This is a genomic window from Bacillus sp. FJAT-53060 (assembly GCF_037104745.1).
In the GTDB taxonomy this organism is placed as follows: domain Bacteria; phylum Bacillota; class Bacilli; order Bacillales; family Bacillaceae; genus Bacillus; species Bacillus stratosphericus_B.
The window spans coordinates 1-57,671 of sequence record NZ_JBAWSW010000004.1 but is presented as its reverse complement, the minus strand read 5'-3'; the positions used below and the strand labels follow the sequence as shown (position 1 = coordinate 57,671).

The following is a 57,671-nucleotide window of genomic DNA, read 5'->3' as shown; positions in this document are numbered from 1 at the left end:
GAGGAATCTGAGCCAATGGTCTCAATTGAGGAACGGCTCACTGCATACTATTTCAGCAAACAAAAGGGTGAACGTGACGTACTACAATCTGTCTTTGATGCACGCGCAGCAAAAACAGCCTTTGAACAGCAATTCATTGAGCTGCTTCTATATGAAGGTCAAATGGAAGAACGGTCATTTTCAGAAGATGCAGTATTCGCAAAACAGGCGGCTTCCGCTTTGGAAGAAGCCGTGCAGCCCGATAGCCACATGCCATATTTTTGGTTATTCCATATCATTCAGCAGGCACGCGCTTCAGGCATAGACAAGAGAAATGCTCCTGCATGGGCAGCAGCTTCTTATTATCTATGGATGAATGAACAAGAAGAATCAAATGTCACAAAAAAAGAAGTGGCAGCCTCTTTTCAGATCAGCGTTCAGACGCTGTCTAAATATGAGAATGTCATTTGTACGTTCATCGATTAAATAGGTAAATAGATTCAGATGTAGCATGGCCGAAAAGGTCATGCTTTTTTCTTGGACAAAAAGATGGGATTTGCAAGGATTTGCCGAAGTATGACAAAGACGACATGTATTTGAAACATAAATGTAATAAAAATATTAGCTCATTTTGTCGATGTGTCATGTATAATGAAACTCGTGGATTAAAACAAAGACATATATTTAGATATTTTACTAAACATAATGAAACACTAGGTGATAGAAACCATCTGATCAACATCTGACTATTAAATCAGGAAGAAAGATCATAGAGATCACAGATAGTAGCAGAGAATTTGCTGCTTTCTAATGTCGCTTGGGAAATTGTCAAAGGAGGAACCATTCGTGAAAAAGTTTATTACTTTCGGTTTAGCTTCGGTGATCGGAGCGAGCGGTTTATTTATTCCACTTACTCATGAAGCAAATGCACAAGACTTTGAACAAAAGAAACAAGAACTAGATAGCAAGCGATTTGAGGTCAACACCAACCTTCAAAAGAAAAAAGAAGAGCTTTCAAAGCTTGAAGCAAAACAAGAGGCGCTTGCACTAAAACTAAAGGAAATTGATGAGAAAGCCTTAAAAACAAGTGATCAAATCGAAGAAAAACAAAAAGAAAATGAAAAAACAAAAAAAGAAATCAAAGCACTAAAAAAGGAAATTGCTGATACAGAAAAACGTATTGAAGAAAGAAACGAATTCTTGAAAAATCGTGTACGTGCGCTTCAGGAAAACGGCGGTTCTACAAAATACATAGATGTATTACTAGGAGCAAAAAGCTTTAGTGATTTCATTAGCCGTGCAGGTGCAGTATCTACACTAATCAATGCAGACAGCGAAATCATTAAAGAGCAAGAAAGAGACAAAGCTGAGCTTCAAAAGTCTGAAAACGAATTAAACACAAAACTTGAAAATGTTCAAAAGACGCTTTCCAAGCTTGAAACACTTCAAACGGACTTGAATAAACAGCTTGATGAAAAAGACAAGCTATTCAAGCAAGTGAAAAAGCAAAAAGGAACTGCTACTTCTGAAATCAGCGAGTTAAACAGTCAGTCTGATAGCATTGCATCTGAAAAGGACGCAACAATTGCTTCACAAAAACAAGCTGAAAAAGAAGCAAAAGAACCGGCTCGAAAAGCAAAAGAACCGGCTTCAAAAGCAAAAGAAGTACAAAAACAGCAGCGTCAAGCAAGTGTTCAAACGGAAGACAACATCTCAAATAACGATAGCGGTTCGTCTTCAAATAACAGTGGATCATCTAATCACAACAACAGCAGTTCACCAAGCCAGAAGCCATCTTCTGGCGGTGGATCACCTGTCAGCAGTAACGTAGGCGGAATCGAAGGTGCGATCAGCACAGGTTCTAGCATTGTTGGAAAATCTCCATATAAATGGGGCGGCGGCAGATCACAAGCCGATATTGACGCACGTCTTTTTGACTGTTCTTCATTCGTTCGCTGGGCATTCGCATCAGCAGGTATCAACCTTGGACCAGTTGGCGGTACATCAACAGATACGCTTGTAGGTAAAGGAAGAGCTGTAAGTGCATCTGACATGAAGCGCGGAGACCTTGTGTTCTTTGATACGTATAAAGTAAATGGACATGTAGGGATTTACTTAGGAAATGGTACATTCTTGAACGATAACAGCTCTCGCGGTGTTTCAGTTGACTCTATGAGTAATGTATACTGGAAAAAAGCATTCAAAGGCGTTGTTAGAAGAGTCGTCGAATAGTCACTACTTTTTATATACGTAAACAGGCTTCCTTAAACAGCAGTTTAAGGGAGCTTTTTCTTTTTTTGAAGATATGAGCAAATGATTCGCTTATTATCCGCAGATTTAATAGGATATGGGTAAGGAATAAAAGCTATGAATGGAATTGATGCTCTCTGTTATGAATGGAAGCATCACCCAAGGGCATTCTAATAAGAAATGCTAGCAGCAATTGAAGAGGGAGTGACAGTTGTGTCAGAAGAAAAAATCTACGATACGATCATCATCGGAGCGGGTCCTGCCGGAATGACAGCCGCTGTTTATACATCACGGGGAAATCTTTCAACACTGATGATTGAAAGAGGAATTCCAGGCGGACAAATGGCGAATACGGAAGATGTCGAGAACTATCCTGGCTTTGAAAGCATCCTAGGGCCGGAACTTTCAAATAAAATGTTTGAGCATGCGAAGAAGTTCGGTGCGGAGTATGCGTATGGTGATATTAAAGAAATTGTTGACGGTGAAGAATACAAAATCGTCAAAGCCGGTGCAAAAGAATACAAAGGCCGCTCTGTCATTATTGCGGCAGGGGCTGAATACAAAAAAATCGGTGCACCAGGTGAAAAAGAACTTGGCGGACGCGGCGTTTCTTACTGTGCAGTGTGTGATGGTGCCTTCTTTAAAAACAAAGAGCTTGTGGTCGTTGGCGGCGGAGACTCTGCGGTAGAAGAAGGTGTCTACCTCACACGCTTTGCTTCAAAGGTAACGATTGTCCATAGACGTGATAAACTCCGTGCCCAGAGCATCTTACAAGCACGTGCCTTTGAAAATGAAAAAATCAACTTCATGTGGAACAAAACCGTTAAACAGATCAATGAAGAAAACGGGAAAGTCGGTAGTGTGACATTAATTGATACTGTGACAGGTGAAGAAGAAGATTTCAAAACAGACGGCGTCTTTATCTACATTGGTATGCTGCCACTGTCTAAACCATTTGAAAATCTAGGGATTACAAATGAAGAAGGCTATATCGAGACAAACGAAAGAATGGAAACAAGAGTTGAAGGCATTTTCGCAGCTGGCGACATTCGGGAAAAAACACTTCGCCAAATTGTCACAGCAACAGGTGACGGAAGCATTGCAGCACAGAGCGCACAACATTATGTAGAAGAGCTTGCTGAAAAGCTAAAAGCAATGAAATAAACAGATGTCTTAAATCCTTAATATAGCGTCACGGGCTTTTAACTGGAATGTAACACGGGTGAAACAATTATCCGTTATGATATAACTAGTAATTGACCCCCTTTTATAAGGAATACATGTGTGGCACGGATGTGAATCCGTGCCTTTTTTTGCTTAAAATCAGAAATTCACGAGATGTTCACAAATGATGCATGGTAAACCGTTAGATGTTGTAAAATTAAAGAATAGAGAAACGGGACGTCACATGATTCAGATGAAACCCTGTCCGTTTTCAGTGAACAACGGGCATGTTCATTGTGGGAGTTAGTATGAACCTGTATAATAAGAAAAAGACATAAAAGAGTAGGTGACAGCTGATGCAACGAGTAACCAATTGTGTGCTGCATCACGAAGATCAAGTTCTCTTGCTACAAAAGCCAAGACGCGGCTGGTGGGTAGCACCTGGTGGAAAAATGGAAAGCGGGGAATCGGTTAAGGATTCAGTCATTCGAGAGTATAGAGAAGAAACAGGCATTTATCTTTTAAATCCGCAGCTAAAAGGTGTTTTTACTTTTATCATAAAAGAAGGGGATCAAATCATCCAAGAGTGGATGATGTTCACCTTTATGGCAGATTCCTTTACGGGGAAAAACGTGTCAGAGTCGGAGGAAGGCATTTTAAAATGGCATGACGTAAAGGATGTGCCTAGTTTGCCAATTGCTCCTGGAGATTCCCATATTCTTGATTTCATGCTAAAAGGGAAAGGACTTCTCCACGGCACTTTTACGTATACACCAGATTTTGAGCTGATTTCTTATCGGTTAGATCCTCAAGGAGACTAATAAATCAACCGTTTTCATAAAGAAGGAGAGGGAGCAGGCATGAATACGTACAAACAAGATGATATTCAGCTTGTGATTATTACAGGGATGTCAGGTGCGGGGAAAACCGTTGCCATTCAAAGCTTTGAAGACTTAGGCTATTTCTGTGTGGATAACTTACCACCATCACTTTTACCGAAGTTTCTGGAGCTCATGAAGGAATCAAATTCAAAGATGAGCAAGGTTGCCCTTGTGATGGATTTGCGCGGACGCGAATTCTTTGATAGCTTAATTGCTGCCTTAGATGAAATGAGTGATATCGGCTGGATCACACCAAGGATTCTATTTTTAGATTCAAACGATAAGGTGCTTGTCTCAAGATACAAAGAAACGAGACGTTCGCATCCCCTTGCGACAACAGGTCTCCCGCTCGAAGGGATTGCAATGGAGCGTGAGCTGTTAGAGGAGTTGAAAGGCCGATCTCAAATGATTTTTGATACATCGGACCTGAAGCCAAAACAGCTTCGAGAAAAGATTGTCACACACTTTGCGACCAATCAAGGGCAAGTGTTTACAGTGAACGTGATGTCATTTGGCTTTAAATACGGTTTGCCAATTGATGCTGATCTTGTTTTTGACGTGAGATTCTTACCGAATCCTTACTATATTGAGAGCATGCGTCCACAGACTGGAAATGATGAAGAAGTGCGCTCCTATGTAATGAAGTGGAGTGAAACGCAAAAATTCACGGAGAAATTAATTGATCTTCTCAGCTTTATGCTTCCATCCTATAAACGAGAAGGAAAAAGTCAGCTTGTCATTGCCATTGGCTGTACGGGCGGCCAGCATCGATCAGTGACGCTAGCCAATTATTTAGCGGAGTATTTTAAAAACGATTACTACACACATGTCACTCACCGGGACATTGAAAAGAGAAGCCGAAAATAGATGACGACACTACCAAAGGTTGTCATTCTTGGTGGAGGCACTGGCTTATCTGTTTTACTGAGAGGGCTAAAAACAAAACCAGTGGACATTACCGCCATTGTGACGGTTGCTGATGATGGAGGCAGCTCAGGCAGACTGCGCCATGATTTGAATATCCCGCCTCCCGGTGATATTCGAAATGTGCTCGCGGCCCTTTCTGATGTTGAGCCGCTTGTGGAAGATTTATTTCAGCACCGTTTTAACAAAGGGAATGACTTAACAGGCCACTCTCTCGGCAATCTCATTCTTGCGGCTATGACAAATGTAACCGGTGATTTTTTTCATGCCGTCACAGAAATGAGCAAGGTCTTAAATGTGAGAGGAAAAGTATTGCCAGCAGCGAATTCAAGTGTTGTACTTCATGCAGAATTAGAAAACGGGCAAGTGGTCACAGGAGAATCGAAAATCCCAACCTATGGTGAAAGGATTAAACGAGTCTTCCTCACACCAAATACCATTAAACCGCTCCCAGAATCCATTCAAGTCATTCGTGAGGCTGATTTGATCGTCATTGGTCCTGGCAGCTTGTACACGAGTATTTTGCCCAATTTGCTTGTACCGCATATTGGAGAAGAAGTCATTTGCTCAAAGGCGAAAAAAGTATATATTTGCAATGTCATGACGCAGCCAGGGGAAACGCTTTTCTATAGCGCAGCTGATCATGTGCAGGCATTAAACCATCATATGAACCAGTCATTTATTGACACCATTTTTGTCAACAATAAAGAAATTCCAGAAGAAATCAAAGCAAGATATGCAGAAGAACAGGCACAGCCTGTACAATTCGACACAGATGTACTCAAAGCAATGGGACTGGAAGTCATTCCTGGAGAAATCATTACATATGACCAGAATGTGATACGTCACGACACACTGAAAGTAGCCTCACTGCTCGTCGATCTGCTGCATCAGAAAAAATAGGAATGGGGGTGGCAAGGATGTCATTTGCATCAGAAACAAAAAAAGAGTTGACTAATCTGGACGTGAAGGACTGCTGCACAAAAGCAGAGCTTTCTGCCCTCATCCGTATGAACGGTTCTTTATCTTTCTCTAATCGGAAATTGATTTTAGATATACAGACAGAGAACGCAGCTATTGCAAGACGTATTTATACCCTTTTGAAAAAGAAGTATGATGTGACAGTCGAGCTGCTCGTCCGTAAAAAAATGAGGTTAAAAAAGAATAATGTGTATATTGTCAGACTGGTAGAACGAGCGAAAACCATTTTAGAGGATTTGAAAATATTAGGCGGACAATTTGTATTTGAGCGTAATATTTCAGAAGAGCTTGTGAAGAAAAGATGCTGCAAGCGCTCCTATATGAGAGGGGCCTTTTTAGCAGGAGGTTCTGTCAATAATCCAGAAACATCCTCCTATCACCTTGAGATTTTTTCACTATATAAAGAACATAATGATGCCCTTTGTGAGCTAATGAATCAATTCCATCTTAACAGTAAAACACTTGAGCGCAAAAAAGGGTATATTACGTACATGAAAGAAGCTGAAAAAATTACGGAATTTCTCAGTGTCGTGGGTGCTCATAACTCATTGCTTCGCTTTGAAGACGTGAGAATCGTCCGTGATATGAGGAATTCGGTTAACCGTCTTGTCAATTGTGAAACAGCAAACTTGAATAAAACAATCGGTGCCTCACTGCGTCAGGTCGAGAACATTCAATTCATTGATGAAAAAATTGGACTGGATGCCCTGCCGGATAAGCTGCGTGAAATTGCTAAACTGCGAATTGACTATCAAGAAGTCACGCTAAAGGAACTTGGCGAAATGGTGGAAAGCGGGAAGATCAGCAAATCAGGCATTAACCACCGCTTAAGAAAACTAGACCAAATTGCAGAACAATTACGAAATGGACAAGCTGTTACACTCAAATAGGGAAATCAAAAAAGGAGGCAGATGATATGGTGGAAAAAACGGTCACAATTCAGTTGAAAACAGGTTTGCAGGCACGACCGGCTGCTTTGTTCGTTCAAGAAGCCAATCGCTTTGGTGCGGATATTTTTTTAGAGAAAGATGGGAAAAAGGTCAATGCGAAGAGTATTATGGGGCTTATGAGTCTTGCGATCAGCTCTGGGGTCACCGTCACACTGCTAGCAGATGGCGCGGATGAACAGGAAGCCATGGATGCGTTAACAGATTTTATCAATCAAGAAAACTGAGTCTCTTCAAGGGCTCAGTTTTTTAGGAGAGAATGTTGATTCTTCAATCAGCCTTTTTACAGAAGATCGGCTTTGATCAATTGCCCGCTTTATTAAGAAAAATGGCGCAGGGGGAATATTAGCTCTTATTGTTCCTAATAGCTATTTGAATGATGACTTTTTCACTGCAATGATAAAAGAAGCGAATGAGTCATTTAATTTTCTTTGTCAGTTTACGCTCCAGATGGGTATTCATTTAGAATTACCGATAAAGAGACTGGTAGTAACTTTTTATCTCCAATCGTTTAAAGCATCATAATGGAAAACTCATGATTGTTGGGCTTCAATCACATCGAAAGCTTTTGCATCGTACGGGTCTTTTTCATCACATCGGAAAGCAGCATTTCTTTGAACGAACCGATGATATTTCGCCACAGCACCTATAAGCTTTTTGCCTGCTCTTTCTCACCAGAAAAACGCTGTGTAAGTTTCTGTTGATGAGAGGAAAAGACCTCTTCTAATGACACATCATAGAGATCAGCTAAAACGAGTAAATTCCCTAACACATCTCCCATCTCTTCAATGAGTTCCTTTTTTCACTGAGATGCCTCTTGTATTTGCTCATCAGGCCGATCGCGCCCAATTTCTACTGCTCTGACGGCACGAGCGAGTTCTCCCGTTTCTTCCATGAGGAAGCCTAATCGGATAAACGGCCCGTATTCTGTCCATTTTCTCATTTCGTAAAAATCCTTGATCCACTTTTCCATCTCAGTTATTTGCATATTTCGTACAGCTCCTTATATGGTGTTCATCTATTAATTCTACACTATATATAGACAAAGTGGCTGTTTTTTTACAATCATCTATAGTAGAATGAGTGGGTGAAAAAATCATAGAGAGAGATGGAGCTGTTTTGATGAAAACGATTTGTGTGTTTGCTGGTTCAAATCCAGGTGTGAATGACATATACAAACAAAAGGCTGTCGAGCTGGGCGCTTATATGGCAGAGCAGGGAATCCGTCTTGTATACGGCGGCTCACGAATTGGATTAATGGGAGTCATTGCGGATGAGGTATTGAAAAATGGCGGGCATGTGATCGGCGTCATGCCAAAAGGGCTTTTTAGAGGAGAGGTTGTTCATCAAGAGCTATCAGAATTAATAGAAGTAAAAGGGATGCATGAACGAAAAGCGAAAATGAGCAAGCTGGCCGATGGATTTATTGCCATGCCAGGTGGTTTTGGTACATATGAAGAATTATTTGAGGTGCTTTGCTGGTCACAAATCGGAATTCACCAAAAGCCAATCGGATTGTATCAAGTGAATGACTATTTCAAGCCGCTCCTTGATATGGTGACATTCAGTGTACAGGAAGGCTTTTCAAATGAATCACACCTTCAATTATTGAATGCTTCCGGAGAGCCGGAAGCATTAATTTCACAGATGGCTTCTTATCAAACACCTTCTCTTCAGAAGAAATGGACGGAGCTGTCTTAAAGCATTTGAACAACAAAAAACCGTCTGTTCAAAGAAACAGACGGTTGGTTCTGTGACTATTTTTGGTCTTCTGTATTACGGGTCAAGACTTTGTCAATGAGTCCATATTCAAGTGCTTCTTCCGCTGTTTTGAAGTTGTCACGATCTGTATCGCGCTCAATGACTTCAATTGGTTGACCAGTACGTTCAGCAAGTACTTGGTTCAGTTTATCGCGTAAAGAAAGGATTCGTTTTGCCGCAATTTCAATTTCTGTTGCTTGACCTTGGGCACCGCCTAGTGGTTGGTGAATCATGACTTCACTGTTTGGAAGGGCATAACGCTTACCTTTTTCACCAGCAGCAAGCAGGAACGCACCCATTGATGCAGCCATACCAATACAAATAGTTGATACCTTTGGTTTAATAAATTGCATCGTATCGTAAATGGCCATACCAGCTGTGATAGAACCGCCAGGGCTGTTAATGTAGATAGAAATATCTTTTTCTGGATCTTCGGCTTCTAAGAAAAGAAGCTGTGACACGATGGAGTTGGCAACATTGTCATCAATCGCAGAACCAAGCATGATGATACGGTCTTTTAAAAGACGAGAATAAATGTCGTAAGCTCTTTCCCCACGATTTGTTTGTTCAATGACTGTAGGTATTAAATTCATAATGTTCCTCCTTCACCTTTTAGGTAGTATGTAATTCAATGATACATTTTTGGTCAATAAAGGTCAAACAAAATGCTGACCTAAAATCAAATACCCTTATCCATTTTTCCCAAAATCATTCCACTTAAAACCATCATATGAGTATATGTATCTGAAAGAAGAAAATACATCATCACGACTGATGATTAATCATTGCTTTTTTGCAACATTTCCCTTATAATTTGTTATGCTGACGTTCAAAAAACATATCGTGCGCTCGTAGCTCAGTTGGATAGAGCGGTGGTTTCCGGTACCACGTCTGCCGGGGGTTCGAATCCCTCCGAGCGCGTCCTAACGTTTAACGCCCGTTATATCAACGTTTTCCAACGGTCCGTTAATGCCACGATCAGGGAAGAAAAGGACATTCGTTTTTATCCGATTTCGTGTCTTTGCGGACAACCTAGACCGATTCTCTACGAAGCTTTGCGGAATAATTTCCGGGAGGCTTTTTATTATGGCGATCACAAGAAGACGGAAAGGGAATAGGCGCAACGGAAGTAGCGATCGGATTCGTTCATCATTCACGACAATACAAGACGCATTAGATGCGGTTATAACCGTAATGACTGCGCAGAACTTTAGAGAAAGAACCATCAGAGACTACACTTGAACTACGATGCCAATTACGTTGGTACCGAAGATCTTTTTTATACCTATATTACAATAATGATTAAACTCATGTCTTTTCAGGCTTGACAAAAAATAACCAATCTTTTATCGTATACGTAACAAACGATGGAAGGGTGACCCAATGCAATGAAGTACTAATCCTATGACCTGTAAGCAAAATGAAAGAACGAAGGCAGTAAGAAACGACATGTGTTGCCATGTTTGCTGCGTTTTCATTTTTTAGCTTCGGAATAGGATGGTACAGCTTGGGAATCAAGGAATGAGGTGATTGATACGGGGAATTTGTGTTCATTTGATGAAAGGCATGTCATTCTGTATCAATACGCTTATTTTTGTACACCAATTTGCCTCCTATTCTGAGAATGGGAGGCTTTTTCATGTCTCCTGATATGAAAGGGGAGGATGGGATGTTAATGAAAGCCAATCAGTTAAAGGTGTTTCGAAAGGATCGGGTGTTATTTGATATAGAGGAGATTGCCATCCATCAAGGCGATCGCATTGGACTTGTGGGGACAAATGGCAGTGGAAAAACCACTTTATTGCATGTGCTGGCTCGTCAAGAAAAACCTGACAGTGGAACTTTTGCTGCCACAACGACCTGTACGCTGCTTCCTCAGCTGAAAAAAGCAGATGGCAGAAAGAGTGGTGGAGAGATAACCCAGACATATATTGAAAGAGCTCTAAGTCGTCCGTCTGCCCTTTTATTAGCAGATGAACCGACGACACATTTAGATACAGAGCACATTGAATGGCTAGAACGAAAGTTACGCGATTACCAAGGTGCCCTCATTGTCGTTTCACATGATCGCACTTTTTTAGATGCGGTATGTACAGACATTTGGGAGCTAGATGATGGGATGCTCAAACAATACAAAGGCAACTACACGCATTTTGCACAGCAAAAAGAACTGGCGCATCGTCAGCAAGTGGAAGCGTACGAGGCTTATACACAAAAGAAAAAACAGTTAGAGAATGCGCTGAAAAAGAAAATGAAAAAAGCCGACAAAGCCACAAAGCCATCCCAAAAACTGAAATCCTCAGGACCTAGAATTGCGAAACCTTACTACGCAAACAAGCAAAAAAAGCTTCAAAAAACAGCCAAATCCATTGAAACAAGAATGGAGAAATTAGAAAAGGTCGAGAAAGTAAAGGACATACAGCCCATTCAAATGACTCAGAATACGATGAAGGAAGTGGCAAGCCGGACCATCTTACGGGTCCATAATGTAGATGGAATAGTTGGTGATCAAATTCTTTGGAAGCAGGCGAATGTTGAAGTGAGTGGCGGAGACAAAGTTGCCATCATCGGGAAGAATGGGAGCGGCAAAACGACATTTCTCCAAATGCTTGTGAACGGACATCCCGATATCTCTCGTTCAGAAGCTGTCAAGATAGGCTATTTCAGTCAGGATCTTTTAGGACTGAAGCTAGATGAATCGATCTTACACAATGCGCTTGAACAGGCTATTCAAGATGAGACGGTGATTCGAACGGTTTTAGCGAGACTTGGATTTAGAGGAGATGATGTGTATAAACCAGTTGGTGTGTTAAGCGGGGGAGAACGGGTAAAGACTTTGCTTGCGAAACTACTCGTCAGTGATGCTAATGTCCTGATGCTTGATGAACCGACGAACTTTTTAGATCTTGCGGCAGTAGAAGCGCTTGAAGGACTTTTAAAAGATTACCCAGGTACCGTTGTGTTTGTCTCCCATGATCGGAGGCTCATTAAGCAAGTCGCCACTCGTATTCTGCATGTTCACGAAGGAACCATTGAACGGTTTGATGGCACATATGAAGAGTATAACCAAAAGGAAAAAAAGCAAGCTGTGACAAAGAGGGAAGAGGAGATTTTGTTAATTGATATGCAGTTGTCTGAAGTGATCAGCCGCTTAAGTATAGAGCCATCTCAGGAGCTGGAAGAGACATTTCAAGCATTATTGAAAAAAAAGAAGTCGTTAGAGGCATAAAAGAAGCCCCTGTGTTTAATGCACAGGGGTTGGTTCGTTTCGTTCTTTTTTCAATTGTTCAAGTTCACTGACTGTGACAAGCTGGTAGCCTTGTTTGGTGAGCTCATGTATGATCTTCACTGCTGCTCGAGCTGAGCTGTCATAGATATCGTGCATTAATACCGTTCTGCCATCTGCTGCATGTGAGAGAACAAGGCTTGTGATCTGCTCGCTGTTACGAATTTTCCAATCCTCAGGATCAATATCCCATAAAGAAACGTTCATCCCAACCGCTTGATTGATTTCTTGATTTGTTCCTCCATATGGCGGTCTAAATTGCGAAGGTGTATAACCGCTGGCTTTCTCAATCAGCTGCTGCGTATCCTTTACCTGTTTCACCGCTTGCTTAAGAGGAAGTCTTGTTAATAAAGGATGGTTGTATGTATGATTTCCGATCTCATTCCCGCCTTTTAAAATATCGGCAAGCATCCAGGGATAATATTGCACCCTGCTGCCTAATACGAAAAAGGTGGCATGGCCTTTATTTTGCTTAAGCGCATCTAAAATTTTTGAGGTTGTCTCTGGATTCGGGCCGTCATCAAATGTGAGTGCAATGGATTTTTTGTTCGGATCTAGCTCTGATTTTTGCGGCAGATCGACGGCTTTTCTTTTTGGTTTTGGTTCTTTGATTTCATTCTGATTTTTTGTCTTATTCATATATTCTGGCTTCAGTATGTCTTTCAGCAACGTCTTTTTGATCGCCAGCGTTTGCGGGCCAAGATCCTCTGCGGCCACCTGAGATGCTGGGAAATAAAACTCTACATAATTCTCTTTCAAGGCAAATTGACTGAAGTTTTGAGTAGTAGGGGCTGTTCCTTTCTGAAGGAGAGATTGATCCTTAGATAAGGTTTTATCCTTTTGAAGCTCTGTGTATGTAATATAGGATAATTGCTTTAAATAATTCGTTTTTGGCTGAAATAAATCTTCTGTGTCCAGAAAGGCTTTTTTCTGAAAATCATAATTGATCGTTACACTATGGGTGGTCCCTTTTTGCTGACCTGTATAGGTATAGGTCGTAAAGTGAATGGCAGCGGATTGTTTAGCATAATGCACCATGTCATAATCAATATTCAGTTCAAAGCGCTTGTTTTGATCAATATCCTTTGCTTCACTGAATGTCTTTTTGAAATGCTCTAATGCTGAATTTACATAGCTTTGGATCTTGTCATCTAGCTTTTTTTGATGAAAAAGAGGATAGTTGACTGCATATCTCATAAATTTCCCGTCATTTACGAGGGTGACAATTTCGACGTTTTTATAATTTGTATCCTGCTTCACATTTTTCTTCTTTGTACCGCTTGCTTGCTGATTTTGAAAGAAAGCAACTGCTCCAATGACGATAGCAAGCGCAAATAGCATCATACTCCATTTTCCCTTTACTGACACAACTTTCATTTCTCCTCTCATATGACGGGTCATTATTTATCCGTTTGACATCTCTTTGTAATATCTTTATAACATTTGACTTGCTTTTGTAATTTTAGGTGATTTTCATAGGGGATGTCAACTATTTTCCAAACTATCATCAATAATGATAGGTCGTTTTTTCCAAAAAAGCAGGAGAAAAGAAACATCGCCTCTAGTATCCTCAGCCTTACATTATTTTTCAGGGGCTGACAGCTATCATTTTGATATTATATTCTCATTTTCAAATTGACTTTTAATGAAGTAAAGAATGAAACCAATTTTGCAGGATAAGCGAACACCTCAACCAAAACGTGTAATTTGTATGAAGCGCCCGATGAGTCCTATTTTATACGAGGATATAGGACTGACACCTGCAGATGGTGTAAAAAAGCTGGATAGCAAAAGGCCTTTTGAAGTAATTTCTCAGAGGTGCTTCCTGAATTTGATGCAGATGCTATTTTTGTCGTCGTCAACCTGATGATAAAGCGCAGCGGTATTCAAACAGTTAGAACAGACACCAATCTGGAAAGGACTAAAGCCGTGAAGAAAAACCAAGTAATCCGATTGTAGATCAGCCATAGCTCGATTACTCACAGCACTAGGCAATAAAATGGCAATGGATGTAGCAAAAAAATGTTTTCAAAAATAAAAACACACGATCAAGGCATCATTTCTGACATAGGAATGATGTCTCTTTTTTTAATTCTTTCTTCTATTCATTCGCTTATTGCATACATATGAGAGGGAACGAGCAGTACAGTTCTGCGTGAAGGGAAAGGGAGGGTCTACAGTTGAAAGTTCAAAAAATTAGTGCAGGTACGATCACAAGGCTTGTGTTGCTTTTATTGGCGCTTGTTAACAGTGCTCTAACCGCTGCCGGGAAAAGCCCAATTCCCATTGATAAAGAAGGCGTTCAGCAATTCATTACATTAGCCTTTCTTGGGATTACATCGCTATGGGCCTATTGGAAAAACAATGATATTACGAAAAAAGCACGAACAAAAAAAGAAGAATAAGAGAAAACAGAGCCTTTTGATGATAAAAGGCTCTATTTCATCGAGGCGTCATCTGACGCCTCTCCCCGCAAATTGGTCCTTCCTGAAAGGCTTACGCCCGCTGTTCTCCCATATTGGTAAGAAACGCTTTTACTTCCTCAATGGTTAAGCCAATAGCCTTCGCTTCACTCATGAGATGCTTCCACTCTGACAGATTTGAATCAGTCAGCTTTCTATGGGTGACATGTAGTGTCTTTTCTTCCTGCTCCTTTTTAAAGGTTTGAAGTAGCTGATACAGCTCTTCTTTTGGCATGCCACATTGGACGGCATTAACTACATGTTCCCGCCATTCCTGTTCACCCTCAGAGTAATGAAATATCATCGTCTCTGCATCAAACAGCTCTTGTAAATCAATTTCTAGTGAAGAGGTTACCTTTTTTAAAAACTGGACAGATGGATTTCGGTGGACACCACGCTCAATTTTACTCAAATAGGACTTAGAGACATGGGCCTCTTCAGCCAGTTGATGAATCGAGTATCCTTTCCTCTTTCGGTAAATACGTATCACCTTTCCTATCATTCGATATATGATCTCCCTTCTCCCTGAAGAATAGTTCTGCGACCTTTTCGTTCATTATAAAAAATAAATTGTTCTTTATAAAATTCAAAAACATAAGAAACAGGAAGTAAACAAAAGAAAACGAACGATTTCGTTCTTTAAAAAGAACTACAAGACCTATTATGACATTTTTCTTTGCGGGTATTATCTTTTATAATCCAATCATTAACAAAAAGAAACCATATATAACCTTTTAATGATGAAATGGGGAGGATCTATGAATGAGAATATAGGTTTTAAGCAGCTGTTTTCTGTCGTTAAAGAGAAAATGGCCCTTCTGATCCTGATTGTCCTGATCGTAACGGGCATTTCAGCCTACTATCAGTTCTATGTCTCAACTCCTGTATATCAGGCAACCACTCAAATTCTTGTTCATAAACGAAGCAATGACGCACAAGCGAATTTAAACGATATTCAGATGAACCTTCAATATACACGTACCTTTCAAGTCCTGTTGAAAAGTCCCATTGTCATTGAAAAAGTAAAGGAAAAGCTACATCTCACAGAATCGGCTGAAGGATTAAAACACAAAATTGCCACTAGTACAGAAAATGAGTCTGAGGTCATAAATATTACTGTACAAGATGAAGACCGTGCGAAAGCAGTCGCGATCGCTAATACGGCAACAGAGGTGCTGCAAGAAGAAATCAAAAAAACCATGAATATGGATCGTATTAACGTTTTGTCTGAAGCCAAGCTGTCAAACACGATTCTCATGAATTCAAGGAAATTCGTTCACATCGTTATGGCACTAGGCGCCTCTTTATTAGGAAGCCTTACACTCATTTTCTTAATGAATCTACTCGATGATACTGTAAAACGAACACATCAAATAAGAGAAGAGATCGGGCTGCCGTCGCTCGGCAGTGTCTATCAGATGCAAGCAGACAGGAGGGCAAAAAAAGACAAGCATTCCGTCATAACGGGAGGACAGAACATTGATCTTTAAGAGGAATAAACGAGAAAAGAGAGACTTATCCTGTATTTCTGTATTAAATCCTCACTCTGTCATTGCGGAACAATTCCGTACGATCCGAACCAACATCGAATTCACATCCATCCAAACAAGATTGAAGTCGATTTTGGTCACATCCTCCTTACCGAAGGAAGGGAAATCATTTACGGCTGCAAATCTAGCAGCTGTTTTTGCACAGCAAAAAAAGCGGGTGCTGCTCATGGGTGCTGATTTACGAAAACCGGCGGTTCATGAATACTTTGACCTGAGTCATCACACTGGTTTAACCAATGTGCTATTAAATAATTGCAGCTTGGAGGAAGCCATTTTACCTACACCGATTGAGCATTTAGAACTGCTTCCGAGCGGGACCATTCCGCCGAATCCAGCTGAGCTGCTCTCTTCTTCTGTTATGAAGCAGCTTTTTTATGATATTGAACAGCAATATGACATGGTGATTGTTGATTCCACACCGCTACTGCCTGTTGCAGATGCAAAAATACTAGCGAACCGAACAGATGGTAGCATTCTCGTTGTTTTAAGTGGCAAAACAAAAATTGCCGCCGTGAAGAAGTCAAAAGAAGTATTAGAAGGAACAACAGGCAAACTGCTTGGAGCTATGCTAAATGGAAAGAAAGAAAAAAAGGGCAGGTTGTATATGTATTAAATAGACTGATAGGTGATGTCTCCTAATCTTTAACAACGGAGGTACTCGATTCTGCTGTGGGCATATGATATGCCTTAGATGCTCGTCATCAAAGGTGGGGTGTGAGGACGGGTTTGATGCCCATTTTACGTAAGAATAGTGATGTTGAAAAAGGGGGAGGAGCGTTGACATACGCCCAAAGATTATCAATCATCGTGGCACTAGATTCATATCTCATTTTAATTGCCGTCTTTTTTGGCTTTCAATTTGTCCAAGAGGCGGCGTTAACCGTATATACATTTGAAATGCTCGTCATTTCTTCACTCAGTCTGCTCATTGGGCACCATTTATTTGCTCACATCTTTCATGTGTACAAGCAAATATGGGCATATACAGGGGTTAGAGAGTTATTTTCTTTAATGAAGACCTTTGTGTGTTCTTTTTTATTTTCGATGACGATGTTGTACCTCTTCGTACAAACATGGCCATTCCGGTTCTTGTTCATCGTTTGGCTTTTCCATGTTTTGTTCATCGGTGCATCTCGGATGGCATCTAGATTATTTCATGATGGCGCAAAGCGGTTGCAGGAAGAAAAGGAGCGGGCGTTAATCATTGGCGCTGGATCAGCAGGGACGATTATCGTTCGTCAGCTTCAGCAGTCGAGTGATGTACATATTGAGCCAGTAGCCTTCATTGATGATGACAAAACGAAGCATAAACTTGAAATCATGGGCCTGCCCGTCCTTGGGGGAAAAGAAAACATTCAAACAGCTGTCTTGATGATGGATATTCAAAAGATCATCATTGCCATTCCGTCCAAAAGCAGCCAAACATTAAAAGGGCTGTATAAGGAGTGTGTAGCGACTGGGGTCAAAACACAGATCATGCCGGAAATGGAACAGATTTTAAAAGGCACCTATGCGCTGAATCAATTACGGGATGTGCAGCCAGAGGATTTATTAGGAAGAGAGCCGATTCAATTAGATACAAGTCGTCTATCTGCTCACTTAAAGGGAAAAACGATCCTGGTGACAGGGGCAGGTGGGTCGATTGGATCAGAAATCTGTCGTCAAATTTGTGTGTTTGCCCCTCAAGCGATTGTGCTTGTGGGACATGGAGAATTTAGCATTCATTCTATTTTACTAGAGCTGAAAGAATTATATGGAGACAGCATCAGCCTCTATCCACAAATTGCGGATATTCAAGATAAACAGAAAATGAGTGAAATTGTTGGTCAATTTCAGCCAGATATCATGTATCATGCAGCGGCACATAAGCATGTCCCGTTCATGGAGATCAGTCCGAAAGAAGCGGTGAAAAACAATATCATTGGGACAAAAAATGTCGCAGAAGCCGCACATGAGCACGGAGTCGAAACATTCGTCCTCATTTCATCTGACAAAGCGGTCAACCCTGCCAATGTGATGGGAGCCACAAAGCGGTTTGCTGAAATGCTGATCATGCAAATGGGGGCAAGCAGCGAGACGAAATTTGTGGCCGTTCGATTTGGGAATGTACTCGGAAGCAGGGGAAGCGTTATTCCAATCTTTAAAAAACAAATCGAAAAAGGTGGCCCGGTGACGGTCACGCATCCAGCCATGACAAGATATTTTATGACCATCCCAGAAGCATCAAGGCTTGTTATTCAAGCAGGTGCACTGGCAGAAGGAAGACAGATTTTTGTTTTAGACATGGGGGAGCCAGTGAAAATTGTCGACCTCGCAGAAAACCTCATTCACCTCTCAGGCTACACCACAGACCAGATTCCGATTACGTTTACCGGCATTCGTCCAGGAGAGAAAATGTATGAGGAATTACTCAACCAGCATGAAAAAGCAAAGGAGCAAATTTTTCCGAAAATTCATATCGGCCATGCACTGGATGGTGATCCATATGTGCTGAACCGCTTTATCCAAGAATTTGACATGATGAGTGACGATCAATTGAGACAATCGTTATTTGCTGCGATTGAGTCTCATGATCTATTGTCTGAACAGATGAAAAGAGAGGAGGGGACGCTTGCCAATGAAGAAAAAAGTCTTGTTTTGCGCAACGGTTGATTATCATTTTAAGGCATTCCACCTTCCGTATTTTCGGTGGTTTCAGGAACAAGGGTGGGAAGTGCATACGGCCGCAAATGGTCAGCTGGAGCTGCCGCATGTAGATCAATCTCACTCTATTCCAATTCAGCGTTCCCCTTTTCATTTACAAAACCGGCTTGCTTATATGGATTTGAAAAAGCTACTGGACAAAGAGTATTACCATTTGATTCATTGTCACACACCGATGGGAAGTGTTCTTGGCAGGCTTGCAGCCAAAAGCACGCGTAAAAAAGGGACGAAGGTTCTTTACACCGCACACGGGTTTCACTTTTGGAAGGGGGCGCCGTTTCAAAACTGGTTGCTTTACTACCCGATTGAGAGATGGTTCATTCGATATACAGATGTCCTCATCACCATTAATGGAGAAGATTATAAAAGAGCGAATCGTTTGTCAAAAGAGCGGGCATCTGTCCATTATATTCCCGGCATGGGTGTAGATATGAAGCGTTTTTCACCAGTTGATGACAAAGAAAAGCAGCGCCTTCGCACAAAATATGGATTGACCTCACAAGATTTTATTGTGCTATGTGCGGGCGAATTGAACGTCAATAAAAATCAAAAGATGCTTATCAAAGCATGTGCACAGCTTTATAGGAAAATACCGAATGTGAAGATCGTGTTTGCTGGGGAAGGGATAAGCCGGCCATTCTATGAAAAACTGGTACGTCAGTTGAATCTTGAGCAGCATGTTCAATTTGCTGGTTTCTGTAAACAAATTGAGGAATGGATACATCTAAGTGATGTCTGTGTGTCAACCAGCAGGAGAGAAGGGCTCGGCATGAATCTTCTTGAAGCAATGTCTGCTGAGAAACCGGTCATTGCAACTGAAAATCGAGGACACTGTGAGCTTGTCAAGCATGGGGTGAATGGCTTTTTAGTAAAACCGCAAGATATAAATGGTTTAGCTGATTATTTAAAGCAGCTCTATCATAAAAAAGACCAGAAGCATCTCATGGGAAAAGCGGGGCGTTCCATAGCTCACATATTTGCACAGGAACAAACGGTTAATGCCATGGAAAAGATTTATACAACCTATATAGATCAAGCAGAGAAGGTGATACAGCATGCGTAAGCCAAAAGTATCAATTATCATGGGCGTATACAATTGCCAAGATACAGTAGAAGAAAGCATTGAATCAATCATTCATCAAACCTATCAAAACTGGGAGCTCATCATATGTGACGATGCATCAACAGATGGCACATATGAAAAAGTGTTGCCTTATTTAAAGCATGATCCTGAAAGAATCCGCCTCCTCCGAAACGAACACAACCAAAGACTGGCTGCTAGTCTGAATCGCTGTCTAGCTGAAGCAAAGGGTGAATGGATCGCTAGACAGGATGGTGACGATCTATCGGTGTCTACACGTTTAGAAAAACAGGTTCATTTCCTCGAAACACACCCTGAATATGATGTGGTCGGTACGGCGATGACAGTTTTTGATGAGTCGGGAACGAAAGGTGTGCGGTCACTTACATCAGAACCTGATCGAAAGGTGCTGGCAAGAGGAACTCCTTTTTGTCACGGGACCATTATGATGAGGGCATCTGCTTACAAATCATTAAATGGATATCGATCTGTGAAAACAACAAGACGTATGGAAGACATTGATCTTTGGATTCGCTTTTTTAAAGCTGGGAGGAAAGGCTTTAATTTACAAGAACCCTTATACCTTGTGAGAGAGGATGAAGCGGCCTTTCAGCGCCGTAAGTTCCGATATTCCATTGATAATGCCTGGCTCGTTTTAAAAGCATGCTGGCTATTCAAATTGTCGCCGTTAGATTATCTATATGCCCTCAAGCCGGTGATTCGCGCCTGTTTGTCACCTAATTTGATGAGGCTTTATCATCACCGAAAGCTTGAAGCGTCTATGTTGAAAAGGAGGACGATTCGGGGTGAGTGAGCCAAAGCGCATGCTGCATATTGTGGGTGGGATGAACCGCGGCGGAGCAGAAACCATGATCATGAATCTCTATCGTGCACTCGACAGGAATGCCCTTCAATTTGATTTCATTACCCACCGAGAGGATACCTGCGATTACGATGAGGAAATTCGTCAGCTCGGGGGACGTATCTTTTATGTCCCGAGTATTGGGGCGTCCTCTCCTTTTGCTTTTGTGATCACATTGGCGAAGACGATAAAGCGAACGGGACCTTATCAGGCAGTGCATGCGCATACTGACTTTCAAACAGGCTTTTCCGCACTTGCTGCTAAATTGGCCGGTGTCAAGGGGCGCATTTGCCATTCACATAATACCGCTTGGAAACAGTCGCCAAGCTGGTTTGACAACTTGATACTCAAGGGGTTTCGTCAGCTGATCTTTGCCTTTTCCACACAGCTCGTTGCATGCGGTGAAGATGCCGGTGTCTTTTTATTTGGGCAGAAAAAAATGAAAAATAAACAAGTTGAGATGTTACCGAATGGGATCGATTTGGACCTTTTTTTTCAGCCGGGGCAAGACGAAAAGGTTCAGATGAAAAAACAGCTCCAACTTCATGAAAAGAAGCTGGTGATTGGTCATATCGGTCGATTTCATAAGCAAAAAAATCATGTTTTTTTCATTGAGCTTGCACAGGCTTTAAAAAAACAGGGAGTCTCATTTCAGCTTGTCCTCGTAGGAGACGGACCGCTGAGACAAGAGATTGAAACGTATGCAAAAAAAGCAGGATTGATGGAGGACATTGTCTTTACGGGCGTTGTATCGGAGGTTCCGCAATATATGAAAGCATTTGATGTTTTTGTGATGCCCTCCTTGTTTGAAGGCCTTCCGCTTGTATTAGTGGAAGCACAGGCATCTGGTTTGCCTTGTGTGATTTCAGATCATATTACAGAAGAAGTTGATCTAGGTTGCGGACTTGTGAAACGGAAGTCATTTCAGGACTCAGCACATGAATGGATGAAGACGGTACTTGAAGCCTATCATGCAGAATCCCCTCTTCAAGAGACCATTATCTCTCAGCTTGCACAAAGAGGATTTGATGTGAAACAGAACATCACACGTGTAATGGATTTATATGGGTTATAAGGAAGGGTTTAGATAATGGCGGTTTATTTGGTGAACATGATCATGGTCTATTTATGGTCGAGCTTTGCCTCATTTTATGGCAGGCGTGATGATACCATTCAAAGCGGCTGGCGGCCTAACAAGCTTCTGGTGGTTTTTCCGTTTGTTTTTCTTTGTATCGTAGCTGGTATTCGGTACAAAGTAGGAACCGATTTTGTGACCTATGGACAGATGTATGAGTTCTCCGTCCACTATGAAAAGCCTTGGCATATTTTTGGATTCGGTGTGGACAAGGCCGCAACCGATCCAGGGTTTACGTTCATCTTATGGATGCTCAATCAAATAACACATGAGCCGCAAATCATGTATATCACAGTCGGAGTCATCACCTATTTTTTTATTATCAAGACGCTAGTTCGATATGGACGGCCGTTTGAGCTCAGTATGCTTCTTTTTCTGGGTACCTTTCATTACTACGCCTCGTTTAATGGGATGCGTCAGTATATGGTCGCTGCGGTTCTATTTTATGCCATCAAGTTTGTCATCAAAGGCGAGTGGAAATTGTATTTTCCGCTTGTCCTTGTGTGTTCATTGTTTCATTCGTCTGCACTCATCATGATCCCTGTCTATTTTATCGTGAGAACAAAAGCATGGTCATGGATGATGCTTGTTTTATGCATGGCTTTCTTAGGATTAACCGCTCTTTATGATCGCTTTGTCTCAGTGTTTGTGGTGATGCTGCAAGGGAGCTCTTATGATCATTACGAGGAATGGCTCACAACGAATACGAATGGAATGAATGTAACAAAAATTGGCGTATTGATCCTGCCGCTCCTGCTTGCTTTTTTTTACCGAAAACGGCTTCGTGAGCTGACGCCGGAGAGTGATTATATTGTGAATTTTTGCTTGCTTGGATTCTTGTTTGGCATCCTTGCAACAAAGGATGTCATTTACGCTAGATTTCATATTTACTTTGGCCTGTATCAGCTCATTTTACTGCCATATTTCACACGCATTTTTGATCGGCGGTCCAATTTCTTTATGTATGTTGGAATTGCCGTTTGCTATATTTTGTACAGCATTATGCTGATGCCGTTTGATTCTTCTGTTTTACCGTATAGAACGATTTTTACAAAGTAGATTTGAAGAAAGGTGGGCATGAAGTAATGCCAGCTATCAGTCTATTGGTCGCAGTCTACAATACGAGTCAATATGTGGAGCAATGCCTTCAATCGATTGCAGACCAAAGCTTTTCAGATATAGAGGTCATTCTCATCAATGATGGATCTACAGATCACTGCGGAGAATTGCTTGAAGCGTTTGCTGCACGTGATCAGCGATTTCGGGTGATTCATCAAGCTAACCAAGGGTTAGGAGCAGTGAGAAACCGAGGAATAGAAGAAGCACAAGGCACGTATCTTGCCTTTGTTGATTCAGATGATATTCTCGCTCCTCATTACTGTGAAGCCTTGTATGAAAAAGCAAAAATGACCGGGGCAGATCTTGTTGTGAGTGAGTATTGGATTCAATTTGAACAGTCAAGACGAACCATACCGACGAATCTTTTATCCCATCGATCAGCCCATAAACCGAGTTTAATAGAAGCACTATTATATGGAGAAATCACGGGATTCTCATGGAATAAGCTGTATCGGCGTGCTTTTATTGAAGAACACCACATCCGTTTTCCGCTGCGATGTGAGCTTGAGAATATTGAAGATCAGTATGTTACGTTGCGCTGCTTTTATTTATCAAAAAACATTGCTTTTGTACATGAGCCTCTTTACTATTACCGGGTTCATATGTCGTCCATTGTACAGCGATATCAGAAGCAATTTTTTCATCATGGACTGATGTTTTATCATGCACAGCGCTTGTTCTTTAAGGAGCATGAAGTGATGGCGACATATGAGAAGGCCTTAGATTTGTTTATCGTCAATCATACGCTTCATTGTATGCTCAATGAATGGAAGAGCCAGAATTCCCTCTCTTTTCAGGAAAAACTTGATCACATGCGGGAAATGGTGACACACGAGGCCTTTCAGCATGCAGTCAAACAAGTGGAACCGTCGAAGTTCACCGTGCGAAAGCGAATGATTTTATTCCTTGCAAGAAGTCAGTGGGTTTATCCGCTTTCTGCCGCAGCTTCAAGCTATCAAAAATGGATCGAATATCAAACAAGGAAATAGGGGTGATGAGGTTGACATTGCAGCAATTGAAAGCACACGCCGCAGAGTGGCTGCTCTTAAAGGTCAAATATCCGCTTGAGTATAGGATGAGCCGCCGCAGGCTGCCAGAGATGAGTCATCAGAAGAAAATCATTCTCACGCTGCTGCCGGCACATGATAATTTAGGTGATCATGCCATTGCCTATGCCAGTTACTGTTTTTTTCAAAAGCACTTTCAAGCCTATCAAATCGTTGAAGTGGATATGAGAGAGATGTATCGTCTAGCACGCCCGCTGAAGGACGTGCGGCATCCGGAAGACATCGTCTGTATCATCGGTGGGGGCAATATGGGGGATTTATACCGGTATGAAGAATGGACAAGACAGTTTATCATGAACACCTTCCAGTCATATCCCATGATTCAGCTACCCGCTACAGTTCATTTTACAGAAACAAAGAGAGGGAAGAGGGAAGAACGCCGTGCGATTCAAACATATGCAAACCACCCGAGGCTTCTTCTCATGGCAAGAGATCAAACAACATATGATTGGATGAAGAGGCATTTTCCTAATAAGGATGTATGGAAACAGCCTGATATGGTGCTGACGTTAGACGAATCATCAAAAAAACAAAAACGTGAAGGGGTTCTGCTTTGCCTGCGTGAGGATAAGGAAGCTTATCTTACTCATGAGGAGCGGCAGCAATTACAGCAACATATAAAAGAGATATATGATCAAGTCGGTTTCATCACAACGACAATTGGAAAACGGGTGGATCGAACCACTCGCTTCGAGGAATTATCATCCTTATGGACGCATTTAAGACAGGCGCAAGTCGTCGTGACAGATCGGTTACATGGTATGATCTTTTGTGCGATTACACATACACCATGTGTTGTCATCAGGTCGTTTGATCATAAAGTAATGGAAGGGTATGAATGGATAGCGCATCTTCCGTTTGTGACCCTTTTGAAAGAACCAAATGAGGAAGCGGTGAAAAAGGCAATTCATCAGCATATGAAAACAAGCGGTAAAAAGGGAGAGGAAGCTGGATGACGATCCTTACATACTGCGTGAAAACACAATGAATCGTGCGTTTCTTTATAATGTCAGTGCGAACCTAATGACCTTTGTCTTGATGATGCTCATGTCGGTTTGTTTAACGCCTTACATTGTCCATACGCTTGGAGTGGAAGCATTCGGCTTGATTCATCTTACGCAAAATATGATCAATTATTTATCGGTCATTACGGCTTCATTAAGTGCTGTTGTTGTGCGTTTTTTTTCCGTGGCGGCTCATAAAGGGGAGATGGAAAAGGCGCAAAGCTATCTCGCTTCCTATTTCGTCAGTTCCATTTTTTTATCAATTGGAATCTTTTTAACTTGCATTTTATTGTCTCAGCAGCTAATCAATTGGCTCCATGTGCCTGTACATCTTGCAAAAGACACACAGATCGCCTTTATTTTAGGGGGTCTTTTATTTATGCTCAATTTCGTCATGTCAGGCATTGGCGCTGCACCATTTTATGCGAATCAGTTATATGTATCAAGTGCTGGGCAAACTGTTCAGATATTTTGCAGGGCGATCGTGATTGTGATTTTGTTTACGTTTACGACACCCACCATTTGGCATATTCCGCTCGCAGCCGTCATTGGGAGTTTAACGGCTATGGGTGTTGGCATTTATTATTTTAAGAAACTTATCCCTTGGTTTTCGTTTAAGTGGCGTCATGTCTCGTTATCTTCTAGTCTCACTCTTGTTCGGTCAGGGGTATGGCATTCATTTGAGCAAATGGGGATCTTGTTATTTTTACAAATTGATTTATTGATGACCAACTTACTGATTGGTGCAGAGGCGACTGGACAGTATGCCGCCATTTTACAATTCCCATTATTATTACGAACACTTGCAGGGACACTCGCGGTTGTGTTTGCGCCAACAATCACAAAATTTTATTCGAATCAGGACGAACAGGGACTCATTCAATATGCCGCCAAAGCCATAAAGTGGAGTGGTTTATTTGTTGCGTTTCCAGCCGCTCTTCTAGGAGGTCTTGCCGGCCCGCTTATGCTTCTATGGCTTGGACCAGCCTTTGAGGAGCTAAAATGGCTTCTGATGCTTCATGCTGCATACTTGTGTTTGACATTGATGTTTTTACCACTGACATATGTACCGACCGCCTATAATCGATTTAAAATTCCAGCGGTTGTCACGCTCATTTTAGGCGCTTGCAATGTGCTTTTTGCTTATGGATTGACTCATATGCTTCAGCTTGGTTTATATGGCATTGCATCAGCGGGGGCAGTTGTTTTATTGATCAAAAATATTGTGTTTCTCCCATTGTATACGTCCAAAATCACGAAACAGAAAAGCGCAATCTTTTACAAACAAACGGTGGTACCGCTATTGGGGGCTTTGTTCATATGGGGTGTCTGTGTGGCAATAGAGTTTGTAAATGACGTGACCACATGGTGGGAACTGTTTTGTATTGGAGGTATTTGTTTCATTCTCTACATGGGCTACTTGTACCATTTTGTAGGAACAAAACAAGAGCGGATGCAGCTGATGCGTAAGGTCAAACAAGCCGCCGCTGAACGAGCTGTATCCCGCTAGTGTGAAAAGGAGATTCAATCATGAAAAGAATGATAGATGTGATCGTGGCACTGAATCTGCTCATAGCAGGCAGCTTTCTTTTTCTTCTCATCTATGGACTAATTAGGTGGAAAATTGGTGCTCCTGTGGTGTTTCGACAGGTACGGCCCGGTCTGCATGGTCGGCCGTTTATGCTATATAAATTTCGGACGATGACCGACGAATGCGATGAACTTGGCGTGCTGCTACCAGATCATCTTCGATTAACAAAAACCGGTGCCATGATCCGCAAGCTCAGTCTTGATGAACTGCCGCAGCTATTTAATGTGCTCAAAGGAGAGATCAGTCTCGTAGGACCAAGACCTCTTTTGATGGAGTATTTACCAATGTATACAGAGGAGCAAGCAAGGCGGCACCTTGTGAAGCCTGGCATCACAGGATGGGCGCAGGTAAACGGAAGGAACACCCTCTCATGGGAGGAGAAATTTGCCTATGACCTGTGGTATGTAGAGCATCAATCGTTTTGGCTGGATATGAAAATTTTATGGATGACCTTGCTGAAAGTGATGAAAACAGAGGGGGTGCAGCAGCCGCATCATGCAACAGCTGAAAAATTCAAAGGAACCGATACTTAATCAACAAACCATTGGTTTAATTGGAGCTGGTGGCCATAGCAAAGTCATTCAGGATTTGATTTTTGCTCACCCGGATTACTCATTGTGTGTCGTATTAGACGATCAATTTGAAGAGGCTGTCACTCAGAACGGCATTCTCTATGGACCGATCTCCATGAGTGAGCAGCTGAGTGAGGACATGCCTCACACCAAATGGCTAATTGCTATTGGACAAAACGAGATAAGACAGAAGGTAAAGAAACGTCTCTCGTTTGAACAAATGGCGTTTGCCACACTGATTCATCCAGCGGCGGTCATTAGTCCATCAGCCGTTATCGGAAATGGATGTGTGGTGATGGCAAGGGCTGTTGTCCAACCAGATGTAGTCATCGGTGAACATGCGATTATCAACACAGGGTCAGTCGTGGAGCATGACTGCTTACTTGCATCCTTTGTTCACCTATCACCAGGAGCAGTCCTTACCGGCTGTGTTTCCATATGCGAGGGTGCCCATATTGGTGCAGGTGCTGTCGTGACACCTGGAATATCAATCGGAAGTTGGGCTGTCATTGGCGCAGGAGCGGCAGTGACCAGAGATATACGGGAGCAGAAGGTCGCAGTAGGGGTTCCTGCAATTGAGATCAAAGATCGGAGAGAGGGTGGGAAATCATGAAGGAAAGAAAGCGAATCTACTTATCTCCTCCTGATATGAGTGGAAAGGAATATATGAAAATAGAGGAAGCCTTTCAGAGTAATTGGATTGCGCCGTTAGGGCCTCTTGTGAATGAATTTGAAAAAGTGGTCGCGGGCTATTCGGGGGTGAAGGCAGGAGCGGCTTTATCTTCAGGAACAGCAGCGATTCATCTTGCCTTAAAGCTAATAGGCGTTCAAAAAGATGACGTTGTCTTTTGTTCCACACTAACATTTGTTGCAAGTGCAAATCCTATTTTATATGAACAGGCAATGCCCATTTTTATTGACTCTGAAAGGGATACATGGAATATGTGTCCGCTTGCTTTAGAAAAAGCCTTTGTTGAAGCAAAACGTCTTGGAAAAAGACCCCGCGCAGTCATTGTCGTTCATTTATATGGACAAAGTGCAAAAATGGATGACATCATGGAGTTGTGTGAAGCGTATGATGTGCCGATCATTGAAGATGCTGCTGAATCGTTAGGTGCTATGTATAAAGGAAGAAAAAGTGGCTCGATGGGAAAATTCGGAGTCTATTCTTTTAATGGAAATAAAATTATTACAACGTCAGGGGGCGGAATGCTTGTGAGTGATGATGAAGCTGCCATCGAACGATGCCGTTTTCTTGCTTCACAGGCAAGAGAACCTGCCATGCACTATGAGCATCAAGAGGCTGGGTACAACTATCGCATGAGCAACATACTAGCAGGTGTGGGGATCGCCCAAATGGATGTATTAAACGAGCGTGTAGAGCAAAAGCGTCGTATTTTTCAGAGATACAAGGACGCTTTGTCTGAGATAGAAGGCATTCATTTTATGCCCGAATATCAAGAAACCAAGTCTAACCGCTGGCTGACCACATTGACCATTGAACGTGATGCACAGATTCATCCAGTGGACATCATTGATACGTTAGAAAAAGAACAGATCGAAGCAAGGCGAGTATGGAAGCCGTTGCACCAGCAGCCGCTGTTTCGTGATTGCCCATTTTATACAGCAGTCAAAGGAACCCCTGAATCCGAATTATTATTTCAAACTGGCCTTTGTCTGCCATCTGGAACAAGCATGACAGAAGTAGAACAGGAGCGTATCATCGACACACTGCGTGACGTCCTGCGAGAAAAAACATTCACCTCTTCACAGGCTGCTCGTTCATAAGCAGCCTGCCTCTCTTTTTATTAAATTCATCAATTTATGAAATATATTGAAAGAAGGATCATCCTGACATGATCACAATGGCATGGCCAAGAGATATTGGTGAAATGAATCCGCATGTTTAGAATCCATCACAATTGTTTCCGTAATCGATGTTATACGAGTCATTGTCTTGGCATTCCCGAACTTGTGCTGATCCTTGGGCTAGTGGGTTCAGCATCATTGCGGTGAGTTATTTTCTGTTAAAAGAGCCGATTTTTAGTTTTTACGAATTTGCTTCTTGACGTCACATAGGACTATGCAGACTGGCTTGTTCTGTATCCGTTCGCCGCTTGTTTATTTATAGGTGCGACAGAAATTCCTTTCAGAAATTCGATGCTGTTTGCGATGATGTTTTTTTGTCGGTGGCGGTCACCCCGATTTGGCACAATACGTGCCTTTATCATTTATACTGTGGGATGTATTTGATGATGTACAAATCAAAGCTGGATTAGAAGCTTTTTCTACATGACAAACACCCTTTGCAATCGTGACAAAGGGTGTTGTTTTTCGTCCATTTATTCGCTTTCTTTTTTCACCTTTTGATAGGCTTCTTCAAGATGTTGAATTCGTTTCAATACAACAGCATTTTTGGTCAATTGGTCCTGAACCAGTGTAGAAACCAACGAGCGGTAGTAAGCATTCATGGCATGAACCTTGTCCTCATGTTGATTCATGGCGATATGCTGTTTCAAGTTGTCGACAAAGTATGGAACGGAAAAAAGTTCAGACATGGAAATCACTCCTATTTCGTATATACGGTCCGTCAATCTTCATGTAAAATGATGAGAGGGAGGGGAGACAATGAGCCTTAAACTGCAACAAGAACAAGTATTAAAGCAGGTGCTCACACAAGAACTCAGGCAGGCCATTACGCTGCTGCAATTGAATTGTGCAGAGCTGGGTGAGTATCTTGACCAATTAGCGCTTGAGAACCCTCTGATTGAGCGGAAAGACACGGACAGCTTTCAACCAGTTTATCATAAAAGATCACAAGATCGAATGTCAGAGCCGTATCGTACGCATCAAAAAGAAAGCCTGCAAATGTATTTGAAAAGGCAGGCAATTGATTTGACCTTAAGTGAAAAGAATCAAAGGATCTTTCACTTTATGATTGAGTCCATTGATTCAAATGGCTATTTAAATGAACCGGTTGACGCAATGGCCGCTGTTTTAGAGGTTTCGTCGGAAGAAGTAGAGGCCGTTCTTCATCAGCTTCAAGCATTAGAGCCTGCCGGTATTGGCGCAAGATCATTGCAAGAGTGCATCTTGTTGCAATTAAGAAGAAAACAGGAGCGCTGGTATGAAGCCGAGCTGATCATTGAAAAGCATTTCTTTCTTTTTGCAAGGAAGGCTTGGAAGGAAATCGCGGCGAAAACAGGCGTTTCAATGAAAACACTTCAAGCAATACAAGATGAGGTGTCGCTCCTTGAACCAAGGCCAGGCCTTCATTTCTCTTTTGAAGAACAGCATGTGTATATAGAGCCAGATGTATTGATTACTGTGATGCAGGATCACATCACATTTGAGCTGAATCAGCGCGCCTTTCCTGACATTGAAATGAATGAAAGTTATTTTGCGATGATTCAAGACCAAAAACGGCATGAAGCATATGCGTATTTAAAAGAGAAAGAGCAGCAGTACAATTGGCTTGTCCAAGCACTCAAGCAGAGAAAGCAAACGATGACACATGTCGTTCGTGAGATTATCTTACATCAGACAGATTTTTTCCTCACAGGCAAGCACAAAATGAAACCGCTTACGATGAAGCTGATAGCAGATATATTGCAAGTGCATGAGTCGACAGTCAGCCGAACCGTAAAAGGGAAAATGGTGCAAACCCCTTATGGTTTAATGGAAATGAAACAATTTTTCCAATCAAAACTAGAGGGGCATTCGCTAGAAGAGGCATCAAGCTACACAGTCAAGACCCACATCGCGGAGCTGATTCAAACGGAAAATAAGAAAAAACCGTATTCAGATCAGCAAATGATGACGCAGCTTCAGCAAACCTTCGGAATCCGAGTCTCACGTAGAACAATTGCAAAATATCGTGAACAAATGAATCTTCCATCATCAACGCTGCGGAAGCGTTATGATTAAAAGAAGAACCTTCCAGAAAAATGGCAGGTGCTTCTTTTTTTGATAAGAGGAGACCCCGAAGAATTCTTGAAAAATTGAGAAATGGATCGGAAATGTTGGGGTGAAGTATAATATAGGGCATGGGCCGTTAGACAACAGTGATGAGGTGAGACCAATTGAAATATAAACAAATCAAAACAAAAAAAATATATGAAGAAATTGCGGATGCATTAGTCGAATCCATTCGTACGGGTGAGCTTCTTCCGGGGGAAAAATTAGATTCCGTTCAAGCGCTCTCTGAAAGTTTTCAAGTCAGTCGTTCCGCTGTGAGGGAGGCGCTATCCGCTCTGAAAGCAATTGGATTAATAGAGATGAAGCAAGGGGAAGGCACGTATGTGAAGCAGTTCGATCCTAATCAGTTCACATTTTGCCTATCCCCTGTGTTTTTAATGAAGCAAAATAATGTAGCGCAGCTCCTTGAAGTGAGATCAATCATTGAAACAGGAGCTGTCAAAAAGGCGGCGCTGCTAAGAACGGACGATGACCTCCATCAACTGCGTGATGCACTCGAACAAATGAAACTGGCTGAAGTGCATAAAGAAATTGGTGAAGAGGCAGACCTCATGTTTCATCTAGCCTTAGCGAAAGCCTCAAAGAATGATTTATTAAAGGCATTAATGAATCAGGTCTCAACCTTGTTAGCAGAAACGATGCGTGAAACGAGAAAAGTCGTGTTGTTTTCACAAAAAGCTTCCATTCTGCAGCTTTACAAAGAACATGAACAAATTTATCAAGCTGTCATTGCCAAGCAGCCAGAGGAAGCGGAGAGAGCGATGATCACACATCTGGAACATGTAGAAAGACTGCTAAGTGATGTGCTGCAAAAACCGGTAGGGCAGTCAGATACACAATAAGCTGTGCCGAATGATGGCACAGCTCTATGATTGTCGAGAAATATGTAGCTTTTTCATTCGATATTGCAGACTTTGCCTACTCATGCCCAGTATCTTTGCAGTCTGTGAAATATTGTCGTCCATTTTTTCTAAGTAGTGGACGATGTATTGTTTTTCAAATCGTTCCATCTGGGTTTGAAAATCAGTCGTATGCTCTGGGCTTGTGTAGATAAAGGTGTCAGCCGCTGCTGTTTGCTGCAAAGAATTCGCCTGAATTTGTGCAGCAGGACGACCTTCGCCGTACTTGAACCTGAAATGATAGGGGAGGTGATGCAAGCTTAAGTATGCTTCATCCATCATCATATTCATCCCAGCCTCAATCACATGCTCCAGCTCTCTTACATTGCCTGGCCAATGATAAGCTTGAAAGAGGGCAAGTACCTCTTCATCAGCCGCCTTCACATTCATCTGAAACAGCTCGTTATATTTTTGAATAAAATGTTCCACAAACATAGGAATGTCTTCTTTTCGTTCAGAAAGGGGGGGGATAAATAAGGTGACAATTCCTAATCGATAAAATAAATCCTTTCTCATGCGTCCACTTGCGATCGCATCAACAGGGTCCTCATTTATATTGGCAATTACTCTGACATCCACGGCGATTTCTTTTGTGCTGCCTAACCGTCTCACACGTTTTTCCTGCAATACGCGCAATAGTTTTGCTTGAAGAGCGGGGTTTAATGAGTTGATCTCATCTAAAAGCAGTGTGCCTCCTTGTGCCTGTTCGAATAGACCGGGCTGATCCGTTGCACCCGTAAAAGCACCTCTTTGCGTACCAAAAAGCATACTTTCAATGAGATGATCAGGCAGCGCCGCACAATTCTGGGTAATAAATGGTCCAGATGAACGGCTGCTGCCATTATGAACGCTTTGTGCAAATAGTTCTTTTCCCGTCCCTGTTTCACCAACAATCAGTACATAAGAAGAGGTGCGTGTCGCTCGTTTCGCATGTTCAATCACTTCTAAAAATGCAGGACTTTTCCCGATAATCGAATCAAATGTAAAGCGTGTGTTTCCTTTTTTCTTCATGTTGTGATGAATAAGCCGTTCTAGCTTGGTCACATCATTTGAGATTTCAACCGCTCCTTGAATGAGGCCACCTCCAACGAGCGGATATGTATGGTTAATGGTTGTGATTTCTTTCCCGTTGTAATTATGATATGTCTGTTTTGCGTGAACGGTTTGTTTCCCAGTTCGTAGTGCTTGGACAAGCGTGCTGTGCATCTCGTCTTGAAATACGAAGAAGTCTAATACATTTTTATGGAGAACATCAGAGCGTTTTAAAGATTCAATCTCCATCATTTTTTGATTATAAACAACGGTATTGCCATTTTCGTCAATGGCATGAACACCGACGTCAATTAAATCAAGCATTTGTTTATACAAATCAATCTCATTTTCTAGCTTCAAGACATGTGGATCTTTTTTCATTTACGCCACCTCCAGACCTTACCACCATTTTACATGAAAAATTTTGCGGTTTCCTCTAAAAATTTGGCATATGCAAATTTTTTTTGCTTTCAAGAAAAAGAAAACCCTTGAGAAAAAGCGATCAGCAAGTTGGCACAATCCTTGCATAACATATGAGTGAAGATGAGCCCAATTGAAAGAATGTTAATCGAAGGAGGATAACAAGATGACACAGACAAATGAATTGATTCAACAAACAGAGCAATATGGTGCTACGAACTATCATCCGCTGCCAATTGTGATTTCAGAGGCTGAGGGGGTTTGGGTGACTGATCCTGAAGGTAATCGATACATGGATATGCTCAGTGCGTATTCCGCAGTGAACCAAGGGCATCGCCATCCCCGTATTATTGATGCGCTCAAAAAGCAGGCTGACCGCGTGACGCTCACATCGAGAGCCTTCCACAATGATCAGCTTGGTCCTTGGTATGAGAAAATTTGTAAACTGACGAATAAAGATATGGCATTGCCGATGAATACAGGAGCCGAGGCTGTGGAAACGGCTGTAAAGGCAGCGAGACGCTGGGGCTATGACGTCAAGGGAATTGAAGAGAATCGCGCTGAAATCATCGCGTGTGTCGGAAATTTTCATGGGCGTACGATGACGGCTGTTTCACTTTCTTCTGAAGCAGAATATCAAAGAGGCTTCGGGCCCATGCTTCCGGGAATCAAGCTCATTTCTTATGGAGATATTGATGCATTACGTGAAGCCATCACTCCGCAGACAGCGGCTTTTCTTATTGAGCCGATTCAAGGAGAAGCGGGCATTGTCATGCCGCCACAGGAGTTTTTGAAAGAAGCAAAGGTGCTATGTGAGCAGGAAAATGTTTTATTCATTGCAGATGAAATTCAAGTGGGATTAGCGCGAACAGGCAAGATGTTTGCATGCGACTGGGAAGAAATTGAGCCAGATATGATGATCCTCGGTAAGGCATTAGGCGGTGGTGTTTTCCCAATCTCATGTGTCGTGGCGAACCGCGATATTTTAGGCGTGTTTAACCCTGGGTCTCATGGTTCTACTTTTGGTGGAAACCCTCTTGCCTGTGCGGTGTCGCTTGCTGCATTGGAAGTCTTAATCGATGAGAAGCTTGCAGAGCGTTCTATGGAGCTTGGACACTATTTCAAAGACAAACTGTCACGTATCCAAAGCCCTGTCATTAAGGAAGTACGTGGGCGCGGACTATTTATTGGTATGGAGCTGACCCAGGCAGCTAGACCATATTGTGAGAAGCTCAAGCAAGCTGGGCTGTTATGTAAGGAAACGCATGAAACAGTGATCCGCTTTGCACCGCCGCTCACTATTTCGAAGGAAGATTTAGACTGGGCGATCGGTCATATTGAAGCCTTGTTTCAAGCATAAATATAAAAGGGAGAAGCCTTAGAATTCTCCCTTTCTCTTTCAACAAACGGCGAATTTTGTCAAAGAATGATGAATAGAAGAGTGAAAGTGGGGAAGCGGATTTGAAGCTAGAACAGCATAATGAACTAGAGCGTTCCATGAAAAGCAGACATCTCTTTATGATTGCCTTAGGAGGCGTCATCGGCACAGGCCTTTTCCTTGGATCAGGACTTATTATTCACCAGGCAGGACCTGGGGGAGCCATTCTTTCGTTTATTATTGGCGGACTATTGATGTACTTGGTGATGCTGTGTCTTGGTGAATTAGCAGTGGCGATGCCGACAGCAGGTTCCTTCCAAGAGTATGCAACCAAGTATATTGGACCCTCCACAGGCTTTATGATCGGCTGGCTCTATTGGTTTAGTTGGGCATGTACGATCGGACTGGAGTTTACGTCGGCAGGTATTTTACTCCAAAGGTGGTTCCCTGATATCCCAGTTTGGCTTTGGTGTCTTGTATTTAGTGTGATTTTATTTGTGATCAACGCCATATCAGCGCGTAGTTTTGCTGAAACAGAGTTTTGGTTTTCAGCGATCAAGGTAGCCGCCATCTTATTGTTTATTATTATTGGAATTGGCGCAATTTTCGGAATGATTCATCTGAAAGACGGAGAGCCGGCTCCTCTATTCCGTCACTTGACGGACCATGGTGGACTTTTTCCAAATGGGATTTTTGCTATTTTATTAACCATGGTCACAGTCAATTTCTCCTTTCAGGGAACAGAGCTTGTAGGGATCGCAGCTGGTGAGAGTGAAAATCCAGAAAAGACATTGCCTCGATCAATTCGGAATATTATATGGAGAACGATGGTTTTTTTTGTCTTATCTATTGCGGTTCTTGCTGCACTTCTCCCATGGCAGACAGCAGATGCCGTTGATAGTCCGTTTGTTGTGGTACTGGACAAAGTCGGTATACCATACGCCGCAGATATTATGAATTTTATTATCATCACAGCCGTCTTATCTGTGGCGAACTCTGGTTTATATGCATCATCACGTATGCTCTGGGCACTTTCAAAAGACGGGAAAGGCCCTGATTTTACGAAAAAATTGTCCCAGCGTAAAATTCCCATCAATGCATTATTGGTGACAATGGGCGTGTCCGCTCTATCACTGCTTACGAGTGTTGTCGCACCAAAAACGGTCTATGTCTGGCTTATTTCAATTTCAGGTATGGTGCTTGTGGTCGTGTGGATGTCCATTTGTCTATCTCAGTATTTCTTTAGAAGACAATTCGTGAAAGAGGGCGGCGATGTAAAGGATCTCGTCTTCCGTACACCCCTATATCCATTTGTGCCATTGGCAGGCTTTATCGCATTTGGCATTGTCCTCATCAGTTTATTCTTTATTGAGGATCAGCGGATTGGCCTTTATTGCGGTGTTCCGTTCATGGCCGCTTGCTACATCATTTATTACCTCAAAATCAAACCGAAGGAGGATGCAAAACGGTTTGCCGAAGAGGAAGGGGCCATACCAAAAACATAAGCAGGCTGAGGACATCAGCCTGCACCTTTTCAATGACAAAATCATTAAATATAGAAAAAAATAAATATTTACGAAAAGCTTGATGACAAGAAGGATAACGGTGAAAATGTGTCTATTTTTTGTCTAAATGTGCTTGTAAGAGTTGAAAATGAAAGATGGTCCTGTTAAAATAATTAAAGAAAGCAGGGATTGATTTTTTTTGGCTGTGGTGGGACGTTTTTTGTCACAGTGGGACGTTTTAAGTCCAAGAAAGGGTCGTTTGCCATGAATCGTTTATTGGAAGCTCAAAAAAAATTATTGCCAGATCTTCTCACAGTTATGCAAAAACGCTACGACATTTTGCAGTACATTAGATTAGCTGAACCAATTGGCCGCAGAAGCCTTGCGAATAGTCTTGGTCTCAGTGAGCGTATATTAAGAGCTGAAGTTCTATTCTTAAAAGAACAAAACCTGCTGGATGTCAAAGCAAGCGGTATGATGCTGACAAGTGAAGGTCATGCTTTGCTGGAATTACTAGAAGGAATGATGAAGGACGTTTTAGGTTTAACCTTTTTGGAAAATACATTAAAGAAAAAGTTAGGCCTGGAAGAAGTCATGATCGTTTCTGGTGACAGTGATGAATCCCTGTGGGTGAAGCAAGAAATGGGAAGAGCTGCTGTCCAATGTATGAAAAAAAGGTTTACAGGAAATAATATCGTCGCCGTCACTGGCGGAACGACGATGGAAGCCGTTGCCGACATGATGACCCCTGATGCCAAAAATCGAGACATGATGTTTGTCCCTGCAAGAGGCGGTCTTGGGGAGAATGTAAAAAATCAGGCAAACACCATTTGTGCCCACATGGCTGAAAAAGCTTCCGGTACTTACAAGCTGCTGTTTGTTCCAGGGCAGCTGTCAGAAGGTGCGTACTCTTCGATTATTGAAGAGCCGTCCGTCAAAGAAGTGCTTCAAACGATTAAATCATCCACGATGCTCATACATGGGATCGGTGAAGCAAAAACAATGGCGATGAGACGAAACACACCAGATGAAGATTTAAAAAAGATTGATGAGCTTGACGCAGTGACAGAGGCCTTTGGCTATTACTTTAATCGTGATGGTGAGGTCGTCCACAAAGTTCACTCCGTCGGCATGCAGCTAGATGATTTAGAAAGCATTCCACACATCATTGCTGTTGCAGGTGGATCTTCAAAGGCAGGGGCCATTGAAGCTTATTTCAAAAAACCCCGCCGAACCGTTCTTGTCACAGACGAAGGAGCCGCAAAAGAGTTATTAAGGGAGTCAATTGATCCCTCAATATAAAACATTCTGTTACCTAAAAGGAGGAAACATCATGGCAGTAAAAGTCGGTATTAACGGATTTGGACGTATTGGACGTAACGTATTTCGTGCAGCATTAATTAATCCTGAGGTTGAGGTAGTAGCGGTTAACGATCTAACAGACGCTAACATGCTTGCACACCTTTTACAATATGACTCTGTTCACGGAAAACTAGACGCAGAGGTTTCTGTAGACGGTACAAACTTAGTAGTGAACGGTAAAACAATCGAAGTATCAGCTGAGCGTGACCCTGCAAAATTAAGCTGGGGTAAACAAGGCGTAGAAATCGTTGTTGAATCTACTGGTTTCTTCACTAAACGTGCAGACGCTGCAAAACACTTAGAAGCTGGCGCTAAAAAAGTGATCATTTCTGCTCCTGCTAACGAAGAAGATATCACAATCGTTATGGGTGTAAACGAAGACAAATACGATGCAGCTAGCCACGATGTCATTTCTAATGCATCTTGTACAACAAACTGCTTAGCTCCATTTGCAAAAGTACTTAACGATAATTTTGGCATTAAACGCGGTATGATGACAACAGTTCACTCATACACAAATGACCAGCAAATTCTTGATCTTCCGCACAAAGACTACCGTCGTGCTCGTGCAGCTGCGGAAAACATCATCCCAACTTCTACAGGTGCTGCAAAAGCAGTTTCTCTTGTATTGCCTGAACTAAAAGGCAAATTAAACGGTGGCGCAATGCGTGTTCCAACACCTAACGTTTCTTTAGTTGACCTTGTTGCTGAATTAAACCAAGATGTGACAGCTGAAGACGTAAATGCAGCATTAAAAGAAGCAGCTGAAGGAGAACTTAAAGGAATCCTTGGCTACAGCGAAGAGCCATTAGTGTCTGGTGACTACAATGGTAATGCAAACTCTTCTACAATTGATGCTCTTTCTACAATGGTCATGGAAGGCAGCATGGTAAAAGTCATCTCTTGGTACGATAACGAGAGTGGGTATTCTCATCGCGTAGTTGACCTTGCAGCTTATATTGCAAAACAAGGTCTTTAATTTCTCACACTGAAGGAACTCACTTGGTTCTTTCCTAGAGACACGATATAATGAAGACGGACAAGGGAAGGGGAAGCATCCCTTTCCCTTTTCTCTGTTTTTATCCGTTCTGCACGATTTCTCGTTTTGATGAGGGCAAAATGGGAAAAGGATAAAGAGAGACTTGTCCAATGCGTAAGGAAACAAGAATAAAGGAGGATCTCCTGACGAGCATGAATAAGAAATCAGTAAAAGACATTGACGTAAAAGGTAAGGTTGTGTTCTGCCGCGTAGATTTTAACGTTCCAATGAAGGACGGAGAAGTGACGGATGATACTCGTATACGCGCAGCATTACCAACGATTGAGTATTTAACAGGAGAAGGCGCAAAGGTACTACTAGCTAGTCATTTGGGTCGTCCGAAGGGTCAAGTTACTGAAGAACTGCGACTGACACCTGTGGCTAAACGTCTGCAAGAGCTTCTTGGAAAAGAAGTGAAAAAAGCGGATGAAGCTTACGGCGATGACGTGAAAAAGCAAATCTCTGACTTAATAGAAGGAGATGTGCTAGTGCTTGAAAACGTTCGTTTCTATCCTGGTGAAGAAAAGAACGATCCTGAATTATCAAAAGCGTTTGCTGATTTAGCGGATGTGTATGTCAATGATGCGTTTGGTGCTGCACATCGTGCACATGCATCGACAGCTGGTATTGCAGCATATCTTCCTGCTGTTTCGGGCTTCCTCATGCAAAAAGAGCTTGAGGTTCTAGGAAAGGCAATATTAAACCCTGATCGCCCATTTACAGCGATTATCGGTGGTGCAAAAGTAAAGGATAAAATCGGTGTGATTGAAAGTCTTCTTAATAAAGTGGACAATCTCATCATCGGCGGCGGACTTGCTTATACATTTGTCAAAGCACTTGGCCACGAAGTAGGGAAATCTCTTTTAGAGGAAGACAAAGTAGATTTAGCGAAATCCTTTATGGATCGTGCAAAAGAAAAAGGCGTGAACTTCCTGATTCCAACAGATGTTCTAGTAGCCGACGACTTTTCAAATGATGCGAATACAAGCATTGTGCCAATCTCTGATATTCCAAGTGATCTAGAAGCACTTGATATTGGGACAGAGACAAGAGACATGTATGCTGACGTAATCAAAAAGAGCAAACTTGTTGTCTGGAACGGACCAATGGGTGTATTTGAAATCGATGCATTCTCGAAAGGAACAAAAGCAATCGCAGAAACACTGGCAGAAGCAAAAGATACATATTCTGTCATTGGTGGTGGAGATTCAGCAGCAGCTGTTGAGAAATTTGGCCTTGCGGATCAGATGAGCCATATTTCAACAGGCGGCGGCGCTTCACTTGAATTTATGGAAGGCAAAGAACTTCCAGGTGTTACTGCATTAAACGATAAATAAGACCAAAACTGCTATAAGGAAGTGTCAATCATGAGAAAACCAATTATAGCTGGGAACTGGAAAATGAATAAAACCCTTGGCGAAGCAGTAAGCTTCGTTCAAGAAGTAAAGTCATCTATTCCATCTCCTGACAAAGTGGAATCTATTGTCTGTGTGCCAGCACTTTTCCTTGAAAAGCTAAACAGCCTTTCAAACGAAACAGACCTTAAAATTGGGGCGCAAAATATGCACTTTGAAGAAAACGGTGCATTCACTGGCGAAATCAGCCCTACTGCTCTAAAAGATCTAGGTATCGGCTACTCAGTGATTGGACATTCAGAGCGCCGCGAATTCTTCGCTGAAACAGATGAAACAGTGAACAAAAAAGCACATGCAGCATTCAAGCATGGTATTGTACCAATGATCTGTGTAGGTGAAACGCTTGAAGAGCGTGAAGCCGGCAAAACAAATGAACTTGTCGCTGATCAAGTGAAGCAAGCACTAGCTGGTTTAACAAAGCAGCAAGTGGCTGAATCTGTCATTGCGTATGAGCCAATCTGGGCCATCGGTACAGGGAAATCTTCTACAGCCAAAGATGCAAACGATGTTTGTGCACACATTCGCCAGACCGTTGCAAACGAATTTGGTCAAGAAGCGGCAGATAGCCTTCGCATTCAATATGGCGGAAGCGTGAAGCCGGTAAATATTAAAGAATATATGGCAGAATCCGATATTGACGGTGCTTTGGTTGGTGGCGCAAGCCTAGAGCCTCAGTCTTTCGTTCAATTATTGGAGGAAGGTCAATATGAGTAAGAAACCAGCTGCATTAATCATCTTAGACGGGTTCGGTTTAAGAAGCGAAACAGTCGGTAACGCTGTTGCACAAGCAAAGAAACCGAACTATGACCGCTACTGGAACGAATTCCCGCATCAAACCTTAACGGCTTCAGGTGAGGCAGTAGGTCTCCCGGAAGGTCAAATGGGGAACTCTGAAGTGGGGCATTTGAACATCGGTGCAGGACGCATTGTATATCAAAGTTTAACAAGAGTGAATGTTGCCATTCGTGATGGGGAATTTGAGAAAAACGAAACGTTCCTAGATGCAATGACTTATGCAAAAGAGAATGACAAAGCCCTTCATTTATTTGGTCTATTGTCTAATGGTGGCGTACACAGTCACATCCAGCATCTTTTTGCCCTGCTGAAACTAGCGAAAAAAGAAGGCTTAACAAAGGTATACATTCATGGCTTTTTGGACGGACGTGATGTAGGTCAGAAGACAGCCAAAGTGTACTTAAAACAGCTTGAGGAACAAATCAAAGAAATTGGTGTTGGTGAAGTCGCAACACTTTCTGGACGCTATTACTCAATGGACCGTGACAAACGCTGGGATCGTGTGGAAAAAGCATATCGCGCAATGGCGTATGGTGAAGGCCCAAGTTATCAAAACATCTATGATGTTGTTGATGACTCATATGAAAATGGAATCTACGATGAATTCGTGATTCCATCTGTCATTACAAGAGAAAATGGTGAACCTGTTGGGAAAGTAAGCGACGGCGACTCTGTGATTTTCTATAACTTCCGACCAGACCGTGCGATCCAAATTTCTAACACATTCACAAATGAAGATTTCCGCTCGTTTGACCGCGGAGAAGCGCATCCGAAGCATTTACATTTCGTCTGCTTAACACACTTCAGTGAAACGGTTGATGGCTATGTAGCCTTCAAACCCGTGAATTTGGATAACACAGTAGGAGAAGTCATTTCTAAAAATGGAATGAAACAACTGCGTATTGCGGAAACAGAGAAATATCCTCATGTGACTTTCTTTATGAGTGGTGGACGTGAAGAAGAATTCCCTGGTGAAGACCGCATCCTGATCAATTCACCAAAGGTTGCAACCTATGACCTAAAGCCGGAAATGAGTGCTTACGAGGTAAAGGATGCACTTGTTGAAGACATCAATGCAGACAAGCATGATGCGATCATTCTGAACTTTGCTAACCCGGATATGGTTGGTCATTCAGGGATGCTCGACCCAACAATTAAAGCAATTGAAGCAGTGGATGAGTGCTTAGGAGCTGTCGTCGACGCAATTCTAGCAAAAGGCGGACACGCCATCATCACGGCAGACCACGGTAACGCAGACGTGCTGATTACCGAAGAAGGAAAGCCGCATACTGCGCATACAACAAACCCTGTTCCAGTGATCGTGACGAAAAAAGGTGTGACGCTTAGAGAAGGCGGCATTTTAGCCGACCTATCTCCAACGCTTTTAGACTTACTTGGTCTTGAAAAACCAAAAGAGATGACAGGAACATCATTGATTCATAAATAACAAATTGATTTCAAAAGGAGAGAAATAACAATGCCATACATTGTTGACGTATATGCACGCGAAGTATTAGACTCTCGCGGTAACCCAACAGTTGAAGTAGAGGTGTACACGGAGTCTGGCGGCTTTGGCCGTGCATTAGTTCCAAGTGGTGCTTCTACTGGTGAATATGAAGCAGTAGAACTACGTGACGGGGACAAAGACCGTTACCTTGGAAAAGGTGTTCTAACAGCAGTAAACAACGTAAACGAAATCATTGCACCAGAGCTTTTAGGATTTGATGTAACAGAACAAGTAGCGATTGACAAGCTGTTAATCGAACTTGATGGAACAGAAAACAAAGGGAAATTAGGCGCAAACGCAATCCTTGGCGTATCTATCGCTGTAGCACGTGCAGCTGCTGATTTTTTACAAATTCCACTTTACCAATATCTTGGTGGATTCAACTCCAAAACGCTTCCAGTTCCAATGATGAACATTGTCAATGGCGGAGAGCATGCGGATAACAACGTAGATATTCAAGAATTCATGATTATGCCTGTAGGTGCACCAAACTTCCGTGAAGCACTTCGCATGGGCGCACAAATCTTCCATAGCCTGAAATCTGTATTAAGCGCAAAAGGCTTAAACACAGCTGTAGGTGACGAAGGTGGATTCGCTCCAAACCTTGGTTCTAACGAAGAAGCGCTTCAAACAATCGTAGAAGCTATTGAAAAAGCTGGCTTCAAACCAGGTGAAGAAGTGAAACTTGCAATGGATGCTGCATCTTCTGAGTTCTATAACAAAGAAGACGGTAAATATCATTTATCAGGCGAAGGTGTTGTGAAAACATCTGCTGAAATGGTTGACTGGTATGAAGATATGGTATCGAAATACCCAATCATCTCTATCGAAGACGGCCTTGATGAAAACGACTGGGAAGGTCACAAACTATTAACTGAGCGTATTGGCAGCAAGGTTCAGTTAGTAGGAGACGACTTGTTCGTAACAAATACGAAGAAGCTTTCTGAAGGTATCAAAAATGGTGTCGGTAACTCCATCCTGATCAAAGTAAACCAAATCGGTACATTAACTGAAACATTTGATGCAATCGAAATGGCGAAACGTGCAGGATACACAGCTGTCATCTCTCACCGTTCTGGTGAAACTGAAGATAGCACAATCGCAGACATCGCAGTTGCAACAAATGCTGGACAAATCAAAACAGGTGCTCCGTCTCGTACGGACCGTGTGGCGAAATACAACCAATTACTTCGCATCGAAGATCAATTGGCTGAAACAGCACAATATCACGGTATTGCAACATTCTACAACTTGAATAAGTAATGTTAACAAGGCGCTGCGTGCCGTTCTTTTATGAGAGCGTGCAACAGCGTTTTTTTGTTTTTGGAATCCGCAAAGCTGAATGTTTAGTCAGCTTTGTTTCATTGTGAAAAAAGGATCTTGATGTCAGTTGAAAATATAAATCGACCAAAATTTATGTGAAATAAATAACTAAATACATAATAAAAATACGATTCTAATTAAACTGTATGTTTTATATACGATAATGGTATTATTTTACTGATGATATAGGTCAATCATGTTGAATCAAGTCCCACTTTGTTTGGCATGCCGTTTTATATCATGAAAATTGATGAGGATCAATTCAGCTCAGAGGCGACCCTTTTTGGATGCGTGGATGCTTTTTAGCGGGCGGTGTACTCTACTTCTTGATTCAATATGTGATTCATGTGGTAAAAAAGCGCAGAACATAAAAAAGCAGACTGAATGAAGTCAGTCTGCTTGAAGAACGTACGAAAGTCGGACCATATCCATACATTGAATGCCATTTTCATAGATCGGTTCATCATAATGCTTAAGGAAGAAATCATGATCGATGGATGTAAGGCGGAAGCCACACTTTTGATAAAGGGCTAGCTGATGAATACTAGAGTTTCCCGTGCCGATTTCGATTGTGTGAGCACCGGCTGTTTTAGCTTCAGTAATGGCGTGGCGGACTAGCTGTTTCCCAATTCCTTTTCCTTGCCATGACTCCTTGACGGCGACATTCATAATTTCTACGGTGTGCTGGGATCGAGATGAAAGAACATAGACACCAATCAGTTCTTGTTCATGAAAAGCGACATAACAAGAGCCAGATTGTATATAGGCAAGGACCTTTTCTTTTGAAGGGTCAGCTAATAGTAAAAGATCCATAGGAACAGATTGATCACGAGACAATGGCCGAATCTGTATCAATTCACTTCATCCTCTTTATTCTTTAATATACCCTTGTTTAACGCCCCAATCATATTGATCCTGTACCCACTGGGAGGGAGGGTGATGAGTGACATTCGGGTCTTTTTTGACAGGTGGTTTCCTAGTAGCTTGTGCTGTCTGCTTATTTGCTTGAGCAGTTGTTTTCGCTGCTGCCAGCTCTTTTTGAAGCTGGTCAATTTTTAACTCAAGAGCTTTACGCTGTTTGACCTCTTTTTGATAAGCCTTCTTTTCTTTCTCCAGCTTTTTTGTGACGGTGAACAGTTTCTTTTTTTGATCATCGTTTTCATGTTTCATATCCGTTTTATCTGATTTTAACTGCGCTAGCTGCTGATCGGTCGTTTTGGTTTGTTGCTGATGTTTTTCCTCTGCTTCGTTGATGGTCTGCTGCTGCCAGACAATCCAGCCAACTGCGCCTAAAATCGCAACAGACAGAAGGATAATGGTGATGGTTTTCTTCATGTGATTCCCCTTTCTCTTAATCTCTATTAACATCGGTTAAAGACAAACAGGTTTTAACAGAACATGGGAATAATTACGTCATATTGGCAGACACTATGAAAAAAGGAGGGTGTCTGTTGATTTCCTTTATGATTCATGTCGTTGTGTCATTATTTGCTGTGTCAAACCCAATTGGAAACGTGCCTCTTTTTATCACCTTAACAGAAGGCTATTCAGAGAAAGAGCGCACCCAGACGGCCAAAAAAGCCATTATCGTATCTTTTATCATTTTGATTGCTTTTCTACTGGCAGGTAGGCTCATTTTCAAGTTATTTGGAATTGATATTCATGCACTCCGCATTGCCGGAGGTATTTTTATTTTTGGTATCGCTTACAATTTGCTGAATGCAAAAGAATCCCATGTTCAAAACCCTCATTCGGACGAAAAGGCAGAAAGCAAAGAGAAAGCAGATGTCTCTGTTACACCGCTAGCGATCCCCATTATTGCCGGCCCCGGTACGATTGCCACAGTGATGAGTTTAACCCCAGGAAGTCAGGTGGCGCTTCATATGTTTGCGATTCTGATTGGCATTATGATCGTTCTTGCCATGACCTATTATGCCTTTCAATATTCAAGTTTCATCATGCGAAAAATGGGGAAAACAGAGATGAATGTCGTCACTCGTTTGATGGGTTTGATTCTTGCTGTAGTAGCAGTAGAGATGATTGGCGCAGGAATAAAAGGGATGTTCCCAATGTTGATGTCATAAGTGTATATAAAAAAGCCGTTTTTTCTACAAAATGTAAAATAAAACAGCTTTTTTAAGGTTTTGGCACATGCTTAAACACTTCTTCACTTTCAAAAAACTCAATTAAGCGGCTAATCCAATCATAGTAATCTAGACTTTCCTTAATTTCTGAAAGAAGAAGATTGATTTTATCCTCTGTCTCTTTTGGTAAGTCGTCCTGTTCAAGTAGCTCCAACAATTCCTTGCACGTTTTCTTATGTGCCTTGCGATTTTTGCTGACAACACGTGACCAATTGGCTGCAAACAACGAAATAAACGTTTGGTAATGATCTTGTTCAACGTCATACAGATCTCTACGTATTCCTTTTTCATAAACCTTTTCAGCAATATTCAAATCAAGCATTTCTCGAACGACTTGACTCATTCTTGTTTTGCTCATGCCGGTCTCCTCTGATAGCTCTCCTAGCGTCATCGGTTTACGGTTCATGTGAATGATACCAAGCACTCTACCCACTGTAGCAGAAAGACCAAAGGCATTCATGTTCTCGGCAGCTTTTTCAATATAATGATCCTGTGCTTTTTGAATGGCACCTAACGCTAACTTGTCCACTCTTGGCTTCATCCCTTCACGACTGACAATTTGTATCACAATATATCATATACCTGTTTGTTGATGAAAACAATAAATATTGAGTATTTGCTAGTAATTTGGAGGAAAAAGGAGGGATTACTACATATTAGACCGTTAACTGAAAATTTTAAATGAATCTTATGTAATACAAACACACCGTAAACTTTTTATTTTATAAAGTTTGCACTATAATAAATAAGGTGAAAATTTTCTGAAAATATATATCCCACTAATTGGAGGTGTCTCATTTGCTGAAACTAGACAATGTATCTAAGACGTATAAAGGCGGAAGAAAAGCTGTCAAAAATATTGATTTAGAAATAGCAAAAGGAGAATTTATTTGTTTTATTGGACCGAGTGGCTGTGGTAAGACGACAACTATGAAGATGATCAACCGGCTCATTGAACCTTCTTCAGGAAACATTTTAATCGAGGGAGAAAACATTATGAAAAAAGATCCAGTCCAATTAAGAAGAGAGATTGGTTATGTCATTCAGCAAATTGGACTTTTCCCCCATATGACCATTGCGCAAAACATTTCACTTGTTCCGAAGCTATTAAAATGGCCGGAAGAAAAACGAAAAGAACGGGCGCAAGAACTGCTCAAGCTAGTGGACATGGGGCCGGAATATTTAGAGCGTTACCCGCATGAGCTCAGTGGCGGACAGCAGCAGCGAATCGGCGTTCTTCGTGCACTAGCAGCAGAACCCCCTCTCATCCTTATGGATGAACCATTTGGTGCACTGGATCCAATTACACGAGATTCATTGCAAGAAGAATTTAAGAAACTACAAAAAACGTTAAATAAAACAATCGTATTTGTCACACATGACATGGATGAAGCGATCAAACTCGCTGATCGAATAGTGATCTTAAAGGATGGAGAGATTGTCCAAGTAGGCACGCCAGATGATATTTTGCGTAACCCTGTCAATGAGTTCGTAGAAGAGTTCATCGGGAAAGAACGTCTGCTTCAATCAAATCCGAACATGGAACGTGTAGAGCAAATGATGAATACGTCACCAGTAACGATTACAGTTGAAAAAACGCTGACGGATGCCATTTATATCATGAGAGAAAAGCGGGTTGATTCCTTGCTTGTGGTGGATGAAGATCAATTGCTAAAAGGCTATATCGATATTGAAACGATCGATGCGAACCGCAGAAAAGCAGCCTTCGTTGGCGATATTTTAAATACAGAGTTTTATACAGTACAAGAAGGCGCGCTGCTAAGAGACACCGTCCGAAGAATTTTAATACGCGGCATTAAATATGTACCGGTTGTGGACGCACAAGGGCATTTAAAAGGCATTGTGACACGTGCAAGTCTTGTTGATGTTGTGTATGATTCCATTTGGGGAGAAGATACACCGGCTGTCACTGAAATGAACTAAGGGAGGTGTACATATGGATCAAATCATCAATTTTCTAGAGAAAAATGGTGGGGAACTCCTCACAAAAATGTGGGAGCATTTATATATTTCTTTAATTGCTGTCGTGTTAGGCATTATCGTCGCCGTTCCTCTAGGTGTTATTCTCACACGAATGAAAAAAGGCGCAGGTTTTATCATCGGTGTTGTCAATGTCTTTCAAACACTCCCTAGTTTAGCGATTCTTGCATTTTTTATTCCTATTTTGGGGGTTGGGAAAATACCTGCAATCGTTGCTCTATTTTTCTATTCGGTTTTGCCTATTTTGAGAAATACGTATGCCGGTGTTCAAGGTGTGAACAAAAACTTGCTTGAATCTGGTAAAGGGATCGGCATGACGACATTTGAACAAATTCGTCTTGTTGAACTCCCGCTTGCCGTTCCGGTCATTATGGCAGGTGTCAGAACGTCAACGATTTATTTGATTGGCTGGACAACACTTGCCGCTTTTATCGGTGGAGGCGGTCTTGGTGACTATATTCTAATTGGACTTCAACTATATCAGACGGAATACATTATTGCTGGTGCCATTCCAGTCACGATTTTAGCGGTAATCATCGATTTTACATTGATGAAGCTTGAGAAAAAAGTAACACCAGAAGGCTTAAAAGGATTGAAGGAAGTTTCATAAGGAGTTGGCTCATGTGAAGAATCGAAAAACAAATTGGATCAGTGCACTGCTTGCCGGATGCTTGCTATTGATAAGTGGCTGTTCACTTCCTGGACTAGCCGGCTCCTCAGGCAATACGCTGCGAATTGGAGCACAAAACTTTACCGAATCAGAAATTATGGCCTATATGGTTGGGGATATGATTGAGCATTACACAGATAAAAAGACGACCATTGTGAAAAACCTAGGATCTAACACCGTACAGCAGAAAGCGATGGAAAACGGTGATGTTGACATTTCTGCGACAAGATATTCAGGCACGGATTTGACAAGTACTCTTGGAATGGATGCGGAAAAGGACCCAAAGCGTGCGATGGAAATTGTCCAGAAAGAATTCAAAAAGCGCTACGGATACAATTGGTTTGATTCCTATGGCTTTGATAATACCTATGCCTTTGCCGTGACGCAAAAGATGGCGAAGGAAAACAATTTAGAAACTGTCTCTGATTTGAAAAAGAATGCGAAAAATTATCGCTTCGGTGTTGATAATATTTGGCTCAAAAAGAAAGGTGACGGGTATGAGGGGTTTGTGAAAACATACGGCATCCAATTTGGAAGCACATTTCCGATGCAAATTGGTTTAGTTTATGATGCATTGAAAAATGAAAAAATGGATATTGTGCTCGCTTATTCAACAGATGGACGGATCAAAGCCTATAATCTCAAAATTTTAAAAGATGATAAACGATTCTTCCCGCCGTATGATGCATCACCAGTTGTCCCGGAGAAGGTGTTAAAAGAAAATCCAGGGCTGGATAAGGTGATTAACAGGCTGATTGGGAAAATCGATACGGAACAAATGCAAGAGCTCAATTATCAAGTTGATGGGGAACTTAAAGAACCAGCGACCGTTGCGAAGAATTTCTTGAAAAAACACAATTACTTTGAATAAGATTGGGAGGTGTCAAATCTGATGGACACATTGCAGCAATTATGGGCGTATTATCAGCAGAACGGTTCATATGTGTTAGAAGAATTTTATCGGCATTTTCTCATGTCAGCGTATGGGGTGTTGTTTGCGGCGATTGTTGGAATTCCGGTAGGCATCTTCGTGGCACATTATCGCAAGCTGAGCAATTGGGTGTTCGCCATTACAAATGTCATTCAAACCATACCAGCGTTAGCGATGCTTTCTGTGTTGATGCTTGTTTTAGGACTTGGCGCAAATACAGTGATCCTATCACTCTTTCTGTATTCGCTTCTGCCCATCGTCCGAAATACATACACAGGAATTGTTACCATTGAGCACGCCTACTTAGAATCTGGTAAGGCAATGGGCATGACGAAATGGCAAGTGCTGAGAATGGTTGAATTACCGCTTGCTTTATCTGTCATTATGGCTGGTTTAAGAACCGCACTAGTCATCGCAATCGGCATTACAGCGATTGGGACATTTGTTGGTGCTGGAGGACTTGGTGATATCATCATCAGAGGATCAAACGCCACAAACGGAACAGCCATTATTTTAGCAGGTGCTATTCCAACTGCGCTCATGGCCATTATTGCCGATCTTGTCATGGGCTGGCTTGAACGCTATTTAAGCCCGACCAACAAGAAAAAAGAAAGAAAAGCCTTACCTGAAAAAAACATCACCTCTGCTTAAGCATTTCGAGGCATAAAGAAAAGACAAAACCTCCCTTACATATGTGATAGGGAGGTTGTTTTATGATCATCACGCGGCTCACATCAAAAGAATACTCAATGCGTACTGGTGTTTATGCAAAAACCTCCGTTTTACAATACCTGATGCTCCTAGCTCTTTTAATCTCTGCTTTTTCAAACCGGGGCACATGTCAGATTAATTCATCTTTCTTCACTGCAATCTGACACCATAATACCGAAATTCAGTTATAAATAAGCGTAAAAAGCTTGTCAATGATCAAAATATTTTATGATGACGAACGGATGTTTAACATAAATAACAGATAGCGGTTTAGGCCCTCAATTTCTTCTTTTGAAAGGGTAGACCATATGTCTCCATCAAATATTTCGAGATCTCCAAGTTCATATTGCTCTGCTGCTTCCCTTATTTTGGACAAAGCCATTTCCGCTTCCTTGATCAGAGGGACAGGGGATGCTTCCTCAATATAGCCTGCAGCCAGCATCATTTCCTCATAGGGTATTTTTAATGCACCTGCTAGTTTCTTAATCGTTGGAGGTTTCGGAATGCCGCGTTTCCCGTTTTCAATCCGAGAAATACCGGCAGCGCTAACCTCTGAATACATGGCTAATTGGTTCACAGATAGTTTCTTTTCCTCACGTAATGCTCTTAAATATGCACCGAAGTTCATCAACTCAAAACCTCACATGGTTAAAGATTAGGTATTTCTATTTTACTCGATTTGTTGACTATTGGCAATAAGTATACCATGAAAATATTGACATTAGTTAATGGTGGATGTACATTAAGTTTATGCCCCGCTATTTGTTCGCTTTTTTTTGGTTGGTGAGCGTGAGAAAGTATTGATTTAGCTGTCTGATGTCTTGTGTGGTGAGTGTTTCCCATTGGTCTCCATCAAAAATGGGGAGATGTTCTACATCCTTTTGGAGCGCCGTTTGATAGATTTTCAAAATGGACTCATATTTAGGTTTCATTTCATGAACTTTTTCCTGTTCAATATAACCGGCAAGCAGCATTAAATCCTCATAAGGCACCTTCAAAGCGTGTGCTAATTTTTTTATGGTTAAAGGCTTTGGCACACCACGCTTTCCATTTTCAATACGGGAAATACCAGCAGCGCTTACACCAGAATACATGGCGAGTTGATTGACAGACATCTTTCTATTTTCTCTTAAAATGCGTAATTGTTCACCAAAGGGATTCATGTCATCGAACCTCACATTACAGTATATGACTTATTTTAGTATGATCATTGACCAAAGGAAATAGCAAGGGTATAAAAGTGTTGACATAAGTAAATGGAGCTGTTTGATGAGAGAGTCTTACATTCTGTACATATTGATCCTATAGGAGGTTGTAAAGATGGTTGAAAAGATTCAGATCAGGCGTTCTTTTGTGATGCAGTATATGATCGAAAACGATATGTCTTTAAATCAGCTCGCAGATGAAATTGGCATCTCTCCTGCCACACTCAGCAGGGTATTAAATGGTCACCGGAAACCAGGACAGCTTGTTATTGGCAAAATGATTCATTACTTTGAAAAAAAATTTGAAGATCTATTTTACTATGAAAGTATTGACAAAAGTCAATAAATAAAATCATAGTATCTTAACTAAAGGAGGCAACATCATTGAAAAGGACTGGGATGGTCAGGCACATTGATTCTCTTGGCAGAATTGTTCTGCCTTCAGAAATGCGAAAGGTACTCAATATCAAAGTAGAGCAGCTTTTAGAAATTTTCATCGAAGGTCAAACCATTATGCTGAAAAAATATGATGCAGATAAGAGCTGCCAGTTAACTGGCCAAATAACGAAATACAACAAAAGCTACGGAAATGGCAAAGTGGTGCTGAGTCCTGAAGGGGCTGAACGACTGTTAGTAGAATTAAAACAGCTATTAAAAGAAGAAGCAACTCGTTAAAATCTTTTTTTAAAAGAAAAATGCCATATAAAACATGTTGTATGAAAACCTTTGGAAAGAAATTGAATCAAAATGATAAATAAAGTCGACGATATATAGTAAATCTTTATTTTGATGTTTCGTGACATGCACCTTATTTTCATGTAAAATAAAGTTATGTGTACCAGTTTGTCTGGAGGTGTTTTCATGCACGTATTTGCTATCACATTACTCGTAATTGTCAGTATCGCACTTATCATTGTTGTATTATTACAATCAAGTAAAAGTGACGGACTGTCAGGTGCTATTTCAGGTGGAGCCGAGCAGCTCTTCGGTAAGCAAAAAGCGAGAGGTCTTGACTTGATTCTTCACCGATTAACTGTCATTTTGTCAGTGCTTTTCTTCATTTTAACACTTGCATTGGCATATTTAGGCGTGTAAGGCGCGAGTAACAGAAGGTCTGATCTTTTTTCAGACCTTTTTTTATTATCAGCACTCTTTTTTCTGTGTTTCATACATACAAGTGGAAAATATAAACCATATCAGAAGGAAAGGAAGTCACATCATGAAAGTTGTTACACCAAAACCATTTACGTTTAAAGGTGGAGAAAAGGCGGTGCTTCTTCTTCACGGTTTTACTGGAAATACAGCAGATGTTCGAATGCTTGGCCGTTATTTGAATGAAAGAGGTTATACATGCCACGCACCCCAATACAAAGGACACGGCGTGCCACCAGAGGAGCTTGTCTATACAGGCCCGGTAGATTGGTGGAAAGATGTAGAAGAAGGCTATCAATTTTTAAAAGATGAGGGCTATGAGGAAATTGCTGTGTGCGGACTATCCCTCGGAGGAGTTTTTTCATTGAAATTAGGTTACACTGTACCTGTAAAGGGAATTGTACCTATGTGTGCACCTATGTACATAAAAAGTGAAGAAGTCATGTACCAGGGTGTACTAGATTATGCCCGTAACTATAAAAAATTCGAGGGTAAGTCAGAGGACCAGATTGAACAAGAAATGGAAGAATTTAAGAAACCACCAATGGGTATGCTCAAGGCTCTGCAAGAACTGATTGCAGATGTCAGAAGTAATGTTGACATGATTTATTCACCTACTTTTGTTGTTCAGGCACGTCATGATCATATGATTAATACAGACAGTGCCAATATTATTTATAACGAAGTAGAATCAGATGAAAAACACTTGAAATGGTATGAAGAATCGGGCCATGTCATCACGCTTGATAAAGAGCGAGAAAAGGTTCATCAGGATGTATATGCATTCTTGGAATCACTCGATTGGTCAATTTAAATATATAGGAGGTTAGAGTGTGCAAAAAGAAGAATTTATGGATGAATTACTCGCTTTCATGAAAGAAGAAGCATATAAACCGTTAACGGTCCAAGAGCTAGAAGTCATGATGGAAATTACCAATGCGGATGATTATAAAGAGCTCATTAAAGCCCTTGTGACACTAGAAGATCAGGGACTCATTGTACGTACACGCAGTGATCGCTACGGTGTACCTGAAAAAATGAATTTGGTAAAAGGAAAGCTGTCCGCTCATACGAAAGGATTTGCTTTTGTGACACCTGAAGAGTTTGGACAGGATGATATTTTCATTCCTCCAACAGAGCTTGGAACAGCGATGAATGGCGATACGGTCATGGTTCGTGTCAGCCATAAATCCAATGGCACCAAAAAAGAAGGAACAGTCATTCGAATTCTGGAGCGAAATATTCAAACGGTTGTCGGTACCTATACAGAAACGAAAAGCTTTGGTTTTGTCATTCCTGATGATAAAAAGATCACAAACGATATCTTTATTCCGAAATCCGCTAAAAACGGAGCGGTAGAAGGTCATAAGGTTGTTGTTACGCTGACAAGCTATCCAGAAGGAAGAATGAGTGCAGAGGGCGAAGTGACTGAAATTTTAGGTCATAAAAATGACCCTGGCATCGATATTTTGTCGATCATTCATAAACACGGCCTACCGGGTGAGTTCCCACAAGAAGCGTTCCAGCAGGCAGCAGACACACCTGAAACAATCGATGAAAAAGATTTGAAAGGCAGACGTGATCTGCGCAACGAAACGATTGTGACAATTGACGGTGCAGACGCAAAGGATCTGGATGATGCCGTCACTGTGCAAAAGCTGGATGATGGTAAATACAAGCTAGGGGTGCATATTGCGGACGTCTCTCATTATGTCACAGAGAATTCTCCCATTGATCAGGAAGCCTATGAGCGCGGGACGAGTGTGTATCTTGTAGACCGAGTGATTCCGATGATTCCTCATCGCCTATCAAACGGCATTTGTTCATTAAATCCGAAGGTCGATCGTCTCACACTGTCTTGTGAAATGGTTATTGATCGAAACGGGAAGGTCGTCAAACACGAGATTTTCCAAAGTGTGATCAAAACGACGGAGAGAATGACGTATTCAGATGTGAATAAGATTTTAGTGGATCAAGACGAAGAGCTACTAGACAAATACGAGCTACTTGTACCGATGTTCCAAGAGATGGAGAAGCTTGCAGAAATTCTTCGTGACAAGCGGATGGAGCGCGGAGCTGTAGACTTTGATTTCAAGGAAGCAAAAGTACTTGTAGATGATGAAGGAGCAGCGAAAGACGTGGTGATTCGTGAGCGTTCCGTCGCAGAGAAATTAATTGAAGAATTCATGCTGGTTGCAAACGAAACGGTGGCAGAGCATTTCCATTGGATGAATGTTCCATTCATTTACCGCATTCACGAAGAACCTAATCCTGAGAAACTTCAGCGCTTTTTAGAGTTCGTCACGACATTTGGTTACATTGTGAAAGGTACGTCGACGAATATTCACCCGCGTGCACTTCAAAGTGTACTCGATGCCGTCCGAAATCAACCAGAAGAAGTGGTGATTCAAACCGTGATGCTTCGCTCGATGAAACAGGCGAAGTATGATCCGGAAAGCATCGGCCATTTTGGATTATCTACGGAATTTTATACGCACTTCACATCGCCGATCCGCCGTTATCCTGATTTAATCGTGCATAGGCTGATCAGAACCTATTTAATTCAGAAAAAGACAGACAAAGAGACCCTTGAAAAATGGGGGCAGCTGTTGCCAGAAATCGCAGACCATGCGTCTACGATGGAGCGCCGATCAGTCGATGCAGAGCGTGAAACAGATGACCTGAAAAAGGCTGAGTTTATGCTTGATAAAATTGGTGAAGAGTTTGATGGCATGATTAGTTCCGTGACGAACTTCGGACTATTCGTTGAATTACCGAATACAATAGAAGGTCTTGTCCATGTCAGCTACATGACAGACGACTACTATCGCTTTGATGAACAGCACTTTGCCATGATCGGTGAACGCACAGGAAATGTCTACCGTATTGGTGATGAAATCACTGTCAAAGTGGTTGATGTCAATAAAGATGAGCACTCCATTGATTTTGAAATCGTCGGGATGAAAGGCACTCGCCGCAAATTGCCAAAAGATTTCAAGTTCAAAAAACGGACAGATCCACCTGCAAAAAGAGGGCACGGAGGTCAAAAGCCGTCCGGGGATAAAGTCAAAGATGATAAAGGCGGCGACTGGTTCACTAGCCGTAAAAAGAAGAAAAAGAAAAAACGCGTATTTGATAACACACCGAATCAAAAGCGGAAAAAGAAAAAGTAACGGGCCAAAAAAGCAAATAGGGCATCATGCTCTATTTGCTTTTTGACCACATGGCGTCAGCATTGTCGAAAGCTGGATTGTTTGATAAAATAATCCGTACGATTTGGACCGTGATTGTGTCAAAAGGAGGGTGTACGCCAATGCCAAAGGGAGAGGGAAAGGTTATTTCCCAAAACAAAAAAGCGAACCATGACTATTTTATAGAAGAAACGTACGAAGCCGGCCTTGTTTTACAAGGAACTGAAATTAAATCGATTCGTGCAGGAAAAGTGAATTTAAAAGATTCCTTTGCCAAAATTGAACGAGGAGAAGTATTTCTTCACAACATGCACGTAAGCCCATACGAGCAGGGGAACCGCTATAATCATGATCCGCTGAGAACGAGAAAGCTACTGCTTCATCGCAAGCAAATTAGCAAATTGATTGGTGTGACGAAGGAAGAGGGCTACTCACTCGTTCCCATTAAATTATATTTGAAAAATGGCTTTGCCAAAGTGCTGATCGGAGTCGGTAAAGGGAAAAAGAAATACGATAAACGTGAAGATTTGAAGAAAAAAGATGCAAAACGTGAAATCGAACGTGCCTTCCGTGATCGGCAGAAGCAATTCTAGCCCGGGGCGGATGGCTTGCTAAGAGCATCAACACTATGCTAAAATACGATGTGCAGTAAACTATCATCGCATTTTTACAGAAACCACCAGTTGTTTCGGGCAATAAGGCTGTTATAATAGTTATATACGGAAGCAGTTAAGCTGAACGTTTCCATCCCGTATATCCCTTTTACAAGGGGACGTTACGGATTCGACAGGGATGGTTCGAGCTTAGGCTGCGAGCCGAGAGGCGATCTCGTTAACACGCACTTAAATGTAACTGGCAAAACTAAAAGTTTTAACCAAAACTTAGCACTAGCTGCCTAATAAGCGCAGCGAGCTCTTCCTGACATCGCCTATGTGTTTGTGAGGAGCCCAATGAAGTAGGCTACGCTTACGTCTTCGTCTGAGGACGTAAGAAGAGATCCATCAGACTAGCTCTCCAAGCGCCCGTCAGCAGGCATGCGGATGAGTGAACACGTAAATATGTTGACTACGCTCGTAGACGCTTAAGTAATCGATGTCTCTGGACGTGGGTTCGACTCCCACCGTCTCCATCAAAACTTTTAGAATGCAGTCGTATCAAGGGTTTAAAAGCCCTTGGTGCGGGACTGGCATCATGAAAATCTAATTTTTCAAAAAAAGACGCTATTCATAGCGTCTTTTCAGCTTGTAGACAAAGTCTACAAGCTTTTTTGTATAATAAGGGTAATAACACAATTCTGCGGGGGATGAACATGTTATCGAAACGTGAAGAAGAGAGAAGAAATCAATTAGAAGTAGTGGCTTTAGATGAATTAGTGCCTGAAGATCATCTTGTGCGAAAAATTGATCAAGTGATCGATTTTGACTTCGTATATGATCTTGTCAAAGATCATTATAGTTCTGACAACGGTAGACCAAGTGTGGATCCCGTTGTTCTCATTAAAATGGTTTTGATCCAATATCTATTTGGCATTCGCTCAATGCGTCAAACCATAAAAGAAATCGAAACGAATGTTGCTTATCGTTGGTTTATTGGGTATGGGTTTTCTGAGAAAATTCCGCACTTTTCTACCTTCGGTAAAAATTATGTGAGACGCTTCCACGATACAGATTTATTTGAACAAATTTTTTATCGAA

56 protein-coding genes, 1 tRNA gene, 1 other RNA gene and 3 pseudogenes (1 of these 61 running past the window's edge) are annotated in these 57,671 nt (G+C 41.8%); 50 read left to right on the top strand and 11 right to left on the bottom strand.

The window, feature by feature from the left end:
* From WAX46_RS03280 to WAX46_RS03240, 9 genes and pseudogenes are all read left to right on the top strand, one after another.
* A protein-coding gene (locus WAX46_RS03280) for a tetratricopeptide repeat protein (protein WP_336493349.1) crosses the window boundary here: on the top strand, nt 1-465 show its final stretch. 996 nt of this gene lie to the left of the window's left edge; the window shows 465 of its 1,461 coding nt (coding positions 997-1,461); its start codon lies off the left edge, out of view; its stop codon occupies nt 463-465.
* Nucleotides 466-825: 360 nt separating this feature from the next.
* Entirely contained in the window at nt 826-2,211 is a 1,386-nt protein-coding gene (locus tag WAX46_RS03275; protein ID WP_336493348.1) for a C40 family peptidase, read from the top strand.
* A gap of 231 nt (nt 2,212-2,442) precedes the next feature.
* The gene (gene trxB, locus WAX46_RS03270) at nt 2,443-3,393 is read left to right on the top strand and encodes a thioredoxin-disulfide reductase (RefSeq protein WP_226567222.1); all 951 of its coding nucleotides are present in this window, start codon (nt 2,443-2,445) and stop codon (nt 3,391-3,393) included.
* A 356-nt stretch (nt 3,394-3,749) separates the two neighbouring features.
* On the top strand, nt 3,750-4,214 hold the full coding sequence (locus tag WAX46_RS03265; RefSeq protein ID WP_226567221.1) for an 8-oxo-dGTP diphosphatase: 465 nt from the start codon (nt 3,750-3,752) through the stop codon (nt 4,212-4,214).
* A 39-nt stretch (nt 4,215-4,253) separates the two neighbouring features.
* Entirely contained in the window at nt 4,254-5,141 is an 888-nt protein-coding gene (rapZ, locus tag WAX46_RS03260; protein WP_226567220.1) for an RNase adapter RapZ, read from the top strand.
* Complete coding sequence (locus tag WAX46_RS03255; RefSeq protein ID WP_226567219.1) at nt 5,142-6,101, top strand: gluconeogenesis factor YvcK family protein; 960 nt, start codon at nt 5,142-5,144, stop codon at nt 6,099-6,101.
* A gap of 17 nt (nt 6,102-6,118) precedes the next feature.
* Nucleotides 6,119-7,069, top strand: a complete 951-nt coding sequence (whiA, locus tag WAX46_RS03250) for a DNA-binding protein WhiA (RefSeq protein ID WP_226567218.1) — start codon at nt 6,119-6,121, stop codon at nt 7,067-7,069.
* A gap of 26 nt (nt 7,070-7,095) precedes the next feature.
* Nucleotides 7,096-7,353: an HPr family phosphocarrier protein gene (locus WAX46_RS03245; RefSeq protein ID WP_336493347.1), complete on the top strand. Its 258-nt coding sequence runs from the start codon at nt 7,096-7,098 to the stop codon at nt 7,351-7,353.
* Nucleotides 7,354-7,625: 272 nt separating this feature from the next.
* Nucleotides 7,626-7,778 (top strand): annotated as a pseudogene (locus WAX46_RS03240) (hypothetical protein); the annotation flags it as partial.
* Here WAX46_RS03240 and WAX46_RS03235 read toward each other — a convergent pair.
* Nucleotides 7,773-8,114, bottom strand: a pseudogene (locus WAX46_RS03235) (MazG nucleotide pyrophosphohydrolase domain-containing protein). The pseudogenes WAX46_RS03240 and WAX46_RS03235 overlap by 6 nt on opposite strands.
* A 134-nt stretch (nt 8,115-8,248) precedes the next feature.
* Here WAX46_RS03235 and WAX46_RS03230 point away from each other — a divergent pair.
* Nucleotides 8,249-8,827 (top strand): TIGR00730 family Rossman fold protein, encoded by a 579-nt coding sequence (locus WAX46_RS03230; RefSeq protein WP_336493346.1) that lies wholly within the window; start codon nt 8,249-8,251, stop codon nt 8,825-8,827.
* Between the two features lie 56 nt (nt 8,828-8,883).
* On the opposite strand, the gene clpP is transcribed toward WAX46_RS03230, so the two are convergent.
* Nucleotides 8,884-9,480 carry an ATP-dependent Clp endopeptidase proteolytic subunit ClpP gene (gene clpP, locus WAX46_RS03225; RefSeq protein ID WP_336493345.1) on the bottom strand — a complete coding sequence of 199 codons (597 nt, stop codon included), beginning with the start codon at nt 9,478-9,480 and terminating at the stop codon, nt 8,884-8,886.
* 252 nt (nt 9,481-9,732) lie between these two features.
* On the opposite strand from clpP, the gene WAX46_RS03220 reads away from it, so the two are divergent.
* Together WAX46_RS03220 and abc-f are read left to right on the top strand one after the other, a co-directional pair.
* Nucleotides 9,733-9,808: transfer RNA gene (locus tag WAX46_RS03220), tRNA-Arg, on the top strand.
* A 748-nt stretch (nt 9,809-10,556) separates the two neighbouring features.
* The gene (gene abc-f / locus WAX46_RS03215) at nt 10,557-12,116 is read left to right on the top strand and encodes a ribosomal protection-like ABC-F family protein (RefSeq protein ID WP_336493360.1); all 1,560 of its coding nucleotides are present in this window, start codon (nt 10,557-10,559) and stop codon (nt 12,114-12,116) included.
* A gap of 15 nt (nt 12,117-12,131) precedes the next feature.
* Here the strand turns inward: abc-f and WAX46_RS03210 are convergent, their stop codons facing one another.
* Nucleotides 12,132-13,541, bottom strand: coding sequence for a polysaccharide deacetylase family protein (locus WAX46_RS03210; protein WP_312887857.1), 1,410 nt, complete (start codon nt 13,539-13,541; stop codon nt 12,132-12,134).
* A 316-nt stretch (nt 13,542-13,857) separates the two neighbouring features.
* On the opposite strand from WAX46_RS03210, the pseudogene WAX46_RS15720 reads away from it, so the two are divergent.
* A pseudogene (locus tag WAX46_RS15720) lies at nt 13,858-14,211 on the top strand (iron-hydroxamate ABC transporter substrate-binding protein); the annotation flags it as partial.
* A gap of 142 nt (nt 14,212-14,353) precedes the next feature.
* A complete protein-coding gene (locus WAX46_RS03205) occupies nt 14,354-14,578 on the top strand; it encodes a phage holin (protein WP_226567212.1) in 225 nt (74 codons plus the stop codon).
* Nucleotides 14,579-14,669: 91 nt separating this feature from the next.
* On the opposite strand, the gene slrR is transcribed toward WAX46_RS03205, so the two are convergent.
* Nucleotides 14,670-15,137, bottom strand: a complete 468-nt coding sequence (gene slrR / locus WAX46_RS03200; RefSeq protein ID WP_226567211.1) for an HTH-type transcriptional regulator SlrR — start codon at nt 15,135-15,137, stop codon at nt 14,670-14,672.
* Between the two features lie 256 nt (nt 15,138-15,393).
* Between slrR and WAX46_RS03195 the strand changes: the two genes are divergently transcribed.
* The 13 genes from WAX46_RS03195 (at nt 15,394) to WAX46_RS03135 (ending at nt 29,107) form a co-directional block, all read left to right on the top strand.
* Nucleotides 15,394-16,125, top strand: coding sequence for a YveK family protein (locus WAX46_RS03195; protein WP_226567210.1), 732 nt, complete (start codon nt 15,394-15,396; stop codon nt 16,123-16,125).
* The gene (locus tag WAX46_RS03190; protein ID WP_336493344.1) at nt 16,115-16,798 is read left to right on the top strand and encodes a CpsD/CapB family tyrosine-protein kinase; all 684 of its coding nucleotides are present in this window, start codon (nt 16,115-16,117) and stop codon (nt 16,796-16,798) included. Before WAX46_RS03195 ends, WAX46_RS03190 begins: the two co-directional genes overlap by 11 nt.
* Before the next feature lie 164 nt (nt 16,799-16,962).
* Nucleotides 16,963-18,837 (top strand): polysaccharide biosynthesis protein, encoded by a 1,875-nt coding sequence (locus tag WAX46_RS03185; protein WP_336493343.1) that lies wholly within the window; start codon nt 16,963-16,965, stop codon nt 18,835-18,837.
* The gene (locus tag WAX46_RS03180; protein WP_226567207.1) at nt 18,803-19,951 is read left to right on the top strand and encodes a glycosyltransferase family 4 protein; all 1,149 of its coding nucleotides are present in this window, start codon (nt 18,803-18,805) and stop codon (nt 19,949-19,951) included. The genes WAX46_RS03185 and WAX46_RS03180 overlap by 35 nt, the downstream gene beginning before the upstream one ends.
* Nucleotides 19,944-20,783 carry a glycosyltransferase family 2 protein gene (locus tag WAX46_RS03175; protein ID WP_226567206.1) on the top strand — a complete coding sequence of 280 codons (840 nt, stop codon included), beginning with the start codon at nt 19,944-19,946 and terminating at the stop codon, nt 20,781-20,783. Before WAX46_RS03180 ends, WAX46_RS03175 begins: the two co-directional genes overlap by 8 nt.
* Nucleotides 20,776-21,906 (top strand): glycosyltransferase family 1 protein, encoded by a 1,131-nt coding sequence (locus WAX46_RS03170; protein WP_226567205.1) that lies wholly within the window; start codon nt 20,776-20,778, stop codon nt 21,904-21,906. Before WAX46_RS03175 ends, WAX46_RS03170 begins: the two co-directional genes overlap by 8 nt.
* 15 nt (nt 21,907-21,921) lie before the next feature.
* Complete coding sequence (locus tag WAX46_RS03165; protein ID WP_336493342.1) at nt 21,922-23,025, top strand: EpsG family protein; 1,104 nt, start codon at nt 21,922-21,924, stop codon at nt 23,023-23,025.
* 26 nt (nt 23,026-23,051) lie between these two features.
* A complete protein-coding gene (locus WAX46_RS03160) occupies nt 23,052-24,074 on the top strand; it encodes a glycosyltransferase family 2 protein (protein WP_226567203.1) in 1,023 nt (340 codons plus the stop codon).
* 5 nt (nt 24,075-24,079) lie between these two features.
* Nucleotides 24,080-25,108 carry a polysaccharide pyruvyl transferase family protein gene (locus WAX46_RS03155; RefSeq protein WP_226567202.1) on the top strand — a complete coding sequence of 343 codons (1,029 nt, stop codon included), beginning with the start codon at nt 24,080-24,082 and terminating at the stop codon, nt 25,106-25,108.
* Nucleotides 25,109-25,136: 28 nt separating this feature from the next.
* The gene (locus tag WAX46_RS03150) at nt 25,137-26,666 is read left to right on the top strand and encodes an MATE family efflux transporter (RefSeq protein WP_226567201.1); all 1,530 of its coding nucleotides are present in this window, start codon (nt 25,137-25,139) and stop codon (nt 26,664-26,666) included.
* 20 nt (nt 26,667-26,686) lie between these two features.
* Nucleotides 26,687-27,280, top strand: coding sequence for a sugar transferase (locus tag WAX46_RS03145; protein ID WP_226567200.1), 594 nt, complete (start codon nt 26,687-26,689; stop codon nt 27,278-27,280).
* Nucleotides 27,243-27,932 (top strand): acetyltransferase, encoded by a 690-nt coding sequence (locus WAX46_RS03140; RefSeq protein WP_226567199.1) that lies wholly within the window; start codon nt 27,243-27,245, stop codon nt 27,930-27,932. The genes WAX46_RS03145 and WAX46_RS03140 overlap by 38 nt, the downstream gene beginning before the upstream one ends.
* Nucleotides 27,929-29,107 (top strand): DegT/DnrJ/EryC1/StrS family aminotransferase, encoded by a 1,179-nt coding sequence (locus WAX46_RS03135; protein WP_226567198.1) that lies wholly within the window; start codon nt 27,929-27,931, stop codon nt 29,105-29,107. Before WAX46_RS03140 ends, WAX46_RS03135 begins: the two co-directional genes overlap by 4 nt.
* 554 nt (nt 29,108-29,661) lie before the next feature.
* Here WAX46_RS03135 and yvfG read toward each other — a convergent pair.
* Nucleotides 29,662-29,877: a protein YvfG gene (yvfG, locus tag WAX46_RS03130; protein ID WP_226567197.1), complete on the bottom strand. Its 216-nt coding sequence runs from the start codon at nt 29,875-29,877 to the stop codon at nt 29,662-29,664.
* Nucleotides 29,878-29,947: 70 nt separating this feature from the next.
* On the opposite strand from yvfG, the gene rpoN reads away from it, so the two are divergent.
* Both rpoN and WAX46_RS03120 read left to right on the top strand, forming a co-directional pair.
* Complete coding sequence (rpoN, locus tag WAX46_RS03125) at nt 29,948-31,246, top strand: RNA polymerase factor sigma-54 (RefSeq protein WP_226567196.1); 1,299 nt, start codon at nt 29,948-29,950, stop codon at nt 31,244-31,246.
* 155 nt (nt 31,247-31,401) lie between these two features.
* Entirely contained in the window at nt 31,402-32,139 is a 738-nt protein-coding gene (locus tag WAX46_RS03120; RefSeq protein WP_226567195.1) for a FadR/GntR family transcriptional regulator, read from the top strand.
* A 24-nt stretch (nt 32,140-32,163) separates the two neighbouring features.
* Here the strand turns inward: WAX46_RS03120 and WAX46_RS03115 are convergent, their stop codons facing one another.
* On the bottom strand, nt 32,164-33,609 hold the full coding sequence (locus tag WAX46_RS03115; RefSeq protein ID WP_226567194.1) for a sigma-54 interaction domain-containing protein: 1,446 nt from the start codon (nt 33,607-33,609) through the stop codon (nt 32,164-32,166).
* Between the two features lie 205 nt (nt 33,610-33,814).
* Between WAX46_RS03115 and WAX46_RS03110 the strand changes: the two genes are divergently transcribed.
* The 8 genes from WAX46_RS03110 (at nt 33,815) to eno (ending at nt 43,912) form a co-directional block, all read left to right on the top strand.
* Nucleotides 33,815-35,008, top strand: coding sequence for an ornithine--oxo-acid transaminase (locus WAX46_RS03110; protein ID WP_226567193.1), 1,194 nt, complete (start codon nt 33,815-33,817; stop codon nt 35,006-35,008).
* Nucleotides 35,009-35,145: 137 nt separating this feature from the next.
* Complete coding sequence (locus WAX46_RS03105; protein ID WP_336493359.1) at nt 35,146-36,531, top strand: amino acid permease; 1,386 nt, start codon at nt 35,146-35,148, stop codon at nt 36,529-36,531.
* A 264-nt stretch (nt 36,532-36,795) separates the two neighbouring features.
* Nucleotides 36,796-37,833: a sugar-binding transcriptional regulator gene (locus tag WAX46_RS03100; RefSeq protein ID WP_226567192.1), complete on the top strand. Its 1,038-nt coding sequence runs from the start codon at nt 36,796-36,798 to the stop codon at nt 37,831-37,833.
* Between the two features lie 31 nt (nt 37,834-37,864).
* A complete protein-coding gene (gap, locus tag WAX46_RS03095) occupies nt 37,865-38,872 on the top strand; it encodes a type I glyceraldehyde-3-phosphate dehydrogenase (protein ID WP_226567191.1) in 1,008 nt (335 codons plus the stop codon).
* A 212-nt stretch (nt 38,873-39,084) separates the two neighbouring features.
* Complete coding sequence (locus tag WAX46_RS03090) at nt 39,085-40,269, top strand: phosphoglycerate kinase (protein WP_226567190.1); 1,185 nt, start codon at nt 39,085-39,087, stop codon at nt 40,267-40,269.
* A 30-nt stretch (nt 40,270-40,299) separates the two neighbouring features.
* The gene (gene tpiA / locus WAX46_RS03085) at nt 40,300-41,061 is read left to right on the top strand and encodes a triose-phosphate isomerase (protein WP_226567189.1); all 762 of its coding nucleotides are present in this window, start codon (nt 40,300-40,302) and stop codon (nt 41,059-41,061) included.
* On the top strand, nt 41,054-42,589 hold the full coding sequence (gpmI, locus tag WAX46_RS03080; RefSeq protein ID WP_226567188.1) for a 2,3-bisphosphoglycerate-independent phosphoglycerate mutase: 1,536 nt from the start codon (nt 41,054-41,056) through the stop codon (nt 42,587-42,589). Before tpiA ends, gpmI begins: the two co-directional genes overlap by 8 nt.
* A gap of 30 nt (nt 42,590-42,619) precedes the next feature.
* A complete protein-coding gene (eno, locus tag WAX46_RS03075) occupies nt 42,620-43,912 on the top strand; it encodes a phosphopyruvate hydratase (protein ID WP_336493340.1) in 1,293 nt (430 codons plus the stop codon).
* 450 nt (nt 43,913-44,362) lie between these two features.
* On the opposite strand, the gene WAX46_RS03070 is transcribed toward eno, so the two are convergent.
* On the bottom strand, nt 44,363-44,827 hold the full coding sequence (locus WAX46_RS03070; protein ID WP_226567186.1) for a GNAT family N-acetyltransferase: 465 nt from the start codon (nt 44,825-44,827) through the stop codon (nt 44,363-44,365).
* 15 nt (nt 44,828-44,842) lie between these two features.
* Entirely contained in the window at nt 44,843-45,307 is a 465-nt protein-coding gene (locus WAX46_RS03065) for a hypothetical protein (RefSeq protein WP_226567185.1), read from the bottom strand.
* A 116-nt stretch (nt 45,308-45,423) separates the two neighbouring features.
* Between WAX46_RS03065 and WAX46_RS03060 the strand changes: the two genes are divergently transcribed.
* Nucleotides 45,424-46,056 carry a MarC family protein gene (locus WAX46_RS03060; protein ID WP_226567184.1) on the top strand — a complete coding sequence of 211 codons (633 nt, stop codon included), beginning with the start codon at nt 45,424-45,426 and terminating at the stop codon, nt 46,054-46,056.
* Between the two features lie 52 nt (nt 46,057-46,108).
* On the opposite strand, the gene WAX46_RS03055 is transcribed toward WAX46_RS03060, so the two are convergent.
* On the bottom strand, nt 46,109-46,645 hold the full coding sequence (locus WAX46_RS03055; RefSeq protein WP_226567183.1) for a GbsR/MarR family transcriptional regulator: 537 nt from the start codon (nt 46,643-46,645) through the stop codon (nt 46,109-46,111).
* Between the two features lie 269 nt (nt 46,646-46,914).
* Between WAX46_RS03055 and WAX46_RS03050 the strand changes: the two genes are divergently transcribed.
* From WAX46_RS03050 to WAX46_RS03035, 4 genes are read left to right on the top strand one after another with little or no spacing between them, the layout of a single operon-like run.
* Nucleotides 46,915-48,060, top strand: a complete 1,146-nt coding sequence (locus WAX46_RS03050) for a betaine/proline/choline family ABC transporter ATP-binding protein (RefSeq protein ID WP_226567182.1) — start codon at nt 46,915-46,917, stop codon at nt 48,058-48,060.
* 13 nt (nt 48,061-48,073) lie between these two features.
* Nucleotides 48,074-48,727 carry an ABC transporter permease gene (locus WAX46_RS03045; RefSeq protein ID WP_226567181.1) on the top strand — a complete coding sequence of 218 codons (654 nt, stop codon included), beginning with the start codon at nt 48,074-48,076 and terminating at the stop codon, nt 48,725-48,727.
* A 13-nt stretch (nt 48,728-48,740) separates the two neighbouring features.
* Nucleotides 48,741-49,658 (top strand): osmoprotectant ABC transporter substrate-binding protein, encoded by a 918-nt coding sequence (locus tag WAX46_RS03040; RefSeq protein WP_336493339.1) that lies wholly within the window; start codon nt 48,741-48,743, stop codon nt 49,656-49,658.
* A 21-nt stretch (nt 49,659-49,679) separates the two neighbouring features.
* Nucleotides 49,680-50,369, top strand: a complete 690-nt coding sequence (locus WAX46_RS03035) for an ABC transporter permease (protein ID WP_226567179.1) — start codon at nt 49,680-49,682, stop codon at nt 50,367-50,369.
* A 286-nt stretch (nt 50,370-50,655) separates the two neighbouring features.
* Here WAX46_RS03035 and WAX46_RS03030 read toward each other — a convergent pair whose 3' ends face one another.
* Complete coding sequence (locus tag WAX46_RS03030; protein WP_281430308.1) at nt 50,656-51,057, bottom strand: helix-turn-helix domain-containing protein; 402 nt, start codon at nt 51,055-51,057, stop codon at nt 50,656-50,658.
* 130 nt (nt 51,058-51,187) lie between these two features.
* The gene (locus WAX46_RS03025) at nt 51,188-51,592 is read right to left on the bottom strand and encodes a helix-turn-helix domain-containing protein (protein WP_336493338.1); all 405 of its coding nucleotides are present in this window, start codon (nt 51,590-51,592) and stop codon (nt 51,188-51,190) included.
* A 157-nt stretch (nt 51,593-51,749) separates the two neighbouring features.
* Here WAX46_RS03025 and WAX46_RS03020 point away from each other — a divergent pair, with 157 nt between their 5' ends.
* The 8 genes from WAX46_RS03020 to WAX46_RS02985 form a co-directional block, all read left to right on the top strand.
* On the top strand, nt 51,750-51,980 hold the full coding sequence (locus tag WAX46_RS03020; RefSeq protein ID WP_226567176.1) for a helix-turn-helix domain-containing protein: 231 nt from the start codon (nt 51,750-51,752) through the stop codon (nt 51,978-51,980).
* Nucleotides 51,981-52,018: 38 nt separating this feature from the next.
* Nucleotides 52,019-52,309: an AbrB/MazE/SpoVT family DNA-binding domain-containing protein gene (locus WAX46_RS03015; RefSeq protein ID WP_226567175.1), complete on the top strand. Its 291-nt coding sequence runs from the start codon at nt 52,019-52,021 to the stop codon at nt 52,307-52,309.
* Between the two features lie 186 nt (nt 52,310-52,495).
* Complete coding sequence (gene secG / locus WAX46_RS03010; RefSeq protein ID WP_226567174.1) at nt 52,496-52,729, top strand: preprotein translocase subunit SecG; 234 nt, start codon at nt 52,496-52,498, stop codon at nt 52,727-52,729.
* A gap of 124 nt (nt 52,730-52,853) precedes the next feature.
* Complete coding sequence (locus WAX46_RS03005; RefSeq protein WP_226567173.1) at nt 52,854-53,600, top strand: alpha/beta hydrolase; 747 nt, start codon at nt 52,854-52,856, stop codon at nt 53,598-53,600.
* Nucleotides 53,601-53,619: 19 nt separating this feature from the next.
* Nucleotides 53,620-55,959 carry a ribonuclease R gene (gene rnr, locus WAX46_RS03000; RefSeq protein WP_336493337.1) on the top strand — a complete coding sequence of 780 codons (2,340 nt, stop codon included), beginning with the start codon at nt 53,620-53,622 and terminating at the stop codon, nt 55,957-55,959.
* Nucleotides 55,960-56,099: 140 nt separating this feature from the next.
* Nucleotides 56,100-56,570: an SsrA-binding protein SmpB gene (gene smpB / locus WAX46_RS02995; RefSeq protein WP_226567171.1), complete on the top strand. Its 471-nt coding sequence runs from the start codon at nt 56,100-56,102 to the stop codon at nt 56,568-56,570.
* Between the two features lie 175 nt (nt 56,571-56,745).
* Nucleotides 56,746-57,109, top strand: a transfer-messenger RNA (tmRNA) gene (gene ssrA / locus WAX46_RS02990).
* 177 nt (nt 57,110-57,286) lie between these two features.
* On the top strand, nt 57,287-57,671 hold a 385-nt coding region (locus WAX46_RS02985; RefSeq protein WP_336493336.1), incomplete at its 3' end, for a transposase.

Excerpts from the sequence above, each read along its gene's own strand:
- WAX46_RS03265 (WP_226567221.1), top strand. The coding sequence starts at position 3,750 with ATGCAACGAGTAACCAATTGTGTGCTGCATCACGAAGATCAAGTTCTC.
- rapZ (WP_226567220.1), top strand. The coding sequence starts at position 4,254 with ATGAATACGTACAAACAAGATGATATTCAGCTTGTGATTATTACAGGG.
- WAX46_RS03255 (WP_226567219.1), top strand. The coding sequence starts at position 5,142 with ATGACGACACTACCAAAGGTTGTCATTCTTGGTGGAGGCACTGGCTTA.
- whiA (WP_226567218.1), top strand. The coding sequence starts at position 6,119 with ATGTCATTTGCATCAGAAACAAAAAAAGAGTTGACTAATCTGGACGTG.
- WAX46_RS03245 (WP_336493347.1), top strand. The coding sequence starts at position 7,096 with ATGGTGGAAAAAACGGTCACAATTCAGTTGAAAACAGGTTTGCAGGCA.
- WAX46_RS03230 (WP_336493346.1), top strand. The coding sequence starts at position 8,249 with ATGAAAACGATTTGTGTGTTTGCTGGTTCAAATCCAGGTGTGAATGAC.
- clpP (WP_336493345.1), bottom strand. The coding sequence starts at position 9,480 with ATGAATTTAATACCTACAGTCATTGAACAAACAAATCGTGGGGAAAGA.
- abc-f (WP_336493360.1), top strand. The coding sequence starts at position 10,557 with ATGTTAATGAAAGCCAATCAGTTAAAGGTGTTTCGAAAGGATCGGGTG.
- slrR (WP_226567211.1), bottom strand. The coding sequence starts at position 15,137 with ATGATAGGAAAGGTGATACGTATTTACCGAAAGAGGAAAGGATACTCG.
- WAX46_RS03195 (WP_226567210.1), top strand. The coding sequence starts at position 15,394 with ATGAATGAGAATATAGGTTTTAAGCAGCTGTTTTCTGTCGTTAAAGAG.
- WAX46_RS03180 (WP_226567207.1), top strand. The coding sequence starts at position 18,803 with ATGAAGAAAAAAGTCTTGTTTTGCGCAACGGTTGATTATCATTTTAAG.
- WAX46_RS03175 (WP_226567206.1), top strand. The coding sequence starts at position 19,944 with ATGCGTAAGCCAAAAGTATCAATTATCATGGGCGTATACAATTGCCAA.
- WAX46_RS03165 (WP_336493342.1), top strand. The coding sequence starts at position 21,922 with ATGGCGGTTTATTTGGTGAACATGATCATGGTCTATTTATGGTCGAGC.
- WAX46_RS03160 (WP_226567203.1), top strand. The coding sequence starts at position 23,052 with ATGCCAGCTATCAGTCTATTGGTCGCAGTCTACAATACGAGTCAATAT.
- WAX46_RS03155 (WP_226567202.1), top strand. The coding sequence starts at position 24,080 with ATGAGGTTGACATTGCAGCAATTGAAAGCACACGCCGCAGAGTGGCTG.
- WAX46_RS03150 (WP_226567201.1), top strand. The coding sequence starts at position 25,137 with ATGAATCGTGCGTTTCTTTATAATGTCAGTGCGAACCTAATGACCTTT.
- WAX46_RS03145 (WP_226567200.1), top strand. The coding sequence starts at position 26,687 with ATGAAAAGAATGATAGATGTGATCGTGGCACTGAATCTGCTCATAGCA.
- WAX46_RS03140 (WP_226567199.1), top strand. The coding sequence starts at position 27,243 with ATGCAACAGCTGAAAAATTCAAAGGAACCGATACTTAATCAACAAACC.
- WAX46_RS03135 (WP_226567198.1), top strand. The coding sequence starts at position 27,929 with ATGAAGGAAAGAAAGCGAATCTACTTATCTCCTCCTGATATGAGTGGA.
- yvfG (WP_226567197.1), bottom strand. The coding sequence starts at position 29,877 with ATGTCTGAACTTTTTTCCGTTCCATACTTTGTCGACAACTTGAAACAG.
- rpoN (WP_226567196.1), top strand. The coding sequence starts at position 29,948 with ATGAGCCTTAAACTGCAACAAGAACAAGTATTAAAGCAGGTGCTCACA.
- WAX46_RS03115 (WP_226567194.1), bottom strand. The coding sequence starts at position 33,609 with ATGAAAAAAGATCCACATGTCTTGAAGCTAGAAAATGAGATTGATTTG.
- WAX46_RS03110 (WP_226567193.1), top strand. The coding sequence starts at position 33,815 with ATGACACAGACAAATGAATTGATTCAACAAACAGAGCAATATGGTGCT.
- WAX46_RS03105 (WP_336493359.1), top strand. The coding sequence starts at position 35,146 with ATGAAAAGCAGACATCTCTTTATGATTGCCTTAGGAGGCGTCATCGGC.
- WAX46_RS03100 (WP_226567192.1), top strand. The coding sequence starts at position 36,796 with ATGAATCGTTTATTGGAAGCTCAAAAAAAATTATTGCCAGATCTTCTC.
- gap (WP_226567191.1), top strand. The coding sequence starts at position 37,865 with ATGGCAGTAAAAGTCGGTATTAACGGATTTGGACGTATTGGACGTAAC.
- WAX46_RS03090 (WP_226567190.1), top strand. The coding sequence starts at position 39,085 with ATGAATAAGAAATCAGTAAAAGACATTGACGTAAAAGGTAAGGTTGTG.
- tpiA (WP_226567189.1), top strand. The coding sequence starts at position 40,300 with ATGAGAAAACCAATTATAGCTGGGAACTGGAAAATGAATAAAACCCTT.
- gpmI (WP_226567188.1), top strand. The coding sequence starts at position 41,054 with ATGAGTAAGAAACCAGCTGCATTAATCATCTTAGACGGGTTCGGTTTA.
- eno (WP_336493340.1), top strand. The coding sequence starts at position 42,620 with ATGCCATACATTGTTGACGTATATGCACGCGAAGTATTAGACTCTCGC.
- WAX46_RS03065 (WP_226567185.1), bottom strand. The coding sequence starts at position 45,307 with ATGAAGAAAACCATCACCATTATCCTTCTGTCTGTTGCGATTTTAGGC.
- WAX46_RS03045 (WP_226567181.1), top strand. The coding sequence starts at position 48,074 with ATGGATCAAATCATCAATTTTCTAGAGAAAAATGGTGGGGAACTCCTC.
- WAX46_RS03035 (WP_226567179.1), top strand. The coding sequence starts at position 49,680 with ATGGACACATTGCAGCAATTATGGGCGTATTATCAGCAGAACGGTTCA.
- WAX46_RS03030 (WP_281430308.1), bottom strand. The coding sequence starts at position 51,057 with ATGAACTTCGGTGCATATTTAAGAGCATTACGTGAGGAAAAGAAACTA.
- WAX46_RS03025 (WP_336493338.1), bottom strand. The coding sequence starts at position 51,592 with ATGAATCCCTTTGGTGAACAATTACGCATTTTAAGAGAAAATAGAAAG.
- WAX46_RS03020 (WP_226567176.1), top strand. The coding sequence starts at position 51,750 with ATGGTTGAAAAGATTCAGATCAGGCGTTCTTTTGTGATGCAGTATATG.
- secG (WP_226567174.1), top strand. The coding sequence starts at position 52,496 with ATGCACGTATTTGCTATCACATTACTCGTAATTGTCAGTATCGCACTT.
- WAX46_RS03005 (WP_226567173.1), top strand. The coding sequence starts at position 52,854 with ATGAAAGTTGTTACACCAAAACCATTTACGTTTAAAGGTGGAGAAAAG.
- smpB (WP_226567171.1), top strand. The coding sequence starts at position 56,100 with ATGCCAAAGGGAGAGGGAAAGGTTATTTCCCAAAACAAAAAAGCGAAC.